Source organism: Pseudomonas sp. ABa2, from assembly GCF_056676075.1.
The window spans coordinates 891,419-946,537 of sequence record NZ_CM155239.1 but is presented as its reverse complement, the minus strand read 5'-3'; the positions used below and the strand labels follow the sequence as shown (position 1 = coordinate 946,537).

51 protein-coding genes (2 of these 51 only partly in view) are annotated in these 55,119 nt (G+C 66.1%); 24 read left to right on the top strand and 27 right to left on the bottom strand.

The window, feature by feature from the left end:
• The 3 genes in view from AC1G9C_RS04570 to AC1G9C_RS04560 are tightly spaced (at most 60 nt apart) and all read right to left on the bottom strand, a layout consistent with a single transcriptional unit that may run on beyond the window.
• Positions 1-590, bottom strand: partial view of a YiaD family glycine zipper/OmpA-like lipoprotein gene (locus tag AC1G9C_RS04570; protein WP_480409567.1) — the 5' portion only. Its footprint begins 79 nt before the window's first position; only the first 590 of its 669 coding nucleotides appear in the window; the start codon lies at positions 588-590; the stop codon falls past the left edge of the window.
• 60 nt (positions 591-650) lie between these two features.
• Entirely contained in the window at positions 651-1,298 is a 648-nt protein-coding gene (locus AC1G9C_RS04565; protein WP_397497946.1) for an MBL fold metallo-hydrolase, read from the bottom strand.
• Entirely contained in the window at positions 1,295-2,320 is a 1,026-nt protein-coding gene (locus AC1G9C_RS04560) for an AraC family transcriptional regulator (RefSeq protein ID WP_480409566.1), read from the bottom strand. The genes AC1G9C_RS04565 and AC1G9C_RS04560 overlap by 4 nt, the downstream gene beginning before the upstream one ends.
• A 121-nt stretch (positions 2,321-2,441) precedes the next feature.
• Between AC1G9C_RS04560 and AC1G9C_RS04555 the strand changes: the two genes are divergently transcribed.
• Entirely contained in the window at positions 2,442-3,269 is an 828-nt protein-coding gene (locus AC1G9C_RS04555) for a metal-dependent hydrolase (protein WP_480409565.1), read from the top strand.
• A 201-nt stretch (positions 3,270-3,470) separates the two neighbouring features.
• Positions 3,471-4,316 carry a metal-dependent hydrolase gene (locus tag AC1G9C_RS04550; protein WP_457787919.1) on the top strand — a complete coding sequence of 282 codons (846 nt, stop codon included), beginning with the start codon at positions 3,471-3,473 and terminating at the stop codon, positions 4,314-4,316.
• A 145-nt stretch (positions 4,317-4,461) separates the two neighbouring features.
• Here AC1G9C_RS04550 and AC1G9C_RS04545 read toward each other — a convergent pair whose 3' ends face one another.
• The 3 genes from AC1G9C_RS04545 to AC1G9C_RS04535 all read right to left on the bottom strand — a co-directional run bounded on the left by AC1G9C_RS04545 (position 4,462) and on the right by AC1G9C_RS04535 (position 6,541).
• A complete protein-coding gene (locus AC1G9C_RS04545) occupies positions 4,462-4,749 on the bottom strand; it encodes a hypothetical protein (RefSeq protein ID WP_021446069.1) in 288 nt (95 codons plus the stop codon).
• Between the two features lie 116 nt (positions 4,750-4,865).
• The gene (locus AC1G9C_RS04540; RefSeq protein WP_480409564.1) at positions 4,866-5,807 is read right to left on the bottom strand and encodes an alpha/beta fold hydrolase; all 942 of its coding nucleotides are present in this window, start codon (positions 5,805-5,807) and stop codon (positions 4,866-4,868) included.
• A 68-nt stretch (positions 5,808-5,875) separates the two neighbouring features.
• The gene (locus AC1G9C_RS04535; RefSeq protein WP_480409563.1) at positions 5,876-6,541 is read right to left on the bottom strand and encodes a TetR/AcrR family transcriptional regulator; all 666 of its coding nucleotides are present in this window, start codon (positions 6,539-6,541) and stop codon (positions 5,876-5,878) included.
• Between the two features lie 82 nt (positions 6,542-6,623).
• On the opposite strand from AC1G9C_RS04535, the gene AC1G9C_RS04530 reads away from it, so the two are divergent.
• Positions 6,624-7,484, top strand: a complete 861-nt coding sequence (locus AC1G9C_RS04530; protein WP_480409562.1) for a hypothetical protein — start codon at positions 6,624-6,626, stop codon at positions 7,482-7,484.
• Here AC1G9C_RS04530 and AC1G9C_RS04525 read toward each other — a convergent pair.
• The 4 genes from AC1G9C_RS04525 to AC1G9C_RS04510 form a co-directional block, all read right to left on the bottom strand.
• Positions 7,473-10,211, bottom strand: coding sequence for a winged helix-turn-helix domain-containing protein (locus AC1G9C_RS04525; RefSeq protein ID WP_480409561.1), 2,739 nt, complete (start codon positions 10,209-10,211; stop codon positions 7,473-7,475). The two genes, AC1G9C_RS04530 and AC1G9C_RS04525, sit on opposite strands and share 12 nt — an antisense overlap.
• Before the next feature lie 273 nt (positions 10,212-10,484).
• Positions 10,485-11,852: a DUF1329 domain-containing protein gene (locus tag AC1G9C_RS04520; protein WP_021442595.1), complete on the bottom strand. Its 1,368-nt coding sequence runs from the start codon at positions 11,850-11,852 to the stop codon at positions 10,485-10,487.
• A gap of 32 nt (positions 11,853-11,884) precedes the next feature.
• Positions 11,885-13,678 carry a DUF1302 domain-containing protein gene (locus AC1G9C_RS04515; protein WP_480409560.1) on the bottom strand — a complete coding sequence of 598 codons (1,794 nt, stop codon included), beginning with the start codon at positions 13,676-13,678 and terminating at the stop codon, positions 11,885-11,887.
• 217 nt (positions 13,679-13,895) lie between these two features.
• Entirely contained in the window at positions 13,896-15,578 is a 1,683-nt protein-coding gene (locus tag AC1G9C_RS04510) for a fatty acid--CoA ligase (RefSeq protein WP_480409559.1), read from the bottom strand.
• A 189-nt stretch (positions 15,579-15,767) separates the two neighbouring features.
• On the opposite strand from AC1G9C_RS04510, the gene AC1G9C_RS04505 reads away from it, so the two are divergent.
• Entirely contained in the window at positions 15,768-16,943 is a 1,176-nt protein-coding gene (locus tag AC1G9C_RS04505; protein WP_480409558.1) for a thiolase family protein, read from the top strand.
• Between the two features lie 45 nt (positions 16,944-16,988).
• On the opposite strand, the gene AC1G9C_RS04500 is transcribed toward AC1G9C_RS04505, so the two are convergent.
• The gene (locus AC1G9C_RS04500; RefSeq protein ID WP_480409557.1) at positions 16,989-17,618 is read right to left on the bottom strand and encodes a LysE family translocator; all 630 of its coding nucleotides are present in this window, start codon (positions 17,616-17,618) and stop codon (positions 16,989-16,991) included.
• Between the two features lie 79 nt (positions 17,619-17,697).
• On the opposite strand from AC1G9C_RS04500, the gene AC1G9C_RS04495 reads away from it, so the two are divergent.
• From AC1G9C_RS04495 to AC1G9C_RS04480, 4 genes are all read left to right on the top strand, one after another.
• Positions 17,698-18,663: a 2-hydroxyacid dehydrogenase gene (locus AC1G9C_RS04495; protein WP_480409556.1), complete on the top strand. Its 966-nt coding sequence runs from the start codon at positions 17,698-17,700 to the stop codon at positions 18,661-18,663.
• A gap of 27 nt (positions 18,664-18,690) precedes the next feature.
• A complete protein-coding gene (locus tag AC1G9C_RS04490) occupies positions 18,691-19,689 on the top strand; it encodes a methyltransferase (RefSeq protein WP_480409555.1) in 999 nt (332 codons plus the stop codon).
• 246 nt (positions 19,690-19,935) lie between these two features.
• Positions 19,936-20,517, top strand: coding sequence for a TMEM165/GDT1 family protein (locus AC1G9C_RS04485; protein ID WP_031303026.1), 582 nt, complete (start codon positions 19,936-19,938; stop codon positions 20,515-20,517).
• A 111-nt stretch (positions 20,518-20,628) separates the two neighbouring features.
• Positions 20,629-21,072 carry a ketosteroid isomerase-related protein gene (locus AC1G9C_RS04480; RefSeq protein WP_021443668.1) on the top strand — a complete coding sequence of 148 codons (444 nt, stop codon included), beginning with the start codon at positions 20,629-20,631 and terminating at the stop codon, positions 21,070-21,072.
• A gap of 60 nt (positions 21,073-21,132) precedes the next feature.
• Here AC1G9C_RS04480 and AC1G9C_RS04475 read toward each other — a convergent pair whose 3' ends face one another.
• Positions 21,133-21,954: a M48 family metallopeptidase gene (locus tag AC1G9C_RS04475; RefSeq protein WP_122108231.1), complete on the bottom strand. Its 822-nt coding sequence runs from the start codon at positions 21,952-21,954 to the stop codon at positions 21,133-21,135.
• 464 nt (positions 21,955-22,418) lie between these two features.
• Between AC1G9C_RS04475 and AC1G9C_RS04470 the strand changes: the two genes are divergently transcribed.
• Entirely contained in the window at positions 22,419-24,569 is a 2,151-nt protein-coding gene (locus AC1G9C_RS04470; RefSeq protein ID WP_480409554.1) for a methyl-accepting chemotaxis protein, read from the top strand.
• Positions 24,570-24,614: 45 nt separating this feature from the next.
• Here AC1G9C_RS04470 and AC1G9C_RS04465 read toward each other — a convergent pair whose 3' ends face one another.
• The 3 genes from AC1G9C_RS04465 to AC1G9C_RS04455 are packed head-to-tail and all read right to left on the bottom strand — an operon-like array spanning position 24,615 to position 25,705.
• Complete coding sequence (locus tag AC1G9C_RS04465; protein WP_122108246.1) at positions 24,615-25,232, bottom strand: SOS response-associated peptidase; 618 nt, start codon at positions 25,230-25,232, stop codon at positions 24,615-24,617.
• Positions 25,233-25,262: 30 nt separating this feature from the next.
• Positions 25,263-25,523, bottom strand: coding sequence for a putative signal transducing protein (locus tag AC1G9C_RS04460; protein WP_397486363.1), 261 nt, complete (start codon positions 25,521-25,523; stop codon positions 25,263-25,265).
• Positions 25,523-25,705: a CPXCG motif-containing cysteine-rich protein gene (locus tag AC1G9C_RS04455; protein ID WP_021446061.1), complete on the bottom strand. Its 183-nt coding sequence runs from the start codon at positions 25,703-25,705 to the stop codon at positions 25,523-25,525. The genes AC1G9C_RS04460 and AC1G9C_RS04455 overlap by 1 nt, the downstream gene beginning before the upstream one ends.
• A gap of 113 nt (positions 25,706-25,818) precedes the next feature.
• Between AC1G9C_RS04455 and AC1G9C_RS04450 the strand changes: the two genes are divergently transcribed.
• Positions 25,819-26,982 (top strand): 1-acyl-sn-glycerol-3-phosphate acyltransferase, encoded by a 1,164-nt coding sequence (locus tag AC1G9C_RS04450; protein WP_480409553.1) that lies wholly within the window; start codon positions 25,819-25,821, stop codon positions 26,980-26,982.
• 61 nt (positions 26,983-27,043) lie between these two features.
• Here AC1G9C_RS04450 and AC1G9C_RS04445 read toward each other — a convergent pair whose 3' ends face one another.
• Positions 27,044-27,331: a hypothetical protein gene (locus AC1G9C_RS04445; protein WP_457787934.1), complete on the bottom strand. Its 288-nt coding sequence runs from the start codon at positions 27,329-27,331 to the stop codon at positions 27,044-27,046.
• Between the two features lie 284 nt (positions 27,332-27,615).
• Between AC1G9C_RS04445 and AC1G9C_RS04440 the strand changes: the two genes are divergently transcribed.
• The gene (locus AC1G9C_RS04440; protein WP_021446064.1) at positions 27,616-27,822 is read left to right on the top strand and encodes a hypothetical protein; all 207 of its coding nucleotides are present in this window, start codon (positions 27,616-27,618) and stop codon (positions 27,820-27,822) included.
• Positions 27,823-27,882: 60 nt separating this feature from the next.
• Here AC1G9C_RS04440 and AC1G9C_RS04435 read toward each other — a convergent pair whose 3' ends face one another.
• Positions 27,883-28,467 (bottom strand): YajG family lipoprotein, encoded by a 585-nt coding sequence (locus tag AC1G9C_RS04435; protein ID WP_021446065.1) that lies wholly within the window; start codon positions 28,465-28,467, stop codon positions 27,883-27,885.
• 170 nt (positions 28,468-28,637) lie between these two features.
• Between AC1G9C_RS04435 and AC1G9C_RS04430 the strand changes: the two genes are divergently transcribed.
• Together AC1G9C_RS04430 and mqo are read left to right on the top strand one after the other, a co-directional pair.
• A complete protein-coding gene (locus tag AC1G9C_RS04430) occupies positions 28,638-28,871 on the top strand; it encodes a hypothetical protein (RefSeq protein WP_021446066.1) in 234 nt (77 codons plus the stop codon).
• 463 nt (positions 28,872-29,334) lie between these two features.
• Positions 29,335-30,831 (top strand): malate dehydrogenase (quinone), encoded by a 1,497-nt coding sequence (gene mqo / locus AC1G9C_RS04425; RefSeq protein ID WP_021446067.1) that lies wholly within the window; start codon positions 29,335-29,337, stop codon positions 30,829-30,831.
• Positions 30,832-30,889: 58 nt separating this feature from the next.
• On the opposite strand, the gene AC1G9C_RS04420 is transcribed toward mqo, so the two are convergent.
• The 5 genes from AC1G9C_RS04420 to rplU all read right to left on the bottom strand — a co-directional run bounded on the left by AC1G9C_RS04420 (position 30,890) and on the right by rplU (position 34,527).
• Positions 30,890-31,351, bottom strand: coding sequence for a CreA family protein (locus AC1G9C_RS04420; protein ID WP_457787935.1), 462 nt, complete (start codon positions 31,349-31,351; stop codon positions 30,890-30,892).
• A 10-nt stretch (positions 31,352-31,361) separates the two neighbouring features.
• Positions 31,362-32,480 (bottom strand): glutamate 5-kinase, encoded by a 1,119-nt coding sequence (gene proB / locus AC1G9C_RS04415; RefSeq protein WP_122109036.1) that lies wholly within the window; start codon positions 32,478-32,480, stop codon positions 31,362-31,364.
• An 81-nt stretch (positions 32,481-32,561) separates the two neighbouring features.
• On the bottom strand, positions 32,562-33,779 hold the full coding sequence (gene cgtA, locus AC1G9C_RS04410) for an Obg family GTPase CgtA (protein ID WP_021445342.1): 1,218 nt from the start codon (positions 33,777-33,779) through the stop codon (positions 32,562-32,564).
• 141 nt (positions 33,780-33,920) lie between these two features.
• Positions 33,921-34,178, bottom strand: a complete 258-nt coding sequence (rpmA, locus tag AC1G9C_RS04405; RefSeq protein WP_031303584.1) for a 50S ribosomal protein L27 — start codon at positions 34,176-34,178, stop codon at positions 33,921-33,923.
• Positions 34,179-34,215: 37 nt separating this feature from the next.
• Positions 34,216-34,527: a 50S ribosomal protein L21 gene (rplU, locus tag AC1G9C_RS04400; RefSeq protein WP_021445340.1), complete on the bottom strand. Its 312-nt coding sequence runs from the start codon at positions 34,525-34,527 to the stop codon at positions 34,216-34,218.
• A 246-nt stretch (positions 34,528-34,773) separates the two neighbouring features.
• On the opposite strand from rplU, the gene AC1G9C_RS04395 reads away from it, so the two are divergent.
• Positions 34,774-35,742 carry a polyprenyl synthetase family protein gene (locus AC1G9C_RS04395; RefSeq protein WP_122109035.1) on the top strand — a complete coding sequence of 323 codons (969 nt, stop codon included), beginning with the start codon at positions 34,774-34,776 and terminating at the stop codon, positions 35,740-35,742.
• Positions 35,743-35,828: 86 nt separating this feature from the next.
• Here the strand turns inward: AC1G9C_RS04395 and AC1G9C_RS04390 are convergent, their stop codons facing one another.
• A complete protein-coding gene (locus tag AC1G9C_RS04390; protein WP_480409552.1) occupies positions 35,829-36,587 on the bottom strand; it encodes an SDR family oxidoreductase in 759 nt (252 codons plus the stop codon).
• Positions 36,588-36,695: 108 nt separating this feature from the next.
• Between AC1G9C_RS04390 and AC1G9C_RS04385 the strand changes: the two genes are divergently transcribed.
• The 8 genes from AC1G9C_RS04385 to AC1G9C_RS04350 all read left to right on the top strand — a co-directional run bounded on the left by AC1G9C_RS04385 (position 36,696) and on the right by AC1G9C_RS04350 (position 44,123).
• Positions 36,696-37,430, top strand: coding sequence for a HugZ family pyridoxamine 5'-phosphate oxidase (locus AC1G9C_RS04385; RefSeq protein ID WP_480409551.1), 735 nt, complete (start codon positions 36,696-36,698; stop codon positions 37,428-37,430).
• Positions 37,431-37,497: 67 nt separating this feature from the next.
• Positions 37,498-37,962 carry an FxsA family protein gene (locus tag AC1G9C_RS04380; protein ID WP_480409550.1) on the top strand — a complete coding sequence of 155 codons (465 nt, stop codon included), beginning with the start codon at positions 37,498-37,500 and terminating at the stop codon, positions 37,960-37,962.
• Between the two features lie 342 nt (positions 37,963-38,304).
• The gene (locus AC1G9C_RS04375; RefSeq protein ID WP_021445335.1) at positions 38,305-38,598 is read left to right on the top strand and encodes a co-chaperone GroES; all 294 of its coding nucleotides are present in this window, start codon (positions 38,305-38,307) and stop codon (positions 38,596-38,598) included.
• Between the two features lie 49 nt (positions 38,599-38,647).
• Positions 38,648-40,294, top strand: coding sequence for a chaperonin GroEL (groL, locus tag AC1G9C_RS04370; protein ID WP_480409549.1), 1,647 nt, complete (start codon positions 38,648-38,650; stop codon positions 40,292-40,294).
• 365 nt (positions 40,295-40,659) lie between these two features.
• Positions 40,660-41,352, top strand: coding sequence for a lipopolysaccharide kinase InaA family protein (locus AC1G9C_RS04365; protein WP_480409548.1), 693 nt, complete (start codon positions 40,660-40,662; stop codon positions 41,350-41,352).
• 418 nt (positions 41,353-41,770) lie between these two features.
• Positions 41,771-42,007 carry a hypothetical protein gene (locus AC1G9C_RS04360; protein ID WP_031303580.1) on the top strand — a complete coding sequence of 79 codons (237 nt, stop codon included), beginning with the start codon at positions 41,771-41,773 and terminating at the stop codon, positions 42,005-42,007.
• 143 nt (positions 42,008-42,150) lie between these two features.
• On the top strand, positions 42,151-42,969 hold the full coding sequence (locus tag AC1G9C_RS04355; protein WP_480409547.1) for an NYN domain-containing protein: 819 nt from the start codon (positions 42,151-42,153) through the stop codon (positions 42,967-42,969).
• Between the two features lie 68 nt (positions 42,970-43,037).
• Positions 43,038-44,123 carry a type I restriction endonuclease gene (locus AC1G9C_RS04350; RefSeq protein ID WP_480409546.1) on the top strand — a complete coding sequence of 362 codons (1,086 nt, stop codon included), beginning with the start codon at positions 43,038-43,040 and terminating at the stop codon, positions 44,121-44,123.
• A gap of 845 nt (positions 44,124-44,968) precedes the next feature.
• On the opposite strand, the gene AC1G9C_RS04345 is transcribed toward AC1G9C_RS04350, so the two are convergent.
• The 3 genes from AC1G9C_RS04345 to aptA form a co-directional block, all read right to left on the bottom strand.
• Positions 44,969-45,796, bottom strand: coding sequence for an arylamine N-acetyltransferase family protein (locus AC1G9C_RS04345; protein ID WP_480409545.1), 828 nt, complete (start codon positions 45,794-45,796; stop codon positions 44,969-44,971).
• 124 nt (positions 45,797-45,920) lie between these two features.
• Complete coding sequence (locus AC1G9C_RS04340) at positions 45,921-47,417, bottom strand: CoA-acylating methylmalonate-semialdehyde dehydrogenase (protein ID WP_480409544.1); 1,497 nt, start codon at positions 47,415-47,417, stop codon at positions 45,921-45,923.
• A 90-nt stretch (positions 47,418-47,507) separates the two neighbouring features.
• Entirely contained in the window at positions 47,508-48,854 is a 1,347-nt protein-coding gene (aptA, locus tag AC1G9C_RS04335; protein ID WP_480409543.1) for an omega-aminotransferase AptA, read from the bottom strand.
• A 175-nt stretch (positions 48,855-49,029) separates the two neighbouring features.
• On the opposite strand from aptA, the gene AC1G9C_RS04330 reads away from it, so the two are divergent.
• A complete protein-coding gene (locus AC1G9C_RS04330) occupies positions 49,030-49,947 on the top strand; it encodes a LysR family transcriptional regulator (RefSeq protein ID WP_021445326.1) in 918 nt (305 codons plus the stop codon).
• 41 nt (positions 49,948-49,988) lie between these two features.
• Here the strand turns inward: AC1G9C_RS04330 and pbpC are convergent, their stop codons facing one another.
• Positions 49,989-52,325 (bottom strand): peptidoglycan glycosyltransferase PbpC, encoded by a 2,337-nt coding sequence (gene pbpC / locus AC1G9C_RS04325; RefSeq protein ID WP_480409542.1) that lies wholly within the window; start codon positions 52,323-52,325, stop codon positions 49,989-49,991.
• A gap of 526 nt (positions 52,326-52,851) precedes the next feature.
• Between pbpC and AC1G9C_RS04320 the strand changes: the two genes are divergently transcribed.
• Positions 52,852-55,119, top strand: partial view of a VCBS domain-containing protein gene (locus AC1G9C_RS04320; RefSeq protein WP_480409541.1) — the 5' portion only. Its footprint extends 21 nt past the window's final position; the window shows 2,268 of its 2,289 coding nt (coding positions 1-2,268); it begins with the start codon at positions 52,852-52,854; its stop codon lies off the right edge, out of view.

Below are 55,119 nucleotides of genomic sequence, written 5' to 3'. Positions count from 1 at the left end.
GCCACCGGCTGGTCCGGGCCCATGCCGCGGGTGCTGACCCGGCTGCCGTCGACGCCCTGGGCCAGCAGGTAGCTGGCCACGCTCTGCGCGCGACGCTGCGACAGGCCCATGTTGTAGCTGTGCGCGCCGGTGCTGTCGGTGTGGCCGACCACTTCGATGCTGTTCTGGTTGTACTGGCGGAAGGAGTTGGCCAGGTTGTTCAGCGGCGCGTAGAAGCTGCTGGCGATCTCCGCCGAATCGGTGGCGAAGGTGATGTTGCCGGGCATGATCAGCTGGATCACGTCGCCCTGACGCTGCACCTCGACGCCGGTGCCCTGCATCTGCTGGCGCAGTTCGGCTTCCTGCTTGTCGGCGTAGTAGCCGTAGCCGGCGCCGGCCGCCGCGCCCACCGCGGCGCCGATCAGCGCGCCCTTGCCGCGGTCGTCGTGACCGATCAGGGCACCGGCGGCGGCACCGGCCAGGGCGCCGAGACCGCCATAGGTGGCGGTCTTGTTCGAGCTCGGCGCACTCTGATCGTAGGGGTTTTGCGAGGCACAACCGGCCAGCAGCAGGGCAACGGAGCAGGCGGCGATCAGGGTCAGGCGGGACATGGCGAACTCTCCTTGGACGACAGCAGAATGCCAGTGTAGACAGCCCGCACAGCGCCGGGTTCAGGCACGGATAAACGGATTCTCGCGCATCTCGTCACCCAGCCGGGTATCCGGGCCGTGGCCGGTGACCACGGTGGCATCCTCGTCCAGCCGGTACAGACGCTGCTTGATCGAGCGCTCGATGGTGGCGTAGTCGCCACCCCACAGGTCGGTACGGCCGATGCCGCGACGGAACAGGGTGTCGCCGGCGATCAGCAGCTTGGCATCGGCGAACCAGAAACTCATCGAACCCGGCGTATGCCCCGGCGTGTGCAGCGCCACGCCGCAGCCGCAGGCCAGCGCCTCGTCGTCGGCCAGCCACTGGTCCGGCGCCGGCACCGGGGTGTAGGGCACGCCGAACATGCGGCACTGCATCTCCAGGTTGTCCCAGAGGAACTGATCGTCCTTGTGTAGGTGCAGGGTGGCGCCGGTCTTCTCCTTCATCTGCCCGGAAGCGAGGAAGTGATCGAGATGGGCGTGGGTGTGGATGATGCTCACCACCTTGAGCCCATGGGCCTCGAGCCGCGCCATGATCAGATCGGGATTGCCGCCCGGATCGACCACTATGGCCTTCTTCGTCAGCGGGTCGCCGATGATGGTGCAGTTGCACTGCAAGGGACCGACGGGGAAGGTTTCGCGGATCAGGGCAGTCGTTGCGGCGGTGTTCATCGGGGGGCCTCGTTGCGGTAATCGCCGGGCAGTTTACCCGTCCATTTCCTGAATGCGCGGCGGAAGTTGGAGGGGTCGCTGAAACCCAGCAGCTGGGCGATCTCGTACAGCGGCAGGTGGGTGGTGGCGAGGTATTGCAGGGCCAGGCGCTTGCGCACTTCGTCGAGCACCTGCTGGTAGCTGGTGCCCATCTGCGCCAGGTGCCGGCGCAGGCTGCGGCCGCTGGTATGCAGGGCGCTGGCGGCGCTGTCGAGGTCGGGGAAATCGCCGGGTCGCGCCAGCAGCAGGCGGCGCACGCGGGTGAGCAGGCCGTCCTGCACGTCGAGGCTGGCCAGCAGCGCCTCGCACTGCTGCTCGCACATCTGCACCGTGGCCGGGTTGGCCAGGGCCATGGGCCGCTCCAGGTAGTGCCGCGGCAGGCGCAGCCAGTGGCAGGGCTGCTCGAACTGCGCCGCCACGCCGAACACCTCGGCGTAGCGCGCGGCATGGGCCGGCGCGGCATGGGCGAAACCGACGGCGAGGCCCTGCAGTTCCTCGCCGAGGAGGAAGAGGGCGATGGTGTGGATGCTGGTCAGCAGGCCCTCGGCGGCGAAGCGCGCCTGCGGCCCCATGGGAAAGGACTCCACCGCGCGCAGCTCCATGTCCTCGCCCCGCTCCACCAGCTCCAGCTCGAAGGCCAGGCCGAGCACCCGGTAGTACTTCAGGGCGAACTGCAGCGCCTTGCCCAGGTTGGCGCTGGACAGCACCGCGTAGCCGAGGATGCCGTGGGTGGAGACGTTGAGCCGCTGGCCCAGCACCAGGCCCAGCGCCGGTTCGCCGCAGCGCTCCAGCGCCGCCTGGGTGAGCAGATGGAAGTCGACGAAGGACAGCCGGCCATTGGGGCTGCCGAGCACCTCGGGGCGCACCCGCGCCGCAGCGAACAGCGCGGCGCGCGGCACGCCCAGTTCCTCGGCCAGCGCCAGCAGGGCTTCGGCGTAGGCCACCGGCACCAGTTCGGCGGTGAAATTCAGCGGTTGCTTCATGGGGACGTCTGGTTAGGCGGCTGGCCGTAAATGACCCGAATTTTGGCAGACCTTAACCTTGCCCATAGCGGAGCCACAAGCCCATAGTTGCACCATGGTCCCGCAACCGGAGGCAACAGGCATGGCCAGCACCACCCCGGAAGGCTTGCAGATCCGCCCGCGTCGGCTCGACTTCGCCCTGCCCGATCCGCTGCCGCGGCACTGGCACGGCGGCAACGCCTTCAAGAGCCACCTGTTCAACGCCATGTCGGTGCTGTTTCCCGACGGCGAGCGTTTCTTCATCGATTCGGTGCGGCTGTTCCGCGACCAGGTCGAGGACCCGCTGCTCAAGGAGCAGATCCGCGGCTTTATCGGCCAGGAGGGCCATCACAGCCGCGAGCACCTGGAGTACAGCCAGCGCCTGCGCGAACTGGGCTACGACATCGACTACCTGGAGCGTGGCCTCAAGCGGCGCCTGGGCTTCCTGCAGAAGCACCTGCCGAGCAAGCTGCAGCTGGCCGCCACCGCCTCGGTGGAGCACCTGACCGCGATCATGGCCGACGCCCTGCTGAAGGACCCGCTCTGGCTGGAAGGCGCCGACCCGCGCATGGCGCGCCTGTGGCGCTGGCATGCGCTGGAGGAGACCGAACACAAGGCGGTGGCCTTCGACGTGTTCCAGCTGGTCAGCGGCAACCCCTGGCTGCGCCGCCGCGCCATGCTGCAGAGCACCTTCTTCTTCACCCTCGACACCACCAAGGGCCTGTTGCACCTGCTCAAGCGCGACGGTCTACTGTGGAACTGGCGGGTATGGCGCGACGGCCTGGCCTGGCTGTGGGGCTCGCGCGGCATCTACCGGCCGCTGGTGCGGGTCTATCTGGACTTCTACAAGGCTGACTTCCACCCCTGGCAGCACGACAACCTGCATCTGGTGCAGCAGTACCGCGGCGAATTCGATACGCCCGCGAGCTAGCGACCGCGCGCCTAGGGTGCGCCATGCGCACCAAGGCAGACCACGACGAACAGCTGTGGCCTAGGCAGCGCCGCCCCCCAACTTTCCACTGGCCAAGCCTCGATGGCCGGATATGACTGCAACATTGGCTGTTGCGAACCTGTGCCGGCAAGCCCGCTGACGCCATAGTCGGTCGCACTTCATCAGCGCAAGGGAGCCCTTATGGCCAGCACCACCCCGGAAGGTTTGCAGATCCGCCCCCGACACATGGACTTCGACCTGCCCAATCCGCTGCCGCGCCACTGGAACGGCGGCGACGCCTTCAAGACCCACCTGTTCGATGCCATGTCGGTGCTGTTTCCCGACGGCGAACGCTTCTTCATCGACTCGGTGCGCCAGTTCCGCGACCGCATCGACGACCCGCTGCTGAAGGAGCAGATCCGCGGCTTCATCGGCCAGGAGGGCCATCACAGTCGCGAGCACCTGGAATACAGCCAGCGCCTGCGCGACCTGGGTTACGACATCGAGCGCATCGAGAAGCGCGCCCGCGCGCGCATCCGCTACACCCAGAAGAAGTTCTCGCAAGAGCGTCAGCTGGCCGCCACCGCGGCGCTGGAACACATCACCGCGATCATGGCCGACGGCCTGCTGAAGAACCCGGCGCACATGGCCGGCGCCCATCCGACCCTGGTGCGCCTGTGGCGCTGGCATGCGCTGGAGGAGACCGAGCACAAGGCGGTGGCCTTCGACGTCTACAACCAGGTGTGTGGCAGCCGCAAGCTGCTGCGCCGGGCGATGGTCATGGGCACCTTCTTCTTCGTCCTCGACACCACCCGCGGCCTGGCGCATATGCTCAAGGTCGACGGCCTGCTGTGGAACTGGCGCGTCTGGCGCGACGGCCTGCGCTGGATGTGGGGCAAGGACGGCGTGTTCCGCCCGCTGATCGGCACCTATCTGGACTTCTTCAAGGACGGCTTCCACCCCTGGGAGCACGACAACCTCGCGCTGCTGCACGCCACCCGCGAGGAGTTCGACGGCGCGCCGCAGCCCCAGGCCAGCGCGGCCTGACACCACCCGCTCCTTTTCTCCGGCGGAAAAGGAGCGCCCTCCCCTAATGATTTCCGCTCCGAGCGCCGCCGCGCCTAAGGTTTAAGGAACCCCTGGATCGCTCGGGGAAAGTCCCAGGTGGGGCTCGTCGCCCGCCGCCGCAGCGCTAAAGATTGAATATCTCTCTCGCCGATCGTGCGATCTCGGTATCCAGAACGTCGATCGTCGCTTGATTCTGTCGATGCGCGGCAGTGAGGCGATGCCGTCCGTCCGCGGTACGAATCCGGATCATCCCGCCCTCGTCCACAAGTTTCTCAATCGCGATAGCAGGTAAAGGCTGGTTGAGAATCAGCATGTTCACATAATGCTGAACCGCCGGCTCGTGGATGTTGTTGTCCCTCTGGGATCGCTGCCAGTTATCCCAAAGCCCTTGGACGCTCAGTGCTATGGTCATGGGCCACTCCTTGCTGTTGAGGACAGAGCACAGGGTAGAAGGCCGCACCCGACCTGTCGAAGCAGGTCAGGCCGCCCGCCGCTCTCGCAGGAGCGTCCCGACCGTGGCGGGACGCGTCAACCCAGCAGAAACCTCATCGCATCGGCCGCGCTCTGCTCGGCAATCTCCTCCATGGGAATGTGCCCGACGCCCGGGTAGGTCTTGACCTGGATGCCCGGCAAATCGCGCTGCCACAGCGGCACGTGCTTGGGCGAGATCCAGCGGTCGCGCTCGCCCCACAGCAGCAGGGTCGGCGCCTGGATCTGCGCCACCCGCTGCGGCGTGGCGTGCAGCTCCTCTTTGTTGACCTTGAGCAGCACGCGGAAGATATCCATCATGCCGCGGCGATTGCCGGGCCGGCGCGACAGGTCGTAGTAGCGGTCGACCACCCCCGGCTTGATCCGCCCCGGCTCGCCGTAGACCTCCTTGATGCCCTGGGCGATCAGCGCACGCGGCATCCACAGCGGCATGGCCAGGGTGGTGCCGGGCAGCGCGGCGGCGGCGATCATCCATGGCACCTTGGCCATGGGGTAGCCGGCCGGGTCGACCAGCACCAGCTTGCTCACCCGCTGCGGCTGGGCCAGGGCAAAGTTCCAGGCGATATAGCCGCCGAGGGAGTTGCCGGCGATATCCGCCCGCTCCACCTGCAGGTAGTCGAGCAACAGGCCGAGCACGCGAATCATGCGCTCGGCCGAATACTCGCCGTCGCGCGCCGGGCCGGTGAGGCCGAAGCCCGGCACGTCGAAACGGATGATCCGGTAGTGCGGGGCGAAGGCCTGCACCCAGCCATCCCAGGTGTGCAGCGAGGCGACTACGCCGTGGATCAGCACCAGCGCAGGCTTGTCGCGGCTGCCCTCGTCGCGGTAGTGGATATTGAAACCGTCCAGCTCGATATAGCGCGAACCGCTCTCGGCACTGCCGTAGCGGGCCTTGAGGCGCTCCAGCGGCAGGGCGCCGAAGCCCAGGCGGGCGAAACCGACGGCCAGGGGCGGTTGCAGGGACAGGCTGTTGGCGGACATGCGGGCACCTCGATCTTGTTATGGGCACCCGTCATCAGAGCATGAGCCGGCGCCGGATACCGCCCAACCTAGGTTGAGCCGGGGCACAGCGAGGCGATCAGCAGGTCGCCGAGCACCGCCTTGGCCCGCTCGATCTCCGCGCGACTGGCGCTGCGCCCGAGCAGGTCTAGGGAGGCGGCCTCCAGCGCCCAGATCAACGCCTGATAGACCAGCGGATCGCGCGGCGCCAGCTCCGGCTCCAGGCGCTCCACCAGCAGGCGCAGCATCTCCTGATGGGCGCGCTGGCGATGCGCGGCCAGCGACGACTCGGCGCGCAGCGCCTCCTCCTGCATCAGACGGATGATCGGGCCGACCGCCAGGTGATAGTCGAAAAACCGCCCGACCATGGCGCGCAACCAGGCCTGCGGGCTGCCGGCCACCTGCTGCATCTCGCGAAAGCGCGCCAGCAGGAGCAGCACCGAGGTCTGGTAGATGCCCTCGAGCACCTCCATCTTGTTGGCGAAGTACTTGTAGAAGGTGCGTCGCGACACCTGCGCGGCATCCAGCAGGTCGTTCACCGTGACCTGCTCCAGGCCCTTGCGGGCGAACAGGGGAATCGCCGCCAGCTGGATATTGGTGCGCTGCAGGTGGCCGACCAGCGGCCCCGCGCCGCCCTGCTGCGAGGTCAGCGCGCCGTAGCCGCCCAGGTCCTCGAACACCGCGCGGATGGCTCCGTACTCGGCCAGCTCGTCCATGCCCTCTCCCCAACCAAGGCGCGGGTGACGCCGGTCTCCGAGCTGGGTACTCTGGAGCCGCCTCTAGCCGCGGATATTCATCGTGTCGCCCACCCTAGCACGTCGCCTGCTCTGGCCGCTGGCCATCCTTTTGCTGGTCTGCCAGGCGCCGGCCGGCGCCGCCGAGCTGTTCTATCTGGGCCAGCGCATCCCGGACATCCACCAGCCCTGGCGCAGCGGCGACTACCAGCAGCTGCACGCGGCCCTGGAGCAGATCGACAAGACCCAGGCCAACGCCCTGCCGCGGCGCAGCGGCGAATTCACCGGGCCGATCTACCAGCGCATGGTCTCGGCGGAGAACTTTCGTCCGCAGCTGAATATCTACGCGCCGCTGGAGCTGCGGCAGAACGAGGCGCGCGAAGTGCTGTTCCAGCTCAAGGAGCTGATGCGCCTGTACTTCGATTTTCGCGCCAAGCAGCAGCCCTACGCCGCCGAGGCCCTCGGCCTGATGAGCTACTCGCTGCGCCAGCAGGCCATCCTCTTCACCCTCACCACCGAGTTCTGGATGACCCTGTCGCAGAGCGAGCAGAGCAACCCGGTGCGCCTGCAGGGCCTGCAGGAGACCAAGGCGGCGGCGGCGATGCTCACCGGCAGCGCGCTGGACTACCTGGAGCTGACCCAGGCCTTCGGCCGCGACGAGCTGCTGCTGTACAGCGCCGAACTGAGCCAGCAACTGCCGGAGCTGTTCGTCCACCTGCCGGCCGAGGTGCAGGCGCAGTTGCTGACACGCATCGACGGGCTGGCGAGCGACCATCGTTACCCCCAGGTGCAGAGCAACATGGCCGAGCTGCTGCCGGTGCTGCAGATTATCCATCGGGACGTGCAGGCCAAGCTGGCGCAGCCGCCCACGCCGGCGCTCAAGGCGCCGACGCTGGATCTGTCGCTGCCGGGTTCAGCGCAGTAAGCCGAGGCCCTTGGCCCGCGCCACCGCCTGGGTGCGGCGTCCGACGCCGAGCTTGCTGTTGATGTGGCGGGCGTGGGTCTTGACCGTGTGCAGGGAGATGAACAGGCGCTCGCTGATCTCCTGATTGGAGCAGCCGCCGGCGATCAGCTGCAGCACCGCCAGCTCGCGGGCGCTGAGTTTCTCGGTCAGCACGCCCTCCTCCGTCAGCGCCTCCTCGCCCTGTCCCGTCGGCAACTGCCCAAGCAGGGCCTCGCGCAGCGGGCAAACCGGCCGTGCGAGCAGGCGCTCGCGCAGCCACTGCGGCTGGTGCTGGAGCAGTTCGACGAAGGGCAGCAAGGCGCCTCCCTGCGCCACCTCCAGGCAGGCGTCGAACTGCTGCTGCGCCTCGCGCTCGCGCCCGTTCTGGCGCAGCAACTGGGTCAGTTGCGCCTGCGCCATCAGCCCAACCAGTTGCCCGCCCAGGCCGTGGGCACGCTGCTGCAGTGCGCGCAGGCGCCGCTCGGCCGCCTCCGCCTGCCCCTGCAGGCGCTCCAGCGCGGCCTGCTGCAGATCGATATGCAGCGCCAGCTGCGGGTGGAACTCCGGCGCCACCGCCCGCCCCTGGGCACCGTAGGTTTCGCCCAGTTGCGGCAGCCAGGCCGCCGCCAGCTCGACCTGGCCCTGGCGCAGCCACAGCTCGCATTTGCTCAGGGTAATCATCGCCAGGTAGTAGATCGCCGGCACGTCCCACACGTGCATCAACCGCTCAGCCTCGCCGAGCAGGGCGAAGGCCTCGGCCGGCCGGCCGCTGCGCCCTTCCAGGCCGGCCAGCACGCAGTAGCCGATCAGCACGCCGACATCGCGGCAGGCGCGCGCTTCGGCGATGCCGGCGCGCAGGCGTGGCGCCGCCTGCGGCTGCAGACGCAGGCTGAGCAGATAGCCTTCGTAGAGGGTCAGTCGCGCGCGCACCGAATAGCTGCGCTGCGCCACCAGGCCCTGCAGCCGCGCCAGGCCCTGTCGCACTTCCTCCAGGGCGCGCAACACCTCGCCACGAGCCTGCAGCACGCGCGCCCGCTCGTAATGGGCCAGGGCCTCGAACAGCGGGTTGTCGATGCGCTGCGCCAACTCCAGCGCCTCGCGATTGAGGCCGCGCGCACGCCACAGATCGCCGCGCACCATGGCCAGGTTGGCCAGGGTGGACAGGCACATGAAATGCGGACCGTAGCGCTCCGCGGACAGGCCGGCCAGCGCCTCGGCGCATTGCCGCTCGGCCCGCCCGCTGTCGCCGCGACCGCGGGCGATCACCCCGTCCAGCGCCTGCCACTGCGCCAGCAGGCTGTACTGGCTGGTCGCATCCGCCGCCGGCAGGAAGCGCCCCAGTTGCTCGAGCAGCTCCTGTGCCGCATCCAGCTGGCAGGCCAGCGCCAGCGCCCAGCCATAGAGCATGATCAACCGCGGCGTGCTGGCCAGCAGCTCGTCCGGCAGGTTGGTCTTCCAGCGCAGCAGCATGGCAACGTTCTGCTCGGCCAGCAGCTGCTCCTCGGAGAGGTTCTGCACCAGGCTGGCGGCGACGTCGGCCTGGCCGGCCAGCAGCGCCTGCTCGATGGCAGCATCGAGCATGCCCTCGGCGGCGAACCAGCGACAGGCGCGCAGGTGCGAACTGCCGCGCGAGCGACTCAGGCCCTCGGCCGGGCGCGCGTTGAGCAGATCGGAAAACAGATGGTGGTAGCGAAACCAGCGCCCCTGCTCGTCCAGCGGTACGAGGAACACCTGGTTGGCCTGCAGCTGGCGAATGATCGCGGTGCTGTCATGGCTGTCGCGCAACGCGTCGCACAGCTCGGCGCAGAAGCGCTCCAGGCAGGCGGTGTCATAGAGGAACTGCTGCACCTCGGCCGGCTGGCGCTCGATCACCTCCTCCAGCAGGTAGTCGCGGATCAGCCCCTCGCCGCCGTGCAGCTCGAGCCTGGCCTGCGCCTCGCTGCCCAGGTCCTCGCCGGCCAGCAGCCACAGGCGCAGGCCGGCGACCCAGCCCTCGCTGCGCTGCAGGATGCCGGCGACCTGCTGGCGTTCCAGGCAGGCGCCCTGGCTGGCCAGCAGGGCGTCCAGCTCGTCGGCGGTCAGGCGCAGATCCTGCTCGCTCAGCTCCAGCAGCTGGCGCGACAGGCGCAGACGCGCCAGGTGCCAGTCCGGCCGCTGGCGACTGGTCACCAGCAGCAGGACGCCGGGTGGCAGGTGATTGAGGAAGAACTGCAGGCAACGGTCGAGCACCGGCCCCTGGGCCAGGTGATAGTCGTCCAGCACCAACAGCAGCGGCTGACCGCCGTCCAGTTCATGGGCCAACTCGTCGAGCAGGCCGTCGAGCCACTGCTCGAAGGCGAAAGGCTGATGGCGCTGACGCATCTTCAGCAGGCCCAGCGCCTCTTCCCCCAGGCTCGGGTAGAACTGCTGCAGGCCCTGCAGCAGGCGTTCGAGAAAACGCCCGGGATCGCTATCGCGCTCGCTCAGGCCCAGCCACAGGCTGTGCCAATGGGCCGGCAGGCGCTCGCAGAATTCGATGGCCAGGGAACTCTTGCCGAACCCGGCCGGCGCACAGACCAGCAGCAGACGGCCCTGCAACCCCTCCTCCAGACGCTGGCACAGGCGCTCGCGGGGCGTATGCCCCGCCGGTAGCGGCGGCCGGTAGAAACGGGCTTCGACCGGCGTGGCCGGCATGTAGGGGAAACCTGGCGAACGGGAAAGGTCAGTCATCGGCCAATTCTTGGAAGTCTCATGTATGCAGCGGGCGCGACCTGACCCCAGCCTAGCGGCTTGCACTGACCATTTGAAGCGCCGGCTACAGTCGGTAACGAAAAAGCCGGTTGGCAAGCGCAGCAGCTGCGGTTGCCAGACCTGGGCTCAACTGGCTGCGGTGCCGGCAATGGCGGACCAGGCTGCGCCATGTGCCCAGCCCGAGAAAGTCGGCGCGCAGCAACGAAAAAGCCGGCACAAGGCCGGCTTTTTCGTGTTGCAGGACGCGAGGGTTTAGCGCACGCCCGCCTGGCGCAGCGCCGCCGGGGTGTAGTCGCTGCCGGCTGCCTTGTAGTTGAAGTCGTAGGCCTGTTTCTCCTCGTTCTTCATGCCCAGGGCCAGGTAACGACCGGACAGCAGGTCGTACAGGGTCTCGACGGTGTACCAGGGCACCTGCTTGTCGTAGTAGTACTGAGCATGAGCCTCGGCCACGCGCCACAGGGTACCGCGACCGTCGTAGTGATCGATCAGTGCGGCCTGCCAGGTGTCCTCGTCGATGAAGAAGTCACGCTTGGCGTAGATGTGGCGCTCGCCGTCCTTCAGGGTCGCGGTCACGTGCCAGACGCGGTGCAGCTCGTAACGGGTCAGGTCCTGGTTGATGTGGCCGGCCTTGATGATGTCGGAGTACTTCAGGCTCGGCGAATCCAGCTTGTAGGCGTTGTAGGGGATAAAGATCTCCTTCTTACCGTTGAGCTGCCAGTTGTAGCGATCCGGCGCACCGTTGTACATGTCGAAGTTGTCGGAGGTACGCAGGCCGTCGGAGGCGGTACCCGGACCGTCGTATGACACCTGCGGGGCGCGGCGCACGCGACGCTGACCGGCGTTGTACAGCCAGGCCAGACGCGGTTCCTTGACCTGGTTGAGGGTCTCGTGCACCAGCAGCACGTTACCGGCCAGACGCGACGGGGCGGTGACGCGCTGCTTGAAGTAGAACAGCACGTTGCTTTCCTTGCTGGCGTCGAAGTCGGTCAGCGCATCGCGGAAGGTGAACTCGTCCTGGAAGTACACCAGCGAGTAGGAACCGTTGGCCTGCGGCGTGGCCTGGGTGACCAGACGACGCACGCTGCCGCCGCGGTAGCGGGTGATGTGGTTCCAGATCGCTTCCAGACCGTTCTGCGGGATCGGGAAGGGGTTGGCGGTCTGGAAGTTTTCCAGGCCGTTGCCGCCCTCGACCATCTTGGTGTTGACCGCGTTCTGCTTGGTCGCCTCGAGCACCGCCGACGGCAGGCTGGCCGAACGGTGGGTCGGATAGACCGGCATCTTGTAGCTGTCCGGGTAGCGCTTGAACATGGCCAGCTGGCCGGGAGTCAGCTTGTCCTTGTACTGCTCGACGTTCTGCGCGGTGATGGTGAACAGCGGCTGCTCGCTGGCGAAGGGGTCGGAGAGGAAGCCCTTGCCGTCGACGGTGCCGGCATTGGCCGGCAGGCCGCCGGTCCAGGCCGGAATCGAACCATCGGCGTTGCCGGCCATCTCGGCGCCCAGCGGCGTCAGGCTGGTGCCCAGCTTGGCCGCTTCGTCCGGGGATACTGCCGCCATCACACCGCTGGCCAGCAGGGACAGGGTCAGGACGCCGCTTTGCCACAGAGTTTTTGTTGTTTTCATTCGCATCATGATTCCTCGAAATTCCTGGCCGCTTAGAAGTTCAAACCGAAGCTGAGCGCGACGAAGTCGCGGTCGATATTGGTGTTGTACTCACCACCGAAGAAGTCGGTGTAGGACAGGCTGGCGGTGTAGGTGTTCTGGTATTCGGCATCCAGGCCCAGGCTGATGGCCTTGTTGCCTTCGTTGAAGGTCGGACCGTAGCCGTCCACGTCATGCGACCAGGACAGGCTGGGCTTGAGGTTCACGCCGGCGAATACGCTGTTGTAGTCGAGCACCGCACGCAGACGGTAACCCCAGGAGGTGTTGGTGAAGAAACCCTTGTCGTCGCAGTTCTGCGGATTCGCCGGGTTGGCAATACCGGTGCAGAGGCTGTTGTCGGGGTAGGCGCCAGCGCCGAACTCAGGTGCACGGCCGAAACGCAGCTCGTTCTTGCCCAGGTTGCTGACGTGGGTATAGCCCACCTCGCCCACCAGGGTGAGGCGCTCGGCGCCGGCGACCTGATCGACAAACTGGGTAACGCTGACCTGCGCTTGAGTCATGGGCTTGCGCACATAACCGGTCAGCATCTCGCCCTCGCCGAACGCCGCATGGCCGCTGGTATAGATCGGCAGGTTGGTCGGTACGCCAAGCAGACCAGCGATAGGGCCCTGGGCGATGGAGGCCAGGGTCAGGTCGGTGGTGTTGATCTGCATCGGCATGTTCGGCCGATAGCTCAATTCGCCGTTCACCGCGGTGGAGCCGACGTTGGTGGCGAAGCTCACGCCATGCAGGCGAATGTCTTCCGGGTATTCCAGGCCGTACTTAGCGAACAGCTCGCCGGTGGCCGGATTCTCTACAGAATCGGGGAACAGGTAGACGCTCTGCCCCGCCTTGTAGGACAGGATCGGCGTACGGCTGTGGTAGTTCATGGTGTAGAGGCCGAACTCGGTATTGTTCAGTTCTTCGACGAACCAGCGCAGTGCGATACCGTACTGCCCGCTGTCGCGCGCGTCCTTGTCGGCCATGCGCCCCACGTACTTGTAGCCGGGGCTGCCCGGACCGCCGAAATCGCTGCCATCGACGGCCAGACGATCGACGCAGCCATCTTGCACCACATCGACGGCGAAGAAGGTGCCGCAGTTGTCGAGAACGGTCTGGTCCCACTCGAGCTGATAGAAGAACTCGGCCGAGAGGTTGTCGGTCAGGCTCTGCGACACATAGAACATGTTGACCGGGATCAGGCCTTCCTTGATCTCGGCGCCGGGACGACGGAATGCCGAGACGTCCACCGGGTTGATCGAGTTGATCGAGTTCTGGATAAAGGTGCTCTCGCCCCAGCTCACCACCTGCTTGCCGACGCGCACGCTGCCCGGCAGGTCGCCGATGGCGTAATTGTGGTAGAGGAAGGCGTCGAGCAGCTGCACGCCGGACGATTGCGCGGCGGTCTTGCGGTTGCTGTCGTCGATGTCGTAGAGCAGGCGGCTCTCATCCTTCAGCTCGAAGTCGTACCAGTACTTGCCGCGCACGAACACACCAGTATCGCCGTACTTCAGCTCGAGGTCGTGGATGCCCTTGAAGATCTTCGAGAAGGTCTCGCCCTTCTTGAAGTTCAGACGACCGTCGTCGCCGGTCTGGGACGAAGCCTCGCCACCGTTACGAGTCCCTACCAGGCTCGGGTCGGCGCCGCGCAACGCCCAGCTGGCACCGACGGACAGCTGCGAATCGAACTGACCTTCGATCTCGCCGATATTGAAAGTGACGCCGAATGCCGGAGCGGCGAGGGTGGAAGCGAGGCTGACGGCCAGCGGCAGTTTCGCCAGGCGCCAGTAAGGTGTTGTTTTTGTCATCGACGCTACTCCATCTATTTTTTGTTATGGATGCTTGGACTATAGCCAGCGGGTATTACTGCTTGATCCCTCGAAAGTGTGATTTGCAGCCCCCAGGCACTCTGGCTCGCCGGTTTCAAGGCCTGCGACTAGCCAAGCATGGACGTGAAACAGCAATTAGCAAGCCAAACGCTTGTTTGACTGGGCGGTCATTTCCGCCGCCCAGTCAAACCGCTACTCACAGGGTGGAGAGGAAGGCGCTGCCGGCCTCCTGCCACTGGGCGATATCGACGCGAATGCGCTTCTTGTCCAACTTGCCGACGCTGGTCTTGGGAATTTCAGTAACAAGAGCGATCTGCGTGGGAATCGCCCACTTGTTGATGTGGCCCTGCTCGACGAAAGGCTTGAGGTGCTCCTTGAGCCCCTTGGCGTCCAGCATCTGGCCTTCACGCGCCACCAGCAGGGCGAACGGCCGCTCGCCCCACTGCGGATCGGGCACGCCGACCACCGCCACCTCGCGCACCGCCGGATGGCGGCTGATCAGGTCCTCCAGTTCCAGCGAGGAGATCCACTCGCCGCCGGTCTTGATCACGTCCTTGATGCGGTCGCGGATCTCGATGAAGCCCATGCCGTCGATGGTCGCCACGTCGCCGGTATGCAGCCAGCCGTGCGCCCAGAGTTCCTCGCCCTTCTCCGGCTCGCGGAAGTAGCCCTGGGTCAGCCAGGGCGCGCGCAGCACCAGCTCGCCCTGCGCCTCGCCGTCGCTGGGCAGCAGCCTGCCCTCGGCATCCATGATCGCCGCCTCCACCAGCGGCACCGGAATGCCGGCCTTGATCCGGTAGGCGGTGCGCTCGTCCTCGCTGCCGGCGCGCAGCTCCTCGTTGAGGTAGGCACAGGAAATCAGCGGGCAGGTCTCGGACATGCCATAGGCCGCGGTCAGCTGGATGCCGCGCGCCTTGGCCGCCTCGTACAGCGAACGGTTCAGCGCGCTGCCGCCGATGATCATCTTCATCCCGCCGAAGTCATGGCCCTGGGCATTGGGTGCATTGAGCAACATCTGCAGGATGGTCGGTACGCAGTGGGAGAAATTGACCTGCTCCTCCTTGATCAGCCGGCACAGCATCTCCGGCTCGTAACGACCCGGGTAGACCTGCTTGACCCCGAGCATGGTGGCCACGTAGGGCACGCCCCAGGCGTGCACGTGGAACATCGGGGTGATCGGCATGTAGACGTCGTCGTTGCCGAGCAGGCGAATGCTGTCCAGCGAACCCATGGTGGCAGCCATCGACAGGGTGTGCAGCACCAGTTGGCGATGGGTGAAGTACACGCCCTTGGGGTTGCCGGTGGTGCCGGTGGTATAGAAGGTGGTGGCCACCGAGTTCTCGTCGAAATCGGCGAAGTCGTACTGCGGGCTGGCGGCGGCCAGCAGGGTCTCGTACTCGCCGACCAGGTTCGGCAGCGCCGCGGTCTTGTCCTCGCCATCGGTCAGCAGCAGGGTCTTTTCCACCGTGGTCAGCTGGCCGGCGATGCCGTTGTACAGCGGCACGAACTCGCTGTTGACCAACACGAAGCGATCCTCGGCATGGTTCATGGTGTAGAGGATCTGCTCCGGCGACAGGCGGATGTTGATGGTATGCAGCACCGCGCCGAGCATGGGGATGGCGAACATGCACTCGAGATAGCGGTGGCTGTCCCAGTCCATCACCGCCACGGTGTCGCCGGCCTTGACCCCTGCCGCGCTCAGCACGTTGGCCAGGCGCGCGACGCGCTCGTTGAAGGTGGCGTAGCTGTAGCGCAGCTGGTCGCGGTAGACGATTTCGCGGGTCTTCTCGTAGCGGCTGCCAGACAGCAGCAGGCGCTTGATCAGCAGCGGGTAGGCGTGGGCATTGGCGGCGGAAGGGATCAGACGGGTCTGCAACATGGAGTCACCTGAAGGCGCACAAGGAAGGGATGCTGCGACTCTAGAGCGGCGCCGGCGGGGCGAAATCAGCCCAAAGAATGATTTGCCGCGTGACCCTTTGGCCACTTTCGGTCACAGGTTAGAATCCAGCCATGCAGCCGGTCGCGAAACAGGCTGCGCCAAGCCCAACTTTCGTTCGAGGTAACAGCTATGTCCGACATCGTCATCGTCAGCGGCGCCCGCACCCCCATGGGCGGCTTCCAGGGCAGCCTGGCCAGCGTGTCCGCCGTCGACCTGGGCGCCGCCGCCATTCGCGAGGCGGTCAGCCGCGCCGGTATCGCCCCGGCCGAGGTGCAGGAAGTGATCATGGGCTGCGTGCTGCCCGCCGGCCTCAAGCAGGGCCCGGCGCGCCAGGCCGCGCTCAACGCCGGGCTGCCCGCCGCCACCGGCTGCACCACCATCAACAAGCTGTGCGGTTCGGGCATGAAGGCGGTGATGCAGGCCTTCGACGCGCTCAAGGCCGGCAGCAACCAGGTGATGATCGCCGGCGGCATGGAAAGCATGTCCAACGCCCCCTACGTGCTGGAAAAGGCGCGCACCGGCCTGCGCATGGGCCACGGCGAGATCAAGGACCACATGTTCCTCGACGGCCTGGAAGACGCCCGCAGCGGCCGCCTGATGGGCTCCTTCGCTCAGGAAACCGCCGATAAGTACGGCATTAGCCGCGAAGAGATGGACGCCTACGCCATCGAGTCGCTCAAGCGCGCCCAGGCCGCCATCAAGGACGGTTCGCTGGACGCCGAGATCGTGCCGATCACCGTCGCCACCCGCAAGGGCGAGGTGCTGGTCAAGGACGACGAGCAGCCGCTGACCGCCAACCTGGACAAGATCCCCGCGCTCAAGCCCGCCTTCCGCAAGGACGGCAGCATCACCGCGGCCAACGCCAGCTCGATCTCCGACGGCGCCAGCGCCCTGCTGCTGATGACCGCCGAAGAAGCGGCCAGGTGCGGCCTCAAGCCGCTGGCCAGGATCGTCGCCCACGCCACCCAGAGCCAGGAGCCGAGCGAGTTCACCCTGGCGCCGATCGGTGCGATGAGCAATCTGCTGAAGAAGACCGGCTGGAACAAGGACGAAATCGACCTGTTCGAGATCAACGAGGCCTTCGCCATGGTGACCATGCTGGCCATGCGCGAACACGGCCTGGATCACGCCAAGGTCAATGTCTTCGGCGGCGCCTGCGCCCAGGGTCACCCGGTCGGTTCCACCGGCTCGCGGATCATCCTCACCCTGATCAACGCCCTGCAGAAGAAAGGCGGCAAGCGCGGCGTCGCCTCACTGTGCATCGGCGGCGGCGAGGCCACCGCGGTGGCCATCGAACTGCTGTAAGCCCGCCCATCACGACAGAGCCCCGCAGTTGCGGGGCTCTTGCGTTCAGCGCATCTCGCTCAGCGCCAGCTTCACGCCGATGGCCACCAGCACCGCGCCCATCAGCCGATCGAACCAGTGGCCCATGCGGGCGAAGCCGGCGCGCACCCGCTGCTGGCTGAACAGCCAGGCGACCATGCAGAACCACAGCGCGGTGGCCAGCGCCAGGTAGAGGCCGTAGCCGGCCTGCACCGGCAGCGGCGTGTGCGGGTCGATCACCACGGTGAACAGCGACAGGAAGAACAGCGTCGCCTTGGGGTTCAGACCGTTGGTGACGAAGCCGCTGACGAAGGCGCCGCGAGCGCTGCGCTCGCCCGCCGCCAGGCTCAGCTCGGCACTGGCCGGATCGGCCGGGCGCGCGCGCAGCGCCTTGATGCCGACATACAGCAGGTAGGCCGCCGCCAGCCATTTCAGCGCGTTGAACAGGACGATCGACTGCGACACGATCAGGCCGATGCCGAGCAGCGAGTAGGTGACGTGCACGAGGATCCCGGTGCCCACGCCGAAGGCGCTGAACAGCCCGGCGCGACGACCATGGGCCACGCTCTCGCGCACCACGATGGCGAAGTCCGGCCCCGGGCTGGCCACGGCCAGCAGGTGAATCAGGGCGACGGTGAGAAACTCGGTCCAGTACATGGTGGCTCCGCAGCGGCAGGCGAGGTCTGGTAGGCTCGCCAATCTACTCCTGCGCCCCCTCTGCGAAAAGGTACAGCTGATGAGCAACAGCGCCCGCGCCGTCTTCCTCGACCACGCCTCCCTCGACCTCGGCGACCTCAACCTGCAGCCGCTGCAGCAGGCCTTCGCCGCACTGACCCTGCACCCGCAGACCGCCCCCGAGCAGGTCGCCGAACGCCTGCAGGGCGCCCAGGTAGCGATCAGCAACAAGGTACCGCTGACCGCCGCCACCTTCGCCGCCTGCCCCGAGCTCAAGCTGGTGCTGGTCACCGCCACCGGCACCAACAACGTCGACCTGGCCGCCGCCCGCGCCCATGGCGTGGTGGTGAGCAACTGCCAGGGCTACGGCACGCCGTCGGTGGCGCAGCACTGCCTGATGCTGCTACTGGCCCTGGCCACCCGTCTGCCCGACTACCAGCGCGACGTCGCCGCCGGGCGCTGGCAGCAGGCCAGCCAGTTCTGCCTGCTCGACCACCCCATAGTCGAGCTGGAGGGCAAGACCCTCGGCCTGCTCGGCCACGGCGAATTGGGCGGCGCGGTGGCGCGCCTGGCCGAAGCCTTCGGCATGCGCGTGCTGCTCGGCCAGTTGCCGGGCCGCCCGCCGCGCGAGGATCGCATCGCCCTGCACGAACTGCTGCCGCAGGTGGACGCCCTGACCCTGCACTGCCCGCTCAACGAGCAGACCCGCAACCTGATCGGCGCCGCCGAGCTGGCGCTGATGAAGCCGCAGGCGTTTCTGATCAACACCGCGCGCGGCGGCCTGGTCGACGAACAGGCCCTGGCCGACGCGCTGCGGCGCGGCCACCTGGGCGGCGCCGCCACCGACGTGCTACTACAGGAGCCGCCGAAGGACGGCAACCCGCTGCTGGCCGCCGACATCCCGCGCCTGATCGTCACGCCGCACAACGCCTGGGGCAGTCGCGAGGCGCGCCAGCGCATCGTCGGCCAGGTGGCGGAGAACGCCGCGGCCTTCTTCGCCGGTGCGCCGCGGCGGCTGGTCGGCTAAGCTGCGCAGCTTTTTCAGGAGCCCCCGATGGACCCGCGAAGCGAAGTTCTCCTGCGTCAGGCCGAGCTGTTCGGCGGCGAGCTACTGCTGGCCGGTCTGCCGGCCGACGACCTGCTCGGCGCCCTGCCCCAGGCGCGCGGCTGGAGCTGGCACGCCGGCGACCAGGCACTGCTGCAGGCACGCTTTGCCGGGCGCAGTCAGTTCGACACCCTGATGCCGGAGGGCGACTACTGCGCCGCCGTGCTATTTCTGCCCAAGTCGCGCGAACTCGCCGATTACCTGCTGCAGGCCCTGGCCGCGCGCCTGAATGGTCGCCCGCTGTACCTGGTCGGCGAGAAGCGCGGCGGCATCGAGCGTGCGGCCAAGCAGCTGGCGGCCTATGGCACGCCGCGCAAGCTGGACAACGCGCGCCATTGCCAGCTGTGGTGCGTGCAGGTCGAGCAGGCGCCCGCGCAGCCCGAACTCGACGCCCTGGCCCAGGTCTACAGCCTGCCACTGGCCGACGGCCCGCTGCAGGTGGTGAGTCTGCCCGGGGTGTTCGCCCACGGCCGCCTGGATCGCGGCAGCGCCCTGCTGCTGGAGCACCTCGACGACCTGCCGCACGGCCATCTGCTGGACTTCGGCTGCGGCGCGGGCGTGCTCGGCGCCGCGCTCAAGCGCCGCTACCCGGCCAGCCAGCTGAGCCTGCTGGACGTGGACGCCTTCGCCCTGGCCAGCAGCCGCCTGACCCTGGCCCGCAACAGCCTGGATGCCGAGCTGATCGCCGGCACGGGCATCGAGTCGGCGCCACAAGGGCTGGCCGCCATCGTCAGCAACCCGCCCTTTCACCAGGGCGTGCACACCCATTACCAGGCCAGCGAGAACCTGCTGACCCAGGCCGCCGCCCACCTGAACATCGGCGGCGAACTGCGCCTGGTGGCCAACAGCTTCCTCAAGTACCCACCGCTGATCGAGCGCCACCTCGGCCCCTGCCGCACCCTGGCCGAGGCCGACGGCTTTCGCATCTACGCCGCCCGGCGGCGTTGAGCGGGGTTGCTCTGGGCGAAACGCTTGGGCACAATGCGCCGGTCCTAGGGGAGTAGTCTCCCGCGAGCGCCCAGCTCGCCCGGCACGCGTCAACACACTTGCTCCGCAGAGCATGGCGCGCGCGACCCAAGGCCTCCCAGAGGGGCCTGCGGTTTGACAAGACCTATGACACGCACACCTTACCCGGGGCGGGAAGGTCGTACGTGTCATAGCCGTGTCGACCCGCCCCTTTAGGAAAACCCCATGCTGGAATCCCTGTTCGTCCCCACCCTGATCGTCGCCCTCGCCGAAATCGGCGACAAGACGCAACTGCTCGCCTTGCTCCTGGCCGCGCGCTTTCGCCGGCCCTGGCCGATCATCTGGGGCATAGTGGTCGCCACCCTGGCCAACCACTTCGCCGCCGGCGCCGTCGGCAACTGGGTCGCCGGCCTGTTCTCGCCCGCCACCCTGAGCTGGATACTCGCCGCCAGTTTCGTCGCCGTGGCCGCCTGGACGCTGATCCCCGACAAGCTGGACGAGGACGAGGAATCCGGGTTGAAGAAGTACGGTCCCTTCCTCACCACCCTGATCGCCTTCTTCATCGCCGAGATGGGCGACAAGACCCAGGTCGCCACGGTGATGCTGGCGGCGCAGTACCCGCACTTCGTGCTGGTGGTGCTCGGCACCACCCTGGGCATGCTGATCGCCAACGTGCCGGTGGTGCTGGCCGGCAACTTCGCCGCCGAGCGCCTGCCGCTGACCCTGATCCGTCGCCTGGCCGCCTGCGCCTTCGCCGCCCTGGCGCTGTACGCCGGCTACCAGGCGCTGCAGTTGAGCGGCCTGGCATGACGCATCGCTGACGCCATCTAGCTGGCACATCGGCCAATTCCAGCCCCCTCCTGCCTGCTGCTAAAGTGCGCGACACGTCACGCAACTTGAGTCGGCAGTCCGGAGGGCGTCATGTCATTGGATGATCGGAAGAAGGTGGTGTGCCAGCACATCGACCTGACCTGGAACAAGGGCCGTCTGGCGCTGGCCGAGCAACTGCACAGCCGCGACTTTCTCTACAAGAGTTCGTTTATCGGCCGCCCGCTGAGCAGCGCCGGCTTCGCCCAGATGGTGCAGGACATCCGCCACGCCATGCCGGACCTGCAGGTGGTGGTCGAGGAATGCATCGCCGAAGGCTACAAGGTGGTCACCTGGAGCACCCTGATCGGCACCATCGAGAAACCCGCGCTGGGCTACCCGCCCAGCGACAAGGTGCTGAGCATCTCGGCCATGGCCTTCTGGACCCTGACCCCGGGCAACGAGATCCAGGAAATCTGCACCATGTTCGACATGGAAAGCTTCCGCGCCCAGCTCAATCTGGAAACCCGCCCCTTCGCCGAAAAAGCCCTGCCCTGAAACGCCAACGGCGCGCCCTGAGCCCTCAGGACGCGCCGCCGGTCCATCCCGAGGCCGGACTCAGCGCCCGGCCTTGGCCTGCTCGTACAGCGGCATCACCTTGGGAATCGCCGCCTGCAGCGAGGCGATACGGCTGCTGGAGGACGGGTGGGTGCTCATGAACTCCGGCGGCGCCCCGCCGCCGGCGGCCGCCATCTTCTGCCACAGGCTGACCGCCGCATTGGGGTCGTAGCCGGCGCGCGCGGCCAGCTCCAGGCCGATCAGATCCGCCTCGTTCTCGTTGCCGCGGCTGTTGGGCAGGGTCAGGCTGTACTGCACCACGGTGTCGGCCAGGGCCAGGCCGCCCTCACCGAGACCGAGCAGGGCGCCGGCCCCCTGCTTGGCCATCTCGATGCCATAGGCCTTGGACATCGCCTCGCGACTGTGCTCGCGCAGGGCGTGAGCCATCTCGTGGCCCATGATCGCGGCGATCTCGTCGTCGCTCAGCTTGAGCTTCTCGATGATGCCGCTGTAGAAGATGATCTTGCCGCCGGGGCCGCAGTTGGCGTTGAGCTCCGGGCTCTTGATCAGGTTGACCTCCCACTGCCAGTTGGCCGCATCCGGGCGGAAACGCGGCGCCTGCGGGATCAGCCGGTTGGCGACGGCCTGCAGGCGCTTGGCATTGGCGCTGCTCTTGTCCAGCACGCCCTGGCTCGACGCCTCGCTCAGGGTCTGCTGGTAGGACTGCGCATACATCTGGTTGACCTGGTCGGCCGACAGCATGCTGAACATGTACTGCTTGCGCTCCACGCCCACCGCACCGCCGCTGGTGGTGTTGACGGCCTGACAGCCGGCCAGCAGCAGCGCCGCCGCCAGGCCACCCAGGGTAAGAACCTTGTTCATCGAACGATCTCCTTTATCGACCGACCTATGCTAGGCCGCCGCCTCGGCGCGAGCAACCACGCCACTTGCACGATGGCCGCGGGCCATCTTTGCTAAGCGATGAAACCGCCAAAACGCCGTCCGAGAGCTTATCCACGACAGCCCGCTAAGGTTTTCCGCCGACGCTGCCGATAGCCGCTTTAGAGCTTGTTCAAAGGCTCGCGAGCTAGAGCAATGCAAGGCGCAACGACCAACGGGAGTAACAGCCAAAGGCTGGCCCGAAGGGTGAGCGCCAGCGAATCAAACAGGCGAGAAAGCGGAGTGTACTTTTGTACATGAGCATTACTCGCTGCGCTCGCCCTGCGGGCCGTCCTGCGGAGTTTCAGTGACAAGTCACTGTCCGAGCCTGTTTTTAATGCAGCAGTGCCGACGCGCAGCAGCCTTTGAACAGGCTCTTACAGGCCACATCGCGCCCCGGAGCCAATATGAAGTTCAAGTCGATCCAGTTTTCCGTCGCCTTCCTCGCCGGCGCCATCGTGCTGGCCGTGGTCGTGGCCCTGGTGCTCTATGCCCTGTTCGCCAGCGCTCGCACCCAGGCGCTGGTGGAGCAACGGACCCAGGCGCTGCTCGAACAGGTCATCGAACAGCGCCTGGCGGCACTGGCGCGCGCCCAGGTCAGCGAAATCCAGCGCGAGCTGGAGGTGCCGCTGCAGATCACCGCCGACCTGGCCCGGGTCAACGCCCTGCTCGGCATGAGCGATGCCAACGGCGCCCCGCTGCTGGCCGTCAGCCGCGAGGAACTGGCCAACCTGGTGCGCGAGACCACGGCGCAGAACCCCAAGCTGCTGGGCAGCTACATCGGCTGGGAGGCGAACGCCTTCGACGCCAGCGACGACCTCTACGCCGGCAGCCGCGAGAACGGCTACGACGGCAGCGGCCGCTTCCTGCCCTGGTGGTATCGCAACGCCGACGGCAGCCTGGGTCTCGACGCCATCGGCTCGATGGAAAGCGAGAAACTGCTGCCCACCGGGGTGCGCGAGGGCGAGTACTACCTGTGTCCCAAGGAACGCAAGCGCCCCTGCGTGATCGACCCGGCGCCCTACGACGTCGGCGGCAAGATGACCATGCTCGCCTCCTTCACCTCGCCGATCCTGGTGGACGGCGAATTCCGCGGCATCGCCGGCGCCGACCTGGCGGTCAATTTCATCCAGGACCTGCTGACCCAGGCCGACGCCCAGCTCTACGACGGCGCCGGCGAGATGGCGCTGATCGCCGGCAACGGCCGCCTGGTGGCCTCGACCAAGGCCCCGGACAAGCTCGGCGAACCGGCCACCGCACTGCTCGACGCCAACGAACTGAGCAACCTGAGCGGCCTGCAGCCGGGCCAGCCGAAGTACGACATCCACGTCGAGGACGATCCCGCCGACAGCCATATCGAGCTGTTTCTCAGCTTCACCATCGGCCAGGCCGATACCCGCTGGGTGCTGATGCTGGTGCTGCCGCTGGACACCGTGATGGCCGACCTGCGCCAGCTGCAGGGCGAACTGGCCGCGCAGCGCGAAGCCGATACCCTGGGCATGAGCCTGGTCGGCCTGCTGATCGCCGCCCTCGGCCTGCTGGTGATCTGGTTCGTCGGCTACGGTATCGCCCGCCCGCTCAAGCAGATGGTCGGCATGCTCGACGACATCGCCAAGGGCGACGGCGACCTGACCGTGCGCCTGCGGGTCGAGCGCAGCGACGAACTGGGGCAGATCGCCCAGGGTTTCAACGCCTTCCTGAGCAAGCTGCAGGCGATGATCGGCGACGTGGTGAGCTCGGTGCAGCAAGTCAGCGACTCGTCCGAGCACACCGCCGACATCGCCATCCGCACCAACCAGGGGGTGCAGAAGCAGCTGGCCGAGATCGAGCTGGTGGCCACCGCCGTACACCAGATGACCGCCACCGCGCAGGACGTGGCGCGCAACGCCACCCACGCCGCCGAGGCCGCCAACCACGCCGACCGCGCCGCCAACCAGGGCAAGCAGGTGGTGCAGAGCACCTCGAGCGCCATCGCCGCGCTGGCCAGCGAAATCGGCCGCGCCGTCGGCGTGGTGCAGAGCCTGGCCAAGGACAGCGAGAACATCAACGCGATCCTGGTGGCGATCCGCGGCATCGCCGAGCAGACCAACCTGCTGGCGCTCAACGCCGCCATCGAGGCGGCGCGGGCCGGCGAACAGGGCCGCGGTTTCGCCGTGGTCGCCGACGAGGTGCGCAACCTGGCGCAGAAGACCCAGCAGGCCACCGAAGAGATCCAGAGCATGATCCAGCAGCTGCAGCACGGCACCCGCGAGGTGGTCAAGGTGATGGAGCAGAGCCAGGTCAAGACCGACGACAGCGTGGCGCACGCCAACCAGGCGGCCGACTCGCTGGAGGCCATCACCCAGGCGGTCTCGGTGATCAACGACATGAACACCCAGATCGCCAGCGCAGCCGAGCAGCAGAGCGCAGTGGCCGAGGACATCAACCGCAACGTCACCAATATCGGCCAGGTGGCCAACGAGGTGGCCGGTGGCGCCGACGAGGCCAGCCAGGCCAGCGCCGGGCTGACCAAGCTGGCCGAGCAGCAGCGCCGGCTGATCAACCAGTTCAGGGTGTAAGCGGCTTGTAGGGTGCGCCATGCGCACCCTACGCGTTGCTCGGCCTCACGCCGGGGTCAGGCACTCCGGCGCGTCCAGCTTGGGGTCGTTGACCAGGGTGGCCAGGGCGCGCTCGCGCAGACCGCCCTGGGGCCTGGCCAGCAGCGCCTGCAGTTGCTCCAGCCCGGTCTCGCCGCTCAGCCACAGGGCCCGCTCCTGCTCGTCGAGAATCAGCGGGCGGCGCTGCGAGGCGGCTGCCTGGGTGATCAGCGCCACGCTCAGGTACTCGTGCCCGCCGACCGGGTAGACCTCCCACAGCGCGGCGAAATACAGCAGCGAATCGGCGTTGGTCATCCAGTACGGGCGCTTGCGCGCTGCGCCGCGCCATTCGTAGAAGCCATTGGCCGGCAGCAGGCCGCGGCGCAGGCGTAGGGGTTCGCGGAACATCGGTTGCTCGGCCAGGGTCTCGGCGCGGGCATGCGCGGGGGTTTTCGACAGGTCCTTGAGCCAGGCCGGGGTCAAGCCCCAGCGCGCCGCGGCGGCTTCAGTCCCGGCGGCGCCGGCACGCAACAGCAGCACCTGGCCGTTCGGCGCGATATTCCAGTGCGGCTGCTGATCGGTGGGAAAACCGGGCAAGGCCGCCAGGGCCGGCGACCAGCGAAACAGGGCGTAGCGTCCACACATGCGGCAACTCGACAGGTAGGCAGGGGCGCGTCAGCACAGCAGCACGCCCTGGAAGGATTCCGGCTCGTCACCGGGCAGGGGTTGCGCGGCATTGTACGCCCCGATCAGCGCGCGTGCCCGCTCGGCATCATGGTCGGCCACCAGCAGACCGAGCAGCCCACAGACCGGCAACTCGCCCACCGCACCGACCAGATGCTGGCCAAGCAGATGCGCCTCGATACCCTCGCTGGCCAGCATGCCCAGCAGCATCTCGCCCTCCAGCAGATTCTCCGGCTCGTAGATTCGTTGCATCAGTCGTTCTCCCCGCGAACCTCCAGTTGCCAGTCGACGCCGTCGGTGCGCAGCTCGAACAGGATCGGTCGGCAGCACACCGGGCAATCCTCGATATAGGACTGATCGCCCGCCGACAGATCGAGCACGGCTTCGGCCGGCTCGCCGCAGTAGGGGCAGAAATAGGCCTCGGTTTCCAGCATCGCGGCCTCCTTGTGACTTGGCGGTATAATCGCCGGTCTATTGCTGGCCTGCTCGCCAGGCGTTTTTCGTTCAGCACCTCATTTCAACCATAGCCGTTCTACAACAAGAGAGCATGATGGGCGCATTCGATGCCATCCGACCCTATGCCGACGCAGAAGTGCGCCCCGTACTGGCGCGCCTGCTCGCCGACCCGGCCTTTCTCGGCACCCTCACCCGCTTTCGCTTCCCGCGCCTGGCCGGGCCGCTCGGCTGGCTGCTCAAGCCGCTGATCGCCGCGCGCCTGCGCAGCGAGTTCGCCGGCATCGACTCGGTGGCCAAGCTGCAGGAAAAGATCGAGCCCTACGTCGACCGCAGCATCGAACGCGCCAGCGACGGCATCACCTACTCCGGCCTCGAGCACCTGCAACCGGGCAAGGCCTACCTGTACCTGGCCAACCACCGCGACATCGTCATGGACCCGGCATTCGTCAACTACGCGGTGTACCACGCCGGCCTGCAGACGCCGCGCATCGCCATCGGCGACAACCTGCTGCAGAAGCCCTTCGTCGGCGACCTGATGCGCCTGAACAAGAGCTTCATCGTGCACCGCTCGATCAGCGGCCGGCGCGAGAAGCTGGCGGCCTATCAGCTGCTCTCGGCCTATATCAACCACTCGATCCGCGAGGACGGCGAGTCGATCTGGATCGCCCAGGCCGAAGGCCGCGCCAAGGACGGCGACGACCGCACCGATTCGGCGATCCTCAAGATGTTCCACATGAGCCGCAAGGACGAGCCGTTCGCCGCGGTGATCGACTCGCTCAACCTGATCCCGGTGTCGATCAGCTACGAGTACGACCCCTGCGACCTGGCCAAGGCCCGCGAGCTGAGCGTGCGCGCCGCCACCGGCAGCTACACCAAGGCGCCCGGCGAGGACGACGCCAGCATCGCCCTCGGCATCACCGGCTACAAGGGTCGCGTCCACCTGCACTTCGGCGAGCCGGTCGCAGGTCTGGACGACACCAAGCAGCTGGCCCAGGAACTGGACCGGCAGATTCTCGGCCAGTACCGCCTGTTCCCGGTGCACTACCTGGCCTATGCCATGTGGGCACAGCGCGACCCGGAGCTGGCCGTGCCCGCCGCCCGCGAACTGTTCGCCGCCGACGAACTGGCCAAGGCCGAGGCCGAATGGCACAAGCGCCTGGCCGCCTGCAGCGCCGAGGAGCAAGCCTACCTGGTGCTGCAATACGCCAACCCGGTGCGCAACCAGTACCGGATTAAGGCCGGCCTGCCGCTCTGACAGGCCCCGCCACAAAGGAAAACGGCAGCCCTCGGGCTGCCGTTTTCCTATCTGTCGCCCATTACAGCCGCGTGCTGAACCAGGACAGCAGCAGCGCCGCCGCCAGACAGGCGCCGCCGAAGCGGTAGAAGAAGCGATTGATGCGCAGGGTGCGCTCGTCGCACGCCTCGGCCTCGGCGCTCAGGCTTTCCAGTTCGCCCTGCGCCAGCATGCGGGCCTGGCCGCGCTGCTCGCGCAGGCGGGTCATCAGGCACAGCCAGGCGCCGGCCAGGCCGAAAAACAATGCCAGCGCATTCATCGCCACGGCCGGATGGGAGAGGAACAGCGACCACAACATCTGCAGCGACATGCAACACCTCAGGATCAGCTCGGTGCAGCGACGCCGTCGCCGCACCAGAATGGGGATTCACGCCGAAAATGAGGTGCAGCAGCGCCCGTTCCGGCCGTCGAAAGTCGTCGCGCAGTGTACTGAAATCCACGTTTTATAAGGTTCGTTTCCGACGAACGCGGCGGCTATCCCGAAATCGTCTGAAAACTGTCATATCCCTGGCCTAGGGTTTGTATCTCTCATCGTGACCACGCAGTCACGACCTGCAGTGGAGCCTTACCCTTAATGTCCGCGGAGGACCTGCCATGCTCAACCCACAACCGCTGGATCGCGACTACCTGATCGACTCGCTGGATGAAGTGGACGCAGTGGTCGACGAACTTTCCTTCAACGTGCAGGACCACCACTGGCTGGTCTACTGCGCCCTGGGCGGTCACGAACACTACGACCTGCCAGACATCGACAACCGCACCGGCATGAGCCTGCCGGAGCTCTACGAGCAGGCTGCCTGAAGCGCCCGCAGAAATGAAAACGCCCCGCAATGCGGGGCGTTTTCGTGTCGGGGCTCTGCGTTACTGCAGCAGCACCTGACCAATGGTCGGATCCTTGAAGGCGCGGGTCAGGGCATCGCTGAGCACGTCGCTGACCAGCTTGGTGTTGGTCTGCTGGTTCGGCGCCATGCCGAAGCGCTGGTTCAGCGAGGCGCCGTAACGGCCGCTGTAGCGGCGGCTGGCGCCCTGCACGTCGGCGCGGATGGAGGCGGTGATGTCGGCCTCGGTGACGTACAGGCCTTCCTTAGGCGACTGGTACTTCAGCTCGGCCAGGGTCAGAGTCAGCTGCGGCGCGTTGTAGGCGTTGCTCGACGGAGTGAAGCCGAGCAGGCGTACCGCGGCCTCGGCCTCGGCCTGCAGCTTGGGCAGGATGGCTTCGCTGCTGACGCTGATGGCGCTGGTTTCCGGATACAGGCCGCCGCGGGTGCCGAGGTTCGGCGACGGACGCCCGTCGACCACCCGAACCACCACCGGCTGGCCCTGACCGACCGCGGTCAGCGCGCTGGTGAGCTTGGGTTGCGGGCTGAGTTGCTGAGGGCTGTGGGCGCAACCGGCCAGGGTCAGGCTGGCGGCGGCAAGCAAGGCGAACAACGCGCGGTGCAACATGCTCATCTCTCCAAGAGGGGTTGAAAAAGTGGCCGGCAGTATACCCAGCGGCGACTGGCGCCGACAGCACTCGCAGTATCGGACTGCCAGCCCCGGCCTGCGGTTCCTGTCATCAGCCTGTCACCGCCGTACGGCATAAAGGACGCCAGTCCATCCGCCGGAGTTTTGCCATGTCGCTGCTGCGCCGCCTATTCAGCCCCCGCCGCCCGCTGCGTCATTTCGCCTGGCTCGACGCCCAGGGGCATTGCCGCGCGCTGCGTCAGGCGCAGGCGCATCCACAGCAGGCCGGCTGGGTCGAGGTGAGCGAGTCGCGCCCCTGCTGGCTGGGGGCGCCGCTGCCCGCCGGCGTGCGCGTCACACCGGTCGTCACGCATGCAGCAGACGCCCGGCCGTTGGCGGCCTGACCGACGGAAGAAGAAAAGTCACGCAGGGCGATCAATTTCGCCTCATTCACCGCTATAATCGCGCCCCGATTATAAGGACGTCTCCTGATCGGGCCGCACCACCTCGCCGATGCTAGGTCATCGCTCCCGCCCCAGAGAGTCGCCCACTTCGCGCTGCCGTTTCCGGCCAGCCGCTTTAAGCCCATACGCAGAGCCGATTGCAGCCATGCAAGGCATGACCTGCGCGGGCTAGAAGCGCGCCGAGGCAGACGAGCTTTTGAGGTTCACCGCTCCAAAAGAGCGTGAAAAAACGGTTTTTACAACTTCACAAGAGTGTGGCGAATAAATGAACAGTTTTGCGTCCGCAAATCCCAGCCTTAACCCTCCCGGCCGCGCGACCAGGCTCTGCGTCTGAGTCCACCGGCATCGCCCTAGCAGGCCGACAGGCCGTCAATCTGGTGCAGTATTTCTTGGAGTGAGGTTAATGGCGCATAACGATTACCAAAGCGTAGATGTGGTGCTGGTCGGCGCCGGCATCATGAGCGCGACCCTGGGCGTGCTGCTCAAGGAACTCGATCCCGGCATCACGCTGGAAGTGGTGGAACTGCGCGAGTCCGGCGCGGTGGAAAGCTCCAACCCCTGGAACAACGCCGGCACCGGCCACGCCGCGCTGTGCGAGCTGAACTACACCCCGGAAGGCGCCGACGGCAGCATCGACATCAAGAAGTCGGTGAGCATCAACGCCCAGTTCGAGGAGTCCAAGCAGTTCTGGGCCTACCTGATCGACAAGGGCGCGATCAACTCGCCGAAATCCTTCATCAACCCGGTGCCGCACATGAGCTTCGTGCGCGGCCAGGACGGCATCGCCTTCCTCAAGAAGCGCTTCGAGGCCCTGCGCCAGCACCATGCCTTCAGCGCCATGGAGTACACCGAGGATCGCGCCACCATCGCCGACTGGGCGCCGCTGCTGATCCCCGGCCGCGACCCCGGCGAGCCGCTGGCCATGACCCGCGTGCAGGCCGGCACCGACGTCAACTTCGGTGCGGTCACCCAGCAGATGCTCGACTACCTGGCCAGCCAGGCGGACGCCAAGGTCACCTGCAACCAGAAGGTCACCGACCTCAAGCGCGAAGACGACGGCTGGCGCGTCAGCGTCAAGGACACCCAGACCGGCGCCACTCGGCAGATCCAGGCCAAGTTCGTCTTCCTCGGTGCCGGCGGCGGCGCCCTGCCGCTGCTGCAGCTGTCCGGCATCCCCGAAGGCAAGGGCTTCGGCGGCTTCCCGGTGAGCGGCCAGTGGCTGCGCTGCGACAACCCCGAGGTGGTGGCCAAGCACCAGGCCAAGGTCTACAGCCAGGCCGAAGTCGGCTCGCCGCCGATGTCGGTGCCGCACCTCGACACCCGCGTGGTGGACGGCAAGAAATCCCTGCTGTTCGGCCCTTACGCCGGCTTCTCCACCAAGTTCCTGCGCCACGGCTCGTTCCTCGACCTGCCGCTGTCGGTACGCCCCAACAACATCGGCCCGATGCTGGCGGTGGCGCGCGACAACATGGACCTGACCCGCTACCTGATCAAGGAAGTGATGCAGTCCGAAGAGCAGCGCCTGAAGACCCTGCGCGGCTTCTACCCCGAGGCCAAGGCCGAGGACTGGCGCCTGGAAGTGGCCGGTCAGCGCGTGCAGATCATCAAGAAGGACAGCAAGAACGGCGGCATCCTGCAGTTCGGCACCGAACTGGTGGCCGCGGCCGACGGCTCCATCGCCGCCCTGCTCGGCGCCTCGCCGGGCGCCTCGGTGACCGTGTCGATCATGCTCGACCTGATCCGTCGCTGCTTCCCCGAGCAGGCCCAGTCCGCGGACTGGCGCAGCAAGCTGGACCAGATCTTCCCGGCCATGGCCGACGTCCTGGCCAAGGACGCCGAGCGCTACCGTGAAGTGCAGGCGCAGTCGAACCAGCGCCTGCAACTCGACGCCGGCGCCTGATCGAGCCGCGCACAAAAAACCGCCCCTCGGGGCGGTTTTTTATTGCGCGCAGCCCTGGCTACTGCTGACCCCAGGGCAGGATCGGAATGGCGGTCACCGCGTTCTGCGGGCTGCCCTCGATCACCCGGTCGCTGTAGACCAGGTACACCAGGGTATTGCGCTTGCTGTCGAAGAAGCGCACCACCTGCATGGTCTTGAACACCAGCGAGGTGCGCTCCTTGAACACCTCCTCGCCATCCTTCAGCTCGCCCTGGAAACGAATCGGCCCGACCTGACGACAGGCGATGGAAGCCTCGGCGCGATCCTCGGCCAGGCCCAGGCCACCCTTGACCCCACCGGTCTTGGCCCGCGACAGGTAGCAGGTCACCCCCGCCACCTTGGGATCGTCGAAGGCCTCGACGACGATCTTGTCGTTCGGCCCCACCCACTTGAACACGGTGGACACCTCGCCGATGGTCTCGGCCAGCGCCAGGCCGGGCAGCACCAGCAGGCCCAGCACCACTCCCTTGAACGGACGCATGCCTTTCTCCTTAGACGAGGATCAGATTGTCGCGATGCACCAGCTCCGGCTCGTCGACATAGCCCAGCAGCTTCTCGATGGCGTCGGACGGCTGGCCGATGATCTTCTGCGCCTCCAGGGCGCTGTAGTTGACCAGGCCGCGGGCGACCTCACGGCCGTCCGGGGCGACGCAGACCACCATCTCGCCGCGGCGGAAGCTGCCCTGCACCGCCTTGACCCCGACCGGCAGCAGGCTCTTGCGATCCTGACTCAACGCCTTCACCGCACCGGCATCCAGCACCAGGGTGCCGCGGGTCTGCAGGTGACCGGCCAGCCACTGCTTGCGCGCCGCCAGCAGGCCGCGCTCGGGCGCCAGCAGGGTGCCCAGGCGTTCGCCGGCCTTGAGCCGCGCCAGCACCTGCTCGATGGCACCGCCGACGATGATCGTATGAGCCCCAGAACGCGCCGCCAGGCGCGCGGCGCGCAGCTTGGTCTGCATGCCGCCACGGCCCAGCGCGCCGCCGACGCCGCCGGCCACCGCATCCAGTGCCGGGTCGTCGGCACGCGCCTCGTTGATCAGCTTGGCGTCCGGATTGTGCCGCGGGTCGGCGTCGAACATGCCGTCGCGGTCGGTGAGGATCACCAGCAGGTCGGCCTCCACCAGGTTGGCCACCAGCGCGGCCAGGGTGTCGTTGTCGCCGAAGCGGATCTCGTCGGTGACCACGGTGTCGTTCTCGTTGATCACCGGCACCACGTCCAGGTCGACCAGGGTGCGCAGGGTGCTGCGCGCGTTGAGGTAACGCTTGCGGTCGGACAGGTCGTCGTGGGTTAGGAGGATCTGCGCGGTACGCCGGCCGTGTTCGGCGAAGCTCGACTCCCAGGCCTGGATCAGCACCATCTGGCCGATGGCGGCAGCCGCCTGCAGCTCGTGCATGGCGCTCGGGCGGCTGCTCCAGCCGAGGCGGCTCATGCCCGCGGCCACCGCGCCGGAGGACACCAGCACCAGCTCCACGCCCTGCTCGCGCAGGGCCACCATCTGCTTGACCCACACCGCCATGGCCGCCCGATCCAGGCCGCGCCCGTCGGCGGTCAGCAGCGCACTGCCGATCTTCACCACCCAGCGCCGCGCGCCGGTCACCTTGTCACGCATGATCTTCCAACCTTAGCCAGAAAACGATGGGGCCTGCCCCACCTACAAAAACGCCGCAATTAAGCGGCGTTGAAAACTTGCTTAATCCCGGACGTAAATGATTTCCGGGCCGTCGTCATCATCTTCGTCGTCGAAGTCGTCTTCGTCGATATCGTCGACGCTGCGTACCCCGGCCTTGCGCAACGCACGCTGGTCGTCCAGCGCCTGCAGGCGGGCGCGCGCCTCGTCTTCGATGCGCTGATCCAGCTCGGCCAGCTCCTCGGCGAACTGCGGGTCTTCGGCGATGCGCTCACCGCGCACTTCCAGGTAATGCATGATGTCGCGGCAGATGCGCTCGGTGCCGTCGCGGCTGATGGCCGAGACCACGTAGACCGGGCCCTGCCAGCCCAGACGGGCGACGATGTCGGCCTTGCGCGCCTCGCGCTCGTCTTCCGGGATCTGGTCCATCTTGTTCAGCACCAGCCAGCGGTCGCGCTCGGCCAGCGCCGGGCTGAAGCGACCCAGCTCGTCGATGATCACCTGCGCCGACTCGGCCGGATCGCTCTCGTCCAGCGGCGCCATGTCCACCAGGTGCAGCAGCAGGCGGGTACGCGCCAGGTGCTTGAGGAAGCGGATGCCCAGACCGGCGCCTTCCGAGGCACCCTCGATCAGGCCCGGAATGTCGGCGACGACGAAGCTCTTGAAGCGGTCGACGCTGACCACGCCCAGGTTCGGCACCAGGGTTGTGAAGGGGTAGTCGGCCACCTTCGGCTTGGCCGCGGAAACGGCGCGGATAAAGGTGCTCTTGCCGGCGTTGGGCAGGCCGAGCAGGCCGACGTCGGCCAGCACTTTCAGCTCCAGCTTGAGGTCGCGCGACTCGCCCGGCTTGCCCGGCGTGGTCTGCCGCGGCGCACGGTTGGTGCTGGACTTGAAGCGGGTGTTGCCCAGGCCGTGCCAGCCGCCCTGGGCGACCATCAGGCGCTGGCCGGGCTTGACCAGGTCGCCGATCACTTCCTGGGTGCCGGCGTCGATCACCGTGGTGCCGACCGGTACCGGCAGGAGCAAGTCCTCGCCCTTGGCCCCGGTGCAGTCGGTGCTGCCGCCCTTCTCGCCATTCTGCGCGTGGAATTTGCGCGTGTAGCGGTAGTCGATCAGGGTGTTGAGGTTCTCGTCGGCGACGAGGAAAACCGAGCCGCCGTCGCCACCGTCGCCGCCGTTGGGGCCGCCCTTCTCGATGAACTTCTCGCGGCGGAAGGCCATCATGCCGTTACCGCCATCACCGGCTTTTACAAAAATCGAAACTTCGTCGACGAATTTCATGGATATGCCTCCCGCGTCACCTGCGGGCTGGAGGGAACGCTTGCCGGATCATCCAGAGCTAGCGGATCGGGCAAGCGAACCAAAGATACACAAATAAAAAAGCCCCGTCCTAGGGACAGGGCTTCTCCAGCGTGCCGGCGATTAAGCCTGGACGACGCTCACGTAGCGACGGCCGAACGCGCCCTTCACTTCGAACTTGACCACGCCTTCGACTTTAGCGAAGAGGGTGTGGTCCTTGCCGATGCCCACGCCGAAACCGGGGTGGAACTGGGTGCCGCGCTGACGCACGATGATGTTGCCGGCCTTGATGACCTGGCCGCCGTACATCTTCACGCCAAGGCGTTTACTTTCGGAATCGCGGCCGTTACGGGTAGAACCGCCAGCTTTTTTGTGTGCCATGAGTCAATACTCCTATAAAGGGATCGGGGCCGACGAATCAGGCCTGGATACCGGTGATTTTGATCTCAGTGAACCACTGACGGTGGCCCTGACGCTTCATGTGGTGCTTACGACGGCGGAACTTGATGATGCGCACCTTGTCGTGACGACCTTGCGACACGACTTCGGCAACCACTTTAGCGCCGTCTACGACCGGAGCGCCGATCTTAACGTCGTCGCCATTGCCGATCAGCAGAACGCGATCGAAAGTCACGGCTTCGCCAGTAGCGACTTCGAGCTTCTCGATCTTGAGGAATTCGCCTTCGGTGACCTTGTATTGCTTGCCACCAGTAACAATCACTGCGTACATGGTAAATCTCCGTTGATCCTGCTCACCCAGCGCTTTAGAAAAGTCGTTATTGGCTGGCATGGCTGCTCGGGGCCGGAAGTGACGCCCTTGCAATTGCGTAAGGCAGGGAAATGCCCAGGGGGAAGTTCAGGGTGCGCGATTGTACGCAAGCCCGTGACGCCACGCAAGGCCCGCCGGCGCTTGCCTTGACAGCCCCCACCCCGCCACCTAGCATGCCGCGCAACCTCAAAGGAGCACCTTTCGCCGATGCAACCCCAGGCTTTCTACCGCGTGGTGGCTGACGATTTCACCGCCGTCGACGGCATCATCCGTCAACAACTGGTCTCGCGCGTACCGCTGGTGGAGAAGATCGGCGACTATATCATCTCCGCTGGCGGCAAACGCCTGCGCCCGCTGCTGGTGCTGCTCAGCGGCAAGGCGCTGGGCTATCGGGCCGACGACCTGCGCCTGCTGGCCGCCACCATCGAGTTCCTGCACACCGCCACCCTGCTGCACGACGACGTGGTCGACATGTCCGACATGCGCCGCGGTCGCAGCACCGCCAATGCCCAGTGGGGCAACGCGCCGAGCGTGCTGGTGGGCGACTTCCTCTATTCGCGCTCGTTCGAAATGATGGTCGAGCTGGGCTCCATGCCGGTCATGCGCATCCTCTCCAAGGCCACCCGGGTGATCGCCGAGGGCGAGGTGCTGCAGCTGTCCAAGGTGCGCGACGCCAGCACCACGGAAGAAACCTACATGGAAGTCATCCGCGGCAAGACCGCCATGCTGTTCGAGGCCTCGACCCATGCCGCCGCGGCGCTGGCCGGCGCCAGCGAGGCGCAGAGCGAAGCCCTGCGCACCTTCGGCGACCACCTCGGCGTGGCCTTCCAGCTGGTCGACGACCTGCTCGACTACCGGGGCGACGCCGCCGAGCTGGGCAAGAACGTCGGCGACGACCTGGCCGAGGGCAAACCGACCCTGCCGCTGATCTACACCATGCGCGAAGGCAGCGAGGAGCAGGCCGCGCTGGTGCGCCGCGCCATCCAGAAGGGCGGCATCGAGGACCTGGAAAGCATCCGCGCCGCCGTGGAGGCCGCCGGCGCCCTGGACTACACCGCGCAACTGGCGCGCGACTACGCCGAGCGCGCCATCGCCTGCCTGGACGCGCTGCCGGCCGGCGAATACCGCGATGCGCTGGTCGAACTGAGCCGCTTCGCCGTCGCTCGCACACATTAAAAAGCAGCGGTGCCCACGGCGCACCAGCTGCCAAAAACGAAAACGCCCCGAACCAGTCGGGGCGTTTTCGTTTGCGCGACAGGCGATTACAGACGCAGGCCGCCGTCGAGCTCGAGGATGCGCCCGGTGTAGTAGTCGTTCTCCAGGATATAGGCCACCGAGTGGGCGATCTCGGCCGGCTTGCCCATGCGCCGCAGCGGAATGCCGGCGGTCATCTTCTCCAGCGCTTCCGGCTTCATGCTGCCGGTCATCTCGGTTTCGATGAAGCCCGGCGCCACGCCGGCGACGCGGATGCCGTAGCGCGCCAGTTCCTTGGCCCAGACCACGGTGTCGGCGGCGACGCCGGCCTTGGCCGCGGAGTAGTTGGCCTGGCCCATGTTGCCGGCGCGGGAGATCGAGGAGATGTTGATGATCGCGCCTTCATTCTTCAGCTCGATCATCTTCGCCGCCACTTCGCGGGTGCAGAGGAACACCCCGGTCAGGTTGACGTCGATCACCGCCTGCCACTGCGCCAGGCTCATCTTGCTCATCTCGCCGTCCTTGACGCGGATGGTCAGGCCGTCGCGGAGGATGCCGGCATTGTTGACCAGGCCGTTGATCGCGCCGAAGTCCTCGGCCACCTGGGCGACCATGTGGGTCACCTGCTCTTCATTGGCCACGTTGCACAGGTAGCTGCGGGCGTCACCGCCGGCGTCCTTGCAGGCGGCCACGGCTTCGTCGAGTTTTTCCTGGTTCAGGTCGACCAGCGCCAGCTTGGCGCCCTTGGCCGCCAGGTACTCGCCCATGGCGCGGCCCAGGCCCTGGCAACCGCCGGTGATGATGATGACTTTATCTTTCAGTTGCATCGCGTTATCCCCTCAAGGTGCAGCATTAACCAGCCCCGCTGACGCCTGCGAACCGCTATGCTAGGGCGCCTGTCCGTTTCTGACGGATTCTTTGCGAGGAGTCATAAGGTGAGCGTGAAAGCCGGCAAGCATGCACGAGAATTGCTGCTCAAGGAATACCGTGGCGTGCTCAGCACCCACTCCAAGGCCATGCCGGGCTTCCCCTTCGGATCGGTGGTGCCCTACTGCCTGGACGCCGAGGGCCGGCCGCTGATCCTGATCAGTCGCATCGCCCAGCACACCCATAATCTCGGGCAGGACGCCAAGTGCTCGCTGCTGGTCGGCGAGCGCGGCGCAGAGGATGTGCAGGCGGTCGGCCGTCTCACTCTGCTCGCCGAAGCACGACAGTTGCGTGACGAAGGCGAAATCGAGGCGGCCGCCCAGCGTTATTACCGCTTTTTCCCCCAATCGCGCGACTACCATCGGGCGCATGATTTCGATTTCTGGCGGCTGGAGCCGGTGCGCTGGCGTTTCATCGGCGGTTTCGGCGCCATTCACTGGCTCGAGGAGGTCGCCCTGGCCAACCCCTTCGCGACCGACGGCAGCGAAGCCGGCATGGTCGAACACATGAACGCCGACCACGCCGACGCCATCGCCCACTACGTCGCGCTGGCCGGGCTGCCGGGGCAGGAGCCGGCGCAGCTGGCCGGCATCGACAGCGAGGGCTTCCACCTGCGCATAGGCCAGAGCCTTTACTGGCTGCCCTTCCCCGCCCCGTGCGGCAATCCGGGCGCCGTGCGCCAGGCCCTGGTGCAGCTGGCGCGCGCCGAGCACTGGCCGACCGACGGCGCGGTTTCAGCTTGAATTAAGCGCCGCGCCCCATATTAAGAACCTACGGGAAGCCCGACTTCCGCCAAGGACACTTCGACCCATGCGTGTGTTTCTGTTTCTCTTCCTGCTGTTCCCGATCATCGAGCTGGCCCTGCTGATCCAGGTCGGCAGCGCCATCGGTGTGCTGCCGACGCTGCTGCTGGTGATCGGCACCGCCGTGCTCGGCAGCCTATTGCTGCGCGTGGCCGGCGTCGCCACCGCCTGGCGCGCCCGCGAGAAGCTGGCGCGCGGCGAGCTGCCCGAACAGGAAATGCTCGAAGGCCTGCTGATCGCCGTCGGCGGCGGCCTGCTGCTGCTGCCGGGCTTTATCAGCGACATCTTCGGCGTGCTCTGCTTGATTCCCTTCTCCCGCCGCCTGCTGGTCGGCATGCTGCGCCGCCGCGCCGAGGAACAGGCCCTGCGCCAGCGCGCCTTCTTCGACGATATGGCCGCGCGCGCCGGGCAGAGCCGCCCGGGGGCGCCCCGTCCGAATGTGCTGGAAGGCGAATACGAACGCCGCGACTGAAGCAGCTCCGCAACGATCCCCACAGGAGCCGGCTGGCTGGCGATCCCGCAGCCCGCCGATCGCCAGCCAGCCGACTCCGACAAGATGACAGCCACGCCCTGGCACTTGCGCCAAGCCATCCCGGATGCCACCTCCCTCGCCGATGCAAAAAATTTGCACCCCGACCCTTGAAATACCCTCGCCCGCCCACATGTAGCAGTGACCGCAAGGTGCCTGCCCTCCGAGGCAGTCAGACTTTCGCGGTGTGCACCGCGCACCGCACCCGGCCCCGCCGGATTTTACAAACCCGCCGGCCACACAAGAGTCGGCAAGTTGGCCATCAATTGTTAGGAGAGATCGACAATGAAGCTTCGTCCTCTGCATGACCGCGTCGTGATCCGTCGCAGCGAAGAAGAGACCAAAACCGCTGGCGGCATCGTGCTGCCGGGTTCCGCTGCCGAGAAGCCGAACCAGGGCGAGATCGTCGCCGTCGGCACCGGTCGCGTGCTGGACAACGGCGAAGTACGTCCGCTGGCCGTCAAGGTCGGTGACAAGGTGGTATTCGGCCCCTACTCCGGCAGCAACACCGTCAAGGTCGACGGCGAAGACCTGCTGGTGATGGGCGAGAACGAAATCCTCGCCGTCATCGAAGCCTGATTCGCGCCAGTCTCCGTTTAACCGTCAAGAATTCTGAGGATTGATCAACATGGCTGCTAAAGAAGTCAAATTCGGCGATTCCGCCCGCAAGAAAATGCTCATCGGCGTCAACGTCCTGGCCGACGCGGTAAAAGCCACCCTCGGCCCGAAAGGCCGTAACGTGGTGCTGGCCAAGTCCTTCGGCGCGCCGACCATCACCAAGGACGGCGTTTCGGTTGCCAAGGAAATCGAACTGAAGGACGCCTTCGAGAACATGGGCGCCCAGCTGGTCAAGGACGTCGCGTCCAAGGCCAACGACGCCGCCGGTGACGGCACCACCACCGCCACCGTGCTGGCCCAGGCCATCGTCAACGAAGGCCTGAAGTCGGTCGCTGCCGGCATGAACCCGATGGATCTGAAGCGCGGCATCGACAAGGCCACCAGCGCCATCGTCGCCCAGCTCAAGGACCTGGCCAAGCCCTGCACCGACACCAAGGCCATCGCCCAGGTCGGCACCATCTCCGCCAACTCCGACAACTCCATCGGCGACATCATCGCCGAGGCCATGGAGAAGGTCGGTAAAGAAGGCGTGATCACCGTCGAAGAAGGCTCGGGCCTGGAAAACGAACTGTCCGTCGTCGAAGGCATGCAGTTCGACCGTGGCTACCTGTCGCCCTACTTCATCAACAAGCCGGACACCATGGTTGCCGAGCTGGAAGGCCCGCTGCTGCTGCTGGTGGACAAGAAGATCAGCAACATCCGCGAACTGCTGCCGGTACTGGAAGCCGTCGCCAAGGCCGGTCGCCCGCTGCTGATCGTCGCCGAAGACGTCGAAGGCGAAGCCCTGGCCACCCTGGTGGTCAACAACATGCGTGGCATCGTCAAGGTCGCTGCCGTCAAGGCTCCGGGCTTCGGCGACCGCCGCAAGGCCATGCTGCAGGACATCGCCATCCTCACCGGCGGCACCGTGATCAGCGAAGAAGTCGGCCTGTCCCTGGAAAGCGCCACTCTGGAGCACCTGGGTAACGCCAAGCGCGTCGTGCTGAACAAGGACAACACCACCATCATCGACGGCGCCGGCGCCCAAGCCGACATCGAAGCCCGCGTGGCGCAGATCCGCAAGCAGGTCGAAGACACCACCTCCGACTACGACAAAGAGAAGCTGCAAGAGCGTCTGGCCAAGCTGGCCGGCGGTGTTGCCGTGATCAAGGTCGGCGCTGCCACCGAAGTCGAGATGAAAGAGAAGAAGGCCCGCGTCGAAGACGCCCTGCACGCCACCCGCGCTGCAGTGGAAGAAGGCGTGGTGCCTGGCGGCGGCGTTGCCCTGGTGCGCGCGCTGCAGGCCATCGAAGGCCTGAAGGGCGACAACGAAGACCAGAACGTCGGCATCGCCCTGCTGCGTCGCGCCGTCGAAGCGCCGCTGCGCCAGATCGTCGCCAACGCCGGCGGCGAGCCGAGCGTGGTGGTCGACAAGGTCAAGCAGGGTTCGGGCAACTTCGGCTTCAACGCCGCTACCGACACCTATGGCGACATGATCGAGATGGGCATCCTCGACCCGGCCAAGGTCACCCGTTCGGCCCTGCAGGCTGCTGCCTCCATCGGCGGCCTGATGATCACCACCGAGGCCATGGTGGCCGAAGCGGCTGACGACAAGGCCCCGCCCATGCCGGATATGGGCGGCATGGGCGGTATGGGTGGCATGGGCGGCATGATGTAAGCCAGCCCGGCTCCCTCGCTGTAACAAGAACCCCGCGCTCGTCGCGGGGTTTTTTATGGCCGCCCCCGAGCCGTCGCGGCGCGCGGCCAGAACATATTGGCGACGGCCCTGCAGTGTGCGCCGCGCACACTGAGCCCCCTGCCCCGTCGCGTCCATTGCCAGGTGCGACGGCCAGCCCCGGCGCCCCGGAGCGTGCAATTCGCAACGCGGCGCACGGGGCCAAACGCCCGACCGCTGCATAGCTTTCTATGGACTTGACCGCGAGCTTTGCTTAGTTTGTCCCCGTGTCGGCTGCGCCGGCGCACCCGAATGGCTGCCCCCGAGGGCGCGGGCAGCCCGGACAGACAGGCAGAAGAACAACGACCATGACCCTCGGCACCTCTGGCGATACCCAGCAACACGCCTTTCAACATTGGTGGCAACTGCGCGGCGAATGGGTGGAAGAGCCCAACCAGCGCCGCGGCGGCGAAAGCGGCGTGCAGCGCCTGCAACGGCAGGACGCGGTCTGGTACGCCAAGCGCCAGGTCGGCCACCTCTATCGCAGCCTGCTGCACCCCAGGGGCCGACCCACCGTGCTGCGCGAACGCAAGGCGCTGCGCGCCCTCGACGCCCTCGGCGTGGCCGTGCCGCAGCTGATCTACTGCGGCGTCGAACGCGACCCGCAACAGGGCTGGCGCGGCCTGCTGGTCACCGCGGCGCTGGAAGGTTTCGCAGATATCGAGAGCTGGTACGCCGACGGCGGCCGCCAGGCCTGCGGCGAAGCGCGACACGCACAGCTGCTGCAACAGATCGGCGCCACCCTGGCGCGCATGCACCTGGGCCGCTGGCAGCACGGCTGCCTATACGCCAAGCACGTCTTCGTACGCCTGGACGGCGACGCCCCGCAGGTGGCCCTGCTCGACCTGGAAAAGAGCCGCCGGCGCCTCAGCCGGGTACGCGCCGCGCGCCACGACCTGCGCCAGCTGCGGCGCCATAGCCCCTGGTCGGACGCAGACTGGCAGCAGCTGCTGCAGGGCTATCGCCAGGTATTCGCCGGCGGCGCCAATGGCCTGGGCTAGCCGGGGTCGACAACGCTGCCAGAGATTCACGGTACGCCTCTTGCTTAAAAAACATACATGCCGGCCCAGCGCCGGCATCTGTTTGCCGCCTACGGGCGATCTTTTCGCACCACCCTCACCAGGACGTGGCTCTGCCCCGCAGCTTTGCGTCGGGCAGCAGGTTCAGCTGCGCCACTCTGGCCCCGCTTACCCACCGCCAAGGCCGGCTGCTACAGGGTGCTCCCAAAGGCACCAAAGGTGACGCCTGGGCGTTACCCGCACACAGATTGAACCAACCGGGCTGGCCCGTGTCCCAGCACAGCCCCCAGGTGGTGCCAGCCATAGGCAGTGACCGTTCGTCGCGCAAGACCACGACCGAACGGTGGGTGATCTAGGTTTAGCGAACAGCGTTTGGCAGCGCTTTCAAGGGGTTATCAAAATGAAATTAGAAACAGCACGAGGTTTATTCCTCGGCCTCGCCCTCAGCGTCACGGCCATTGCCGCCGCGGCCTGGCAGGAACCCGCCCCGCGCGTGCTGGAAGCCCGCGACTGCAGCGCCACCGAAGCCTGCCCCAGCGCCCCGCCGCGCAAACCGGCGCCGACGCAAGCCAAACCGGACGCCAACCTGCTGGTGCTGATGTTCGGCCTGAGCGGCGCGCTGAAGGGCGAGCAGTAACGCCCGTTCCGCAACGGGGAATTTGCGCTCGACCCGGGACGGGTTGAGCGCCCCGCCCCGCGCGAATACCACTGGCATCGACGCTCTGGCATCGCGCCAGCATTCGCAGTAAGGTCAGGCATCCCCTCTCGCAAGGATGCCGCATGGCCGCCAAAGCCCCCGCCTCCCGCCAGCAGAAGCACCTCGCCGTGCTGATCGACGCCGACAACGCCCCCGCCGCCATAGTCGAAGGCCTGTTCGAGGAAATCGCCAAATACGGCGTCGCCAGCGTCAAGCGCATCTACGGCGACTGGACACTGCCCAACCTGGGCGGCTGGAAAAAGGTGCTGCTCGACCACTCCATCCAGCCGATCCAGCAGTTCGCCTACACCAAGGGCAAGAACGCCACCGACAGCTCGCTGATCATCGACGCCATGGACCTGCTCTATACCCGGCGCTTCGATGGCTTCTGCCTGGTCTCCAGCGACAGCGACTTCACCCGGCTGGCGGCGCGCCTGCGCGAGGAAGGGCTGACCGTCTACGGCTTCGGCGAGGAGAAGACCCCCTCGCCCTTCGTCTCGGCCTGCGACAAGTTCATCTATACGGAAATCCTTCGCGCCGACGCCGCCGAGGCAGCGGAAGAACCGCCCAGCAACGGCGACAAGACCAAAGCCGCCGCTGGCGAAACCACAGCCACCGAACCGACCAAGGCGTCCGCCAAGCCGAAGGTACAGAAGGTACCGGTGGACTTTATCGCCAAGGTCATCGACGACAGCGACGACGAGGACGGCTGGATCCAACTCGGCGCCCTCGGCTCGAACATCAGCAAACTGCGCCCGGCATTCGATGCCCGGCTATACGGCTTCAAGAAGCTCAGCGATTTGATCAAGGGGCATGCGAAGCGGTTTGAGCTGCAGGTGCGCGGCAGCAGTGCGACGGGGGGTGAGGCGCTGTATGTGCGGAATCGGAAGGCGGGGAAATAGCTTTGCAGCTAATGTTGGTAGGCATCGTTTCGCCCAGCGTAAGGGTTTAACACAAGAAGGTACAAGATATGGAATTCTTTGAGAAACTGAATAGCCTCGCATCTAAGATTCGCCAACAAGGCGCAGCCATCAAAACAGAAGAGGCCACAAAAAACGCCTTCGTAATGCCGTTCATAAACACCGTGCTGGGATATGACGTATTTGACCCAACAGAAGTGACCCCAGAGTTCGTCTGCGACGTAGGCACGAAGAAAGGCGAAAAAATTGACTACGCAATATTGAAAGACGGTGAAGTTCAAATCTTGGTTGAATGCAAGAAAATTGGCGAGCCATTGAACATCAACCATGCCTCTCAACTATTCCGCTACTTTCATGTTACCAACGCACGTATTTCGATTCTTACCAACGGTCAAGTGTACAAATTTTTCACCGATCTTGACGCGCCTAACAAGATGGACGAAAAACCCTTCCTTGAGCTGGACCTACTTGACATAGATGAACATGCAGTACCAGAGCTTATAAAACTCACCAAATCCGCCTTCGACGTAGAGTCCATTATCAACTCCGCTGGCGAACTCAAGTATGTCAGCCAAATAAAAAAGGAAATTGCCGCGCAATTCAGCAAACCGGAGGACGACTTTGTTAAATTTTTCGCATCGCGCGTTTACGACGGGATGATTACCCAGAAAGTACGCGAACAATTCACGGAACTGACCCGCAAAGCCGTTGCTCAATTCTTGAGCGACCAAGTAAATGATCGCTTGAAGTCTGCGATGAGTGGAGCAATTCAACCCAGTTATGCCCCTACCGTAACAGCGCCTAATGAGGCACCGACAGAGCAGCAAGGCGAGTCAGCGGAAGACAAGGTGATAACCACACTAGAAGAACTTGAGGGCTATCACATAGTCAAGGCAATCGTCCGCTCGGTTGTAGATTCAAAGCGGATTGTCCAGCGTGATACTCAAAGCTACTTTGGCATTCTGCTGGACGATAACAACCGAAAACCTATCTGTCGCCTTCACTTCAATCGACTGCAAAAATACATCGGCATTTTTGATCAAGAAAAGAACGAGACGCGCCACCCAATTGGCTCACTGGACGAAATTTACGACTTTGCAGATCAGCTGAAAACGACGATAAGTTTTTACTCATGAGTAGATAATTTGAGATATCCGTAGGGTGGACAACGCGAAGCTTGTCCACCAAGGCGCCTCACAAGATATGCGCCATTCCGACACGGCGCTTTTCGCCCTTACGGCGAGTCACTTTCTCTTTGCTCGCGCGAAAGAGAAAGTAACCAAAGAGAAAGCGCGCCCGGCATCCGGGTTTCGCTCCGCGAAACTTCCCTCGCTCCGGCGCTGCTCCGAGGGTCGTCACGGTGGGCCATCCCTGGCCCATCGTTCCTCGTTTGGCATCCATGCCAAACGCCCCTCTCCACAGCACCTCCACTCGGCCTCCTGACGGGATCAAGAATCGCGTCGCCTACCAGATTCGTGGACCCAACTGCGGAAAGCCATGGGTTACACCCGCCCTGCAGCTTGGCTTCTGGTAGTCCTGCACAGAACGATCAGGCGCCGCCAAACGCCCCTTCAGGAGGCCGAGCGAATCGTTGCGGAAGGGCGCGAGCCGCATGGATGCGGCGAGAGGCGTAAAGGGCCAGGGACGTTCCTTGTACGCCGGCCCCTGGAGCAACGATGGAGTGAGGGGAGTCGAGCGCAGCATGACGGGGACGCCTAGTTCCGGATGGCGGGGCACAGCGTTTTTGCTTACTTTTTTGCGGGGCCGGCCATCCGGCGTTTGAAAAAAGTGAGTCGCCGTAAGGGCAATACGGAGCGAAGCGTAGTAACAGCCGCAGGCTGGCCCGAAGGGCGAGCGAAGCGAGTCAACCGTAATCACGGACGACGAACAAGCGGCGTCGGAGTGCAAAAAGCCAAAAGCGCCCTCTCCCCTAGGCCCTCCCACAGGCGGCTAGCGGCCGGGGATACCAGCAGACCCCAGCTCACGCCCCCGCAATCAACCTCTCGATAATCCCTCGCAACTCGGGATGCTCCGGCACCCGAATGCCGAACTCATCGCGCAATACCTCCAGCACCGCGTCGACGCTCTGCAGCTGCACCCGCTCGCTGTCCTGCCCCAGGCGATGGATGGCGAAGCTGCCATTGTTCAGCGTCTTGCGCAGGCCCGGCCCGGTGCGGGCCGCGATCATCTGGCCGAGAAAGGGCGAATCCGGATGGGTGCACACGTACCAGTTGCCGACCACGTAATCGATATCCGCCACCTTCTGCAGATCGAACAGGTACATCGCCCGCCAGCTGCCGGCCACCAGCGCCCGTAAGGTATAGGTGCCGTCCACCAGCGTCAGGCGATAGGGCTCGTGCGGCGTGGCCTGCTGCGCCTCGCTGTCCAGCCGCAGCGGGCCGGTCGGCACCATGCCGCCGAAGCCGACATCGGCGATGTAGCGCACGCCGTCCAGGGTCACCAGCACCAGCATATGGGTGCGCGCCGGCTGGGCATCCTCCGGCCCGCCCATCACCACCCGCCCGGTCAGGCCGCGCGCGTCGAAGCCCAGCGCCTGCAACAGCAGCAGAAACAGGCGGTTGAGCTCGAAGCAGTAACCGCCACGGCCCTGACGCAGCAGCTTGTCCTGGATCGCGGCGGGCTCGACCTGCACCGGCACGCGCAGCATGCTCGCCAGGGTTTCGAAGGGGAACTCGGCGGTATGCCGCGCCTGCAGCTCGCGCAGGGTGTCGAGGGTCGGAGGTGGCGCCGAGGAGTAACCCAGGCGCTCGAGGTATGTGTGCAGCTCCAGCTTGAATGCTTCGGTCATCGTGCATCTCCCTTTTCTACCTGCCGGCTGTTGTACCAGAGGCGGCCGCTGGGAGATACGCATGGGGCCGATAGCAAAAAGGCCGGTCTTGCGACCGGCCTCTGCTGCAACGCTTCAGCTCACCTCAGCCATTGCTGGGGAAGGCGAACTGCGCCGCCTCGTGGCTCTTGCGCGCCGGCCAGCGCTGGGTGATGGCCTTCTTGCGGGTGTAGAAGCGCACGCCGTCCGGCCCGTAGGCGTGCAGGTCGCCGAACAGCGAGCGCTTCCAGCCGCCGAAGCTGTGGTAGGCCACCGGCACCGGCAGCGGCACGTTGACGCCGACCATGCCCACTTCGATCTCGTCGCAGAACAGCCGCGCCGCTTCGCCGTCGCGGGTGAAGATGCAGGTGCCGTTGCCGTACTCGTGGTCGTTGATCAACTGCATGGCCTCTTCCAGGCTGCCGACGCGGACGATGCACAGCACCGGGCCGAAGATTTCGTCGGTGTAGATGGCCATCTCCGGGGTCACCTTGTCGAACAGGGTGCCGCCGACGAAGTAGCCGTCCTCATGGCCGGCGACGCGGTAGCCGCGACCGTCCACCACCAGCTCGGCGCCGGCCTTGACGCCGTCGTCGATATAACCGACCACCTTGTCGCGCGCCGCGGCGGTGACCAGCGGGCCCATATCCAGCCCACAGGAAGTCCCCGCGCCGATCTTCAGCGCCTTGATCTGCGGCACTATCTTGTCAACCAGCGCGTCGGCGATCTGGTCGCCCACGCACACGGCCACCGAGATGGCCATGCAGCGCTCGCCGCAGGAGCCGTAGGCGGCGCCCATCAGCGCGCTGACGGCGTTGTCCAGGTCGGCGTCGGGCATCAGCACGGCGTGATTCTTGGCGCCGCCGAGGGCCTGCACGCGCTTGCCGCGCTTGGTGCCCTCGCTGTAGATGTACTCGGCGATCGGCGTCGAGCCGACGAAGCTCAATGCCTTGACCTCGGGCGCTTGAATCAGGGCGTCGACCGCGTCCTTGTCGCCGTTGACCACGTTGAGTACGCCCTTGGGCAGGCCGGCCTGCTGCGCCAGTTCGGCGATCAACAGGGTGGAGCTGGGGTCGCGCTCGGACGGCTTCAAGATGAAGCAGTTGCCGCAGACGATGGCCAGCGGGTACATCCACAGCGGCACCATGGCCGGGAAGTTGAACGGGGTGATGCCGGCGACCACGCCGATCGGTTGCAGGTCGCTCCAGGCGTCGATGTTCGGGCCGACGTTGCGGCTGTATTCACCCTTGAGGAGTTCCGGGGCGGCGCAGGCGAACTCGACGTTCTCGATGCCGCGCTTGAGCTCGCCGATGGCGTCCTCGATGGTCTTGCCGTGCTCGGCGCTGATCAGCTGGGCGATTTCGTTCTCGTTCTGCTCCAGCAGCTGCTTGAAGCGGAACATGATCTGCGCGCGCTTGGCCGGCGGGGTGTTGCGCCAGGCCGGGAAGGCGGCCTTGGCGGCGTCGATGGCCAACTGCATGGTGGCGCGGTCGGCGAGGCCGACCTGGCTGGTCGATTCGCCGGTGGAGGGGTTGAACACCGGGGCGCTGCGTTCGTTGCCGGCGACGCGTTCGCCGTTGATCAGGTGCGGGATAAGGCTCATGGGGCTCTCCGTTATCGAATGAATTGCGGGGTGGGCCTGAGGCCCTCACCCCGGCCCCACTCCCCTATAAGGAAGTGGGGAGACAAAGCGTCAGTCCAGGCTGTTCAGGGTCTCGCCGACGGCGTTGAACAGGCGGTCGAGGTCGTCCATCCGGGCGTTGAAGGTCGGCCCGAACTGCAGGGTGTCGCCACCGAAGCGCACGTAGAAGCCGGCCTTCCACAGTTTCAGCCCGGCCTCGAACGGGCGGATCACCGGGTCGCCGTCGCGCGCGGCAATCTGGATGGCGCCGGCCAGGCCGCAGTTGCGGATGTCGACCACGTGCTTGCTGCCCCTGAGGCCATGCAGCGCCCGGCCGAACTGCGGCGCCAGCTCGGCCGCCTGCTGGATCAGGTTCTCGCGTTTGAGCAGCTCCAGCGAGGCCAGGCCGGCGGCGCAGGCCACCGGGTGGGCCGAGTAGGTGTAGCCGTGGGTGAACTCGACCATATGCTCGGGCGACGGCTGCTGCATGAAGGTGTTGTAGATCTCGCTGGAGGCCACCACCGCGCCGAGCGGGATGGCGCCGTTGGTGATCTGCTTGGCGGCGTTGATGATGTCCGGGGTCACGCCGAAGTATTCCGCGCCGCTCCACTTGCCCATGCGGCCGAAGGCGGTGATCACCTCGTCGAAGATCAGCAGGATATTGTGCTGGGTGCAGATCTCGCGCAGGCGCTGCAGGTAGCCCTTGGGCGGCACGATGACGCCGGCCGAGCCGGACATCGGCTCGACTATCACCGCGGCGATGTTGGAGGCGTCGTGCAGCTCGATCAGCTTGAGCAGCTCGTTGGCCAGCTCGACGCCGCCGCTCTCGGCCATGCCGTTGGTGTAGGCCAGGTGCGGCTGCAGGGTGTGCGGCAGGTGGTCGACGTCCATGAACTGGCCGTACATCTTGCGGTTGCCGCCGATGCCGCCGAGCGAGGTGCCGGCGATGTTGACGCCGTGGTAGCCGCGGGCGCGGCCGATGAACTTGGTCTTGGCCGGCTGGCCTTTCAGGCGCCAGTAGGCCTTGGCCATCTTCACCGCGGTGTCGGCGCACTCGGAGCCGGAGCCGGTAAAGAACACGTGGTTGAGCTCGCCCGGCATCAGGTCGGCGATCTGCTCGGCCAGCTGGAAGGACAAGGGGTGGCCGTACTGGAAGCCCGGCGAGTAGTCGAGGGTGCCGAGCTGCTTGGCCACGGCCTCCTGGATTTCCTTGCGCGAGTGGCCGGCGCCGCAGGTCCACAGGCCGGACAGGCTGTCGTAGATCTTGCGGCCGGCATCGTCGAACAGCCAGCTGCCTTCGGCACCGACGATGATCCGCGGGTCGCGCTGGAACTGGCGGTTGGCGGAAAACGGCATCCAGTGGGCATCCAGCTTGAGCTGGCTGGCCAGGGAGGGGGTGGCGGTCTGCGGCATGTTCATCGGGAGCCTCGGCAGTGGCGGCGTGATCGGAGCGGTGTGGGAGGGGCTTTAGCCGCGACTGTCGCCGCTGAAGCGCCTCCCACAGATATGGCATCTGTTGCCAGCAAAGGTGCCACGGGCATAGAGTCAGTAAAACAGCACTCTTCTTATCTTCAGTTAAAGGCTTACTAAACAAATGAGCAGCCGCCGCCCCGATCCGCTGGCCCAGGTCAGCGACTTTGAAATCCGCCTGCTCAAGCTGTTTCGCAGCGTGGTGGAATGCGGCGGTTTTTCCGCCGCGGAAAGTGCGCTGGGCATCGGCCGTTCGGCCATCAGCCAGCAGATGAGCGACCTGGAGCAGCGCCTCGGCCTGCGCCTGTGCCAGCGCGGCCGCGCCGGCTTCGCCCTGACCGAGGAAGGCCGCGAGGTCTACCAGAGCACCCTGCAGCTGCTGGCGGCGCTGGAGAGCTTTCGCACCGAGGTCAACGGCCTGCACCGCCATCTGCGCGGCGAGCTGAACATCGGTCTGACCGACAACCTGGTGACCATCCCGCACATGCGCATCACCAACGCCCTGGCGCGGCTCAAGGCGCAGGGCCCGGACGTGCGCATCCATATCCGCATGACGCCACCGTCGGAGGTGGAACAGGGCGTGCTCGACGGCCGCCTGCACGTCGGCGTGGTGCCGCAGGTCGGCGCGCTGTCCGGCCTGGAGTACCAGACCCTGTACGACGAACGCTCGCTGCTCTACTGCGCGGTCGGCCATCCGCTCTTCTACGTCGACGACCAGCAGCTGGAGGACGAGCGCCTCAACGCCCAGGAGGCCATCGCCCCGACCTTCCGCCTGCCGCCGGAGGTGCAGAACCATTACCAGGCGCTGAACTGCACGGCCAGCGCCTCGGACCGCGAGGGCATGGCCTTCCTGATCCTCACCGGACGCTATATCGGCTACCTGCCCGACCACTACGCCCAGGCCTGGGTGCAGCAGGGCCGTCTGCGCGCGCTCAAGGCCGCCAGCCGCTTCTACGACATCAGCCTGGCGGCGGTGACGCGCAAGGGCCGCCGCGCACACCTGGTGCTGGAAAGTTTTCTTGAGGCGCTGGCCGAATCCTGAGCGGGCGCTGGCGAAAATAGGTCGCGCGCCTGCACCAGGCGCTAAGGCTCGACGCTGAATTCCAGGCGGGCGGTCTGGCCGCCCTCGTCGAGCACGCTGAGCTGGTGCCGGCCGACCGCGAACGCATGGGCGAAAGGCGCCCCGGCGGCGCTGTCGCCCAGCGGCCGGCCGTCGACGAACCACCAGCGTCGGCCGCTGCCGCCCAGGGTCGACAGGCTCAGGCGCAGCGGTTCGGCGTCGCCCTGCGGTCGGCGCAGGCGATCGCCCTCACGCACGCCGACGATGGACAGCGGCGCCACCTGGGCCGGCGTCGGCGGCGGACAGGCACGGTCGGCCGCCGGCAGGCGCGCGCTGCGCCGTTCGCGGCGCGGCAACCAGGGTTCCAGCGGCGCCGGCCATAGCGCCAGCTCGCGACGCTCGGCCTGGGCGCAGCCCGGGGCGACGCGACGGCCGCGGGGATTGACCCACAGCGGCTCGCGCAGGCCGCTGCCCAGCGGCTGGTCGGCGGCCAGCAGGGTCGGCGGCGTGGTGCCCTGCAGGGTCCAGGCGAAGCGCAGGCGCCGGCAGTTGGGGTCGTCCCTGTCCAGGGGCTGGCCCAACGGCCAGCAGATGGCGGCGACGCCGACCTCGGCCGGCTGCGGATCGGCCGGCGCGGCGATGCCGCGCTGGCTGTCGCGGTTGACCAGCAGATCGTGCACCTGCAACAGCAGCGGCGCCGCCGAGGCCAGGCCGAACTGGCCGGGCACCGGGGTGCCGTCCGGGCGACCGATCCAGATGCCGATCAGGTGGCGCGGGCCGACGCCGATGGCCCAGGCATCGCGAAAGCCGTAGCTGGTGCCGGTCTTCCAGGCCAGGCTCGGCCGTTGCACGAGCTGCGCGCGCGGGTCGCGGTCCGGGCGCGCCTGGCCGCTGAGGATGCGCCGCACTATCCAGGCTGCGCCGGGCGACAGCAGGCGCCGCTCGCGCAGTTCATCGTCCGGCTGCAGGCGCGGCCGCGCCGCCAGGCCGCCACGGGCGAAGGCGCTGTAGCCGGCCAGCAGCGCCTCCAGGCGGGTGCCGCCACCGCCGAGGATCAGCGCCAGGTTGGGCTCGGCCAATGCCGGCAGGCGAATCGGCAAGCCGGCGCCGCGCAGCTCGCCGGCGAAGCGCTTCGGCCCGTAGGCCTCCAGTAGCTGCACCGCCGGCAGGTTGAGCGAGGTGGCCAGCGCCTCGCTGGCCGACACCGGGCCGCTGAAGCCGGCGGCGAAGTTGCCGGGACGGTAGTCGCCGTAATGCCGCGGCACGTCCTGCAGCAGCGACTCGGAGTGGATCAGCCCGGCGTCCAGGGCCATGCCGTAGAGGAAGGGCTTGAGCGTGGAGCCGGGCGAGCGCAACGCGCGCACCATGTCGACGTGGCCGAAGCGCGCGGCATCGCCGATATCCACCGAGCCGAGGTAGGCGCGCACCGCCATGCTCTGGTGCTCCACCACCAGGATCGCCGCCGAGGTGCGCTCGGGCAGACGCGCACGCCAGCCCAGCAGCAGGTCTTCCAGGCGCAATTGCAGGCCGGCGTCGAGGGTGGTGCGGATCAGCGGCGGGCTACCGGCGCGGTTCAGCCGCCGTGCCAGCAAGGGCGCCAGGCTCGGCTCGCGGCGCGGGGCGAGGAATACCGGCTCCTCCAGCGCCTCGCCCACCTGCGTCTGCGGCCATACGCGGAACTCGGCCAGACGCCGCAGCACCTTGTCGCGCGCGGCCTGGGCGCGCTCGGGGTGACGATCCGGCCGCAGCCGACTGGGCGCCTGCGGCAGCACCGCGAGCAATGCGGCCTCGGCGCGAGTGAGCTGGCTCGGCGGCTTGCCCAGGTAGCTCCAGCTGGCCGCCGCCACGCCCTCCAGGGTGCCGCCGAAGGGCGCGCGATTCAGATACAGGGCGAGGATCTCGTCCTTGGACAGGTGCCACTCCAGTTGCGCGGTGCGCCACAGCTGCTTGAGCTTGCCGGGCAGGTCGCGGCCGTGCGGATCGAGCAGGCGCGCCACCTGCATCGACAGGGTGCTGCCGCCGGACACCACGCGCCCGCCGCTGAGGTTCTGCCAGGCGGCGCGGGCCAGGGCCAGCGGGTTGACCCCGGGGTGCAGGCGGAACCAGCGATCCTCGTAGGTCAGCAGGGCTTCGAGGTAATAGGGCGAGACCTGGTCCGGCGTCACCGGGTAGCGCCATACGCCGTCGCGATCGGCGAAGCGCCACAACGGCGTGCCGTCCTCGGCCAGCACCACGCGGGCCAGATCGTCCTCGGGCAGCGGCAGCGGGAACAGGCGGTCGGCGAGCCAGAGCAGCGACAGCACCAGTATCGGCAGCGTTACAAGCCGATATCGACGCCCCACTCCAGCACTCGGCCTCATCCAATGGTTCGCAAGCACCAAAAACCTCTAAGAACTTGTAATTAATCAATTTTCCGTAATAGGTGAAGGTACGAGCGACAGCTTGAAGTCATTAATTTGACGAATATTTTTTCAACCAACCAGACAGACAACGCCAGCCGTCGGAATTTTGTCTATTGGCTATTTCAGCAGCTTTACAACGCCTCGGCACTGACCTAAACCAATATCAAACTGACACCATACCCAGATCGGCCGCAGGCTGAAGGCCCTCCCAGTAGAGGGCTCAGCACCCTGCCGCAGGAGTTCTTACGGGCGCATTTTTTCGAGCCCCGCGCTTCGCCGGCAGGCTCGCTTTACAGCCCATGTTCACTCCACTGCTCACTCCGGCGGACCTATGCCTTTCCGCTACGGAGACGACGAGTATGAAGTACCCGCTCTGGATGATGGGAGAGCTGCACCACTTCTTGAAGGCCACGTAAGTAAGAAGGTTCTTTCGCCTACACCTGCGCCGCTGCCGAGCCGCGTTTCGATAAGAGAGGAAGTAGTCATGGCCATCTCCACAGTGTCTTTCACCAATACTCCACAGGCGGTGGACGATTACTACACCGCCACCCAGACTGGCCTCACCGAGAACTCGACTGAGACCATTATTCTGGCGGTGATGGCCAACGACCTGGGCGGTAAGGCCAAAACGCTCTACTCCCTGGATGACGGGATAGAGAACGAAGGCTCGGCCACTTCAGCGGACCTGCTAATGAAGGATCTAGTGGGGGTCAACAACCTCAGCCAGTACGGTGCGCACATCGCCATCATGGCCGATGGCACAGTTGCCTACACCATGACAGATACGAGCAGGGCGCACTTCGCCTCACTGGGTGCAGGCGAGATCGGTTACGACAGCTTCACCTACGCCATCCGCCTGGGCAACGGCACGCTGAGTTGGGCCACGGCGACGGTCGAGATTAGAGGGGTGAACGATGCGCCGCTGATCACCAGTTCGAACCAGACCGGCGCCGTCAGCGAGGACGGTACCCTCGGCGCCGCCGGCCAGGTCACCGCCAGCGATGTCGATGACGGCGCCACCCTCAGCTTCAGCGGCAATGCCAGCAGCGCCTACGGCAGCTTCGCGGTCGATGCCACGACCGGTGAATGGACCTACTCCCTGGACAACGCCGCCGCCCAATCCCTGGCCGCCGGCCAGGAGGTGAGCGAAACCTTCACCGTCACCGTCACCGACGACCAGGGCGCCACCGTCACCCAGGACGTGACCATCACCATCACCGGCACCAACGATGCGCCGCTGATCACCAGTTCGACCCAGACCGGCGCCGTCAGCGAGGACGGTACCCTCGGCGCCGCCGGCCAGGTCACCGCCAGCGATGTCGATGACGGCGCCACCCTCAGCTTCAGCGGCAATGCCAGCAGCGCCTACGGCAGCTTCGCGGTCGACGCCACGACCGGTGAATGGACCTACTCCCTGGACAACGCCGCCGCCCAATCCCTGGCCGCCGGCCAGGAGGTGAGCGAGACCTTCACCGTCACCGTCACCGACGACCAGGGCGCCACCGCCACCCAGGACGTGACCATCACCATCACCGGCACCAACGACATACCGTTGATCAGCGGCATTTCGACAGGCAGCGTTCAGGAAGACACAAACGTCGTGGCCGGCAAACTCACAACCAGTGGCGCACTAACGATTAACGATGCCGATGCCGGCCAGTCGTCGTTCCAGGCACAGCCAACGGTGGCTGGAACTTATGGCAGCTTCACACTCACGGCCTCCGGCAACTGGACCTACTCGGTCAACAACAGCCTGGCGGCGATTCAGGCTTTGCAGACCGGGCAAATGCTGACCGACAGCTTTACCGCCGTATCATTCGATGGCAGCGCATCGCAATTGGTGGAAGTGACCATTCACGGACTGAACGATGTCACCGCGTTCACCGGTACCACAGGCCCCAATACGTTCAGCTTCAACGCAGCGGCCAGTGGCGTCTCTACCATTACCGACCCCGGGAGCAACAACGATGCGATTCAAATCACCGGAGATAATGTCACGCTGACATCGCTTAACTTCGAGAAAGTCGGCAATGACCTGGCGATCACCATCAACGACCAGCACATCACAGTGCTCAATCACTTCGGTGCTTCCGCCAATGCAGTTGAAACTATCACCTTTGCCGCTGGGCAAAGCTATTTCGGCTACGCCCTGGAAGGTGACTACAAGATCTTCTCTGGTAACGACTTCGTCGCCAACAACGGCAACAGCAACGACGTTATCGCCGGCACTTCCACTGCCCAGACAATTGATGGCGGAGGTGGGGCCAGCGGCAGGGATCTGTTGTTCGGTAATAACGGCAACGACACCTTGATCGGCCGCAATGACAACGACCTGCTGGTAGGCGGAGCTGGCAACGATAGTCTGCAAGGCGGAGCTGGCCTCGATACCCTTGTGGGCGGCGACGGCGACGACATCCTGATCGGCGGGCTAGGGAACGACACCCTGATAGGCGGCGCCGGGGCCGACACTTTCGTATTCGCGGAAACAACCGGAGCATCCAATCTGGACCAGATTCTCGATTACAGCTTCGCCGAAGGCGACAAGCTCGATCTCTCGGCCCTGCTCAATGCTAATTTCGTTTCTGGAAGCCAGGTATCGGACTTCGTCAAACTAGTTCAGACAGGCGCCGATATCACCGTTCAGGTGGATGTAAACGGGGCTACGGGTGGGCCAAGCTTCGCCGATGTGGCGGTGCTGACCAATTACGGCACCACCGGCTCCGACCTGGTGCGCGCCTGGTTCGGCGATGTC

Excerpts from the sequence above, each read along its gene's own strand:
- AC1G9C_RS04380 (WP_480409550.1), top strand. The coding sequence starts at position 37,498 with ATGCGTGTGTTTCTGTTTCTCTTCCTGCTGTTCCCGATCATCGAGCTG.
- AC1G9C_RS04445 (WP_457787934.1), bottom strand. The coding sequence starts at position 27,331 with ATGTCGCTGCAGATGTTGTGGTCGCTGTTCCTCTCCCATCCGGCCGTG.
- AC1G9C_RS04480 (WP_021443668.1), top strand. The coding sequence starts at position 20,629 with ATGTCATTGGATGATCGGAAGAAGGTGGTGTGCCAGCACATCGACCTG.
- mqo (WP_021446067.1), top strand. The coding sequence starts at position 29,335 with ATGGCGCATAACGATTACCAAAGCGTAGATGTGGTGCTGGTCGGCGCC.
- AC1G9C_RS04430 (WP_021446066.1), top strand. The coding sequence starts at position 28,638 with ATGTCGCTGCTGCGCCGCCTATTCAGCCCCCGCCGCCCGCTGCGTCAT.
- AC1G9C_RS04565 (WP_397497946.1), bottom strand. The coding sequence starts at position 1,298 with ATGAACACCGCCGCAACGACTGCCCTGATCCGCGAAACCTTCCCCGTC.
- rpmA (WP_031303584.1), bottom strand. The coding sequence starts at position 34,178 with ATGGCACACAAAAAAGCTGGCGGTTCTACCCGTAACGGCCGCGATTCC.
- AC1G9C_RS04495 (WP_480409556.1), top strand. The coding sequence starts at position 17,698 with ATGAGCAACAGCGCCCGCGCCGTCTTCCTCGACCACGCCTCCCTCGAC.
- cgtA (WP_021445342.1), bottom strand. The coding sequence starts at position 33,779 with ATGAAATTCGTCGACGAAGTTTCGATTTTTGTAAAAGCCGGTGATGGC.
- AC1G9C_RS04390 (WP_480409552.1), bottom strand. The coding sequence starts at position 36,587 with ATGCAACTGAAAGATAAAGTCATCATCATCACCGGCGGTTGCCAGGGC.
- AC1G9C_RS04360 (WP_031303580.1), top strand. The coding sequence starts at position 41,771 with ATGAAATTAGAAACAGCACGAGGTTTATTCCTCGGCCTCGCCCTCAGC.
- AC1G9C_RS04465 (WP_122108246.1), bottom strand. The coding sequence starts at position 25,232 with ATGTGTGGACGCTACGCCCTGTTTCGCTGGTCGCCGGCCCTGGCGGCC.
- AC1G9C_RS04525 (WP_480409561.1), bottom strand. The coding sequence starts at position 10,211 with ATGACTGACCTTTCCCGTTCGCCAGGTTTCCCCTACATGCCGGCCACG.
- AC1G9C_RS04395 (WP_122109035.1), top strand. The coding sequence starts at position 34,774 with ATGCAACCCCAGGCTTTCTACCGCGTGGTGGCTGACGATTTCACCGCC.
- AC1G9C_RS04505 (WP_480409558.1), top strand. The coding sequence starts at position 15,768 with ATGTCCGACATCGTCATCGTCAGCGGCGCCCGCACCCCCATGGGCGGC.
- aptA (WP_480409543.1), bottom strand. The coding sequence starts at position 48,854 with ATGAACATGCCGCAGACCGCCACCCCCTCCCTGGCCAGCCAGCTCAAG.
- AC1G9C_RS04435 (WP_021446065.1), bottom strand. The coding sequence starts at position 28,467 with ATGTTGCACCGCGCGTTGTTCGCCTTGCTTGCCGCCGCCAGCCTGACC.
- AC1G9C_RS04375 (WP_021445335.1), top strand. The coding sequence starts at position 38,305 with ATGAAGCTTCGTCCTCTGCATGACCGCGTCGTGATCCGTCGCAGCGAA.
- AC1G9C_RS04500 (WP_480409557.1), bottom strand. The coding sequence starts at position 17,618 with ATGTACTGGACCGAGTTTCTCACCGTCGCCCTGATTCACCTGCTGGCC.
- pbpC (WP_480409542.1), bottom strand. The coding sequence starts at position 52,325 with ATGAGGCCGAGTGCTGGAGTGGGGCGTCGATATCGGCTTGTAACGCTG.
- AC1G9C_RS04455 (WP_021446061.1), bottom strand. The coding sequence starts at position 25,705 with ATGCTGGAAACCGAGGCCTATTTCTGCCCCTACTGCGGCGAGCCGGCC.
- AC1G9C_RS04450 (WP_480409553.1), top strand. The coding sequence starts at position 25,819 with ATGATGGGCGCATTCGATGCCATCCGACCCTATGCCGACGCAGAAGTG.
- rplU (WP_021445340.1), bottom strand. The coding sequence starts at position 34,527 with ATGTACGCAGTGATTGTTACTGGTGGCAAGCAATACAAGGTCACCGAA.
- AC1G9C_RS04520 (WP_021442595.1), bottom strand. The coding sequence starts at position 11,852 with ATGAAAACAACAAAAACTCTGTGGCAAAGCGGCGTCCTGACCCTGTCC.
- AC1G9C_RS04440 (WP_021446064.1), top strand. The coding sequence starts at position 27,616 with ATGCTCAACCCACAACCGCTGGATCGCGACTACCTGATCGACTCGCTG.
- AC1G9C_RS04355 (WP_480409547.1), top strand. The coding sequence starts at position 42,151 with ATGGCCGCCAAAGCCCCCGCCTCCCGCCAGCAGAAGCACCTCGCCGTG.
- AC1G9C_RS04330 (WP_021445326.1), top strand. The coding sequence starts at position 49,030 with ATGAGCAGCCGCCGCCCCGATCCGCTGGCCCAGGTCAGCGACTTTGAA.
- AC1G9C_RS04420 (WP_457787935.1), bottom strand. The coding sequence starts at position 31,351 with ATGCGTCCGTTCAAGGGAGTGGTGCTGGGCCTGCTGGTGCTGCCCGGC.
- AC1G9C_RS04460 (WP_397486363.1), bottom strand. The coding sequence starts at position 25,523 with ATGCAACGAATCTACGAGCCGGAGAATCTGCTGGAGGGCGAGATGCTG.
- AC1G9C_RS04490 (WP_480409555.1), top strand. The coding sequence starts at position 18,691 with ATGGACCCGCGAAGCGAAGTTCTCCTGCGTCAGGCCGAGCTGTTCGGC.
- AC1G9C_RS04555 (WP_480409565.1), top strand. The coding sequence starts at position 2,442 with ATGGCCAGCACCACCCCGGAAGGCTTGCAGATCCGCCCGCGTCGGCTC.
- AC1G9C_RS04475 (WP_122108231.1), bottom strand. The coding sequence starts at position 21,954 with ATGAACAAGGTTCTTACCCTGGGTGGCCTGGCGGCGGCGCTGCTGCTG.
- AC1G9C_RS04540 (WP_480409564.1), bottom strand. The coding sequence starts at position 5,807 with ATGTCCGCCAACAGCCTGTCCCTGCAACCGCCCCTGGCCGTCGGTTTC.
- AC1G9C_RS04340 (WP_480409544.1), bottom strand. The coding sequence starts at position 47,417 with ATGAGCCTTATCCCGCACCTGATCAACGGCGAACGCGTCGCCGGCAAC.
- AC1G9C_RS04350 (WP_480409546.1), top strand. The coding sequence starts at position 43,038 with ATGGAATTCTTTGAGAAACTGAATAGCCTCGCATCTAAGATTCGCCAA.
- AC1G9C_RS04470 (WP_480409554.1), top strand. The coding sequence starts at position 22,419 with ATGAAGTTCAAGTCGATCCAGTTTTCCGTCGCCTTCCTCGCCGGCGCC.
- AC1G9C_RS04515 (WP_480409560.1), bottom strand. The coding sequence starts at position 13,678 with ATGACAAAAACAACACCTTACTGGCGCCTGGCGAAACTGCCGCTGGCC.
- groL (WP_480409549.1), top strand. The coding sequence starts at position 38,648 with ATGGCTGCTAAAGAAGTCAAATTCGGCGATTCCGCCCGCAAGAAAATG.
- AC1G9C_RS04365 (WP_480409548.1), top strand. The coding sequence starts at position 40,660 with ATGACCCTCGGCACCTCTGGCGATACCCAGCAACACGCCTTTCAACAT.
- AC1G9C_RS04510 (WP_480409559.1), bottom strand. The coding sequence starts at position 15,578 with ATGTTGCAGACCCGTCTGATCCCTTCCGCCGCCAATGCCCACGCCTAC.
- AC1G9C_RS04550 (WP_457787919.1), top strand. The coding sequence starts at position 3,471 with ATGGCCAGCACCACCCCGGAAGGTTTGCAGATCCGCCCCCGACACATG.
- AC1G9C_RS04345 (WP_480409545.1), bottom strand. The coding sequence starts at position 45,796 with ATGACCGAAGCATTCAAGCTGGAGCTGCACACATACCTCGAGCGCCTG.
- proB (WP_122109036.1), bottom strand. The coding sequence starts at position 32,480 with ATGCGTGACAAGGTGACCGGCGCGCGGCGCTGGGTGGTGAAGATCGGC.
- AC1G9C_RS04545 (WP_021446069.1), bottom strand. The coding sequence starts at position 4,749 with ATGACCATAGCACTGAGCGTCCAAGGGCTTTGGGATAACTGGCAGCGA.
- AC1G9C_RS04535 (WP_480409563.1), bottom strand. The coding sequence starts at position 6,541 with ATGGACGAGCTGGCCGAGTACGGAGCCATCCGCGCGGTGTTCGAGGAC.
- AC1G9C_RS04560 (WP_480409566.1), bottom strand. The coding sequence starts at position 2,320 with ATGAAGCAACCGCTGAATTTCACCGCCGAACTGGTGCCGGTGGCCTAC.